54 protein-coding genes, 1 other RNA gene and 2 pseudogenes (2 of these 57 only partly in view) are annotated in these 54,641 nt (G+C 63.2%); 29 read left to right on the forward strand and 28 right to left on the reverse strand.

Going from position 1 to position 54,641, the window contains the following annotated elements; genetic code table 11:
• Nucleotides 1–358: the 3' portion of a hypothetical protein gene (locus AC3WJP_RS13980; RefSeq protein ID WP_493722639.1), read on the forward strand. Its footprint begins 257 nt before the window's first position; only the last 358 of its 615 coding nucleotides appear in the window; its start codon lies beyond the left edge, outside the window; its stop codon occupies nt 356–358.
• 181 nt (nt 359–539) lie between these two features.
• On the opposite strand, the gene ssrA is transcribed toward AC3WJP_RS13980, so the two are convergent.
• Nucleotides 540–929, reverse strand: a transfer-messenger RNA (tmRNA) gene (ssrA, locus tag AC3WJP_RS13985).
• A 370-nt stretch (nt 930–1,299) separates the two neighbouring features.
• On the opposite strand from ssrA, the pseudogene AC3WJP_RS13990 reads away from it, so the two are divergent.
• Nucleotides 1,300–2,125, forward strand: a pseudogene (locus AC3WJP_RS13990) (SDR family oxidoreductase).
• 192 nt (nt 2,126–2,317) lie between these two features.
• On the opposite strand, the gene AC3WJP_RS13995 reads toward AC3WJP_RS13990, so the two are convergent.
• Genes AC3WJP_RS13995 through AC3WJP_RS14010 form a run of 4 tightly spaced genes read right to left on the reverse strand, consistent with a single transcriptional unit; the run spans nt 2,318 to nt 7,099 of the window.
• Nucleotides 2,318–3,169 (reverse strand): efflux RND transporter periplasmic adaptor subunit, encoded by an 852-nt coding sequence (locus AC3WJP_RS13995; protein ID WP_493723698.1) that lies wholly within the window; start codon nt 3,167–3,169, stop codon nt 2,318–2,320.
• A gap of 10 nt (nt 3,170–3,179) precedes the next feature.
• A complete protein-coding gene (locus AC3WJP_RS14000) occupies nt 3,180–3,380 on the reverse strand; it encodes a DUF1656 domain-containing protein (RefSeq protein ID WP_493723697.1) in 201 nt (66 codons plus the stop codon).
• Nucleotides 3,370–5,562: an FUSC family protein gene (locus AC3WJP_RS14005; RefSeq protein ID WP_493723696.1), complete on the reverse strand. Its 2,193-nt coding sequence runs from the start codon at nt 5,560–5,562 to the stop codon at nt 3,370–3,372. Before AC3WJP_RS14005 ends, AC3WJP_RS14000 begins: the two co-directional genes overlap by 11 nt.
• Before the next feature lie 10 nt (nt 5,563–5,572).
• A complete protein-coding gene (locus tag AC3WJP_RS14010; protein WP_493723695.1) occupies nt 5,573–7,099 on the reverse strand; it encodes an efflux transporter outer membrane subunit in 1,527 nt (508 codons plus the stop codon).
• A gap of 189 nt (nt 7,100–7,288) precedes the next feature.
• On the opposite strand from AC3WJP_RS14010, the gene AC3WJP_RS14015 reads away from it, so the two are divergent.
• Together AC3WJP_RS14015 and AC3WJP_RS14020 are read left to right on the forward strand one after the other, a co-directional pair.
• Nucleotides 7,289–8,236, forward strand: coding sequence for a LysR family transcriptional regulator (locus AC3WJP_RS14015; protein WP_493723694.1), 948 nt, complete (start codon nt 7,289–7,291; stop codon nt 8,234–8,236).
• Nucleotides 8,237–8,309: 73 nt separating this feature from the next.
• Nucleotides 8,310–9,284 (forward strand): 2-hydroxyacid dehydrogenase, encoded by a 975-nt coding sequence (locus AC3WJP_RS14020; protein WP_493723693.1) that lies wholly within the window; start codon nt 8,310–8,312, stop codon nt 9,282–9,284.
• Nucleotides 9,285–9,387: 103 nt separating this feature from the next.
• Here the strand turns inward: AC3WJP_RS14020 and dacB are convergent, their stop codons facing one another.
• The gene (gene dacB, locus AC3WJP_RS14025) at nt 9,388–10,836 is read right to left on the reverse strand and encodes a D-alanyl-D-alanine carboxypeptidase/D-alanyl-D-alanine endopeptidase (RefSeq protein ID WP_493723692.1); all 1,449 of its coding nucleotides are present in this window, start codon (nt 10,834–10,836) and stop codon (nt 9,388–9,390) included.
• Nucleotides 10,837–10,847: 11 nt separating this feature from the next.
• Nucleotides 10,848–11,753, reverse strand: a complete 906-nt coding sequence (locus AC3WJP_RS14030; protein ID WP_493723691.1) for a DMT family transporter — start codon at nt 11,751–11,753, stop codon at nt 10,848–10,850.
• Between the two features lie 151 nt (nt 11,754–11,904).
• On the opposite strand from AC3WJP_RS14030, the gene AC3WJP_RS14035 reads away from it, so the two are divergent.
• From AC3WJP_RS14035 to AC3WJP_RS14055, 5 genes are all read left to right on the forward strand, one after another.
• Entirely contained in the window at nt 11,905–12,783 is an 879-nt protein-coding gene (locus AC3WJP_RS14035) for a helix-turn-helix domain-containing protein (RefSeq protein WP_493723690.1), read from the forward strand.
• A gap of 342 nt (nt 12,784–13,125) precedes the next feature.
• Nucleotides 13,126–15,072, forward strand: a complete 1,947-nt coding sequence (hflK, locus tag AC3WJP_RS14040; RefSeq protein ID WP_493723689.1) for a protease modulator HflK — start codon at nt 13,126–13,128, stop codon at nt 15,070–15,072.
• A gap of 10 nt (nt 15,073–15,082) precedes the next feature.
• Entirely contained in the window at nt 15,083–16,168 is a 1,086-nt protein-coding gene (gene hflC, locus AC3WJP_RS14045) for a protease modulator HflC (protein ID WP_493723688.1), read from the forward strand.
• Nucleotides 16,165–17,220, forward strand: a complete 1,056-nt coding sequence (gene hflK, locus AC3WJP_RS14050) for a protease modulator HflK (RefSeq protein ID WP_493723687.1) — start codon at nt 16,165–16,167, stop codon at nt 17,218–17,220. Before hflC ends, hflK (AC3WJP_RS14050) begins: the two co-directional genes overlap by 4 nt.
• Nucleotides 17,217–19,214 carry a heavy metal translocating P-type ATPase gene (locus AC3WJP_RS14055; RefSeq protein WP_493723686.1) on the forward strand — a complete coding sequence of 666 codons (1,998 nt, stop codon included), beginning with the start codon at nt 17,217–17,219 and terminating at the stop codon, nt 19,212–19,214. Before hflK (AC3WJP_RS14050) ends, AC3WJP_RS14055 begins: the two co-directional genes overlap by 4 nt.
• Nucleotides 19,215–19,307: 93 nt before the next feature.
• Here the strand turns inward: AC3WJP_RS14055 and AC3WJP_RS14060 are convergent, their stop codons facing one another.
• Genes AC3WJP_RS14060 through AC3WJP_RS14070 form a run of 3 tightly spaced genes read right to left on the reverse strand, consistent with a single transcriptional unit; the run spans nt 19,308 to nt 21,513 of the window.
• Complete coding sequence (locus AC3WJP_RS14060) at nt 19,308–19,634, reverse strand: DUF3325 domain-containing protein (RefSeq protein ID WP_493723685.1); 327 nt, start codon at nt 19,632–19,634, stop codon at nt 19,308–19,310.
• Nucleotides 19,631–21,211, reverse strand: a complete 1,581-nt coding sequence (locus tag AC3WJP_RS14065; protein WP_493723684.1) for a PepSY-associated TM helix domain-containing protein — start codon at nt 21,209–21,211, stop codon at nt 19,631–19,633. Before AC3WJP_RS14065 ends, AC3WJP_RS14060 begins: the two co-directional genes overlap by 4 nt.
• Nucleotides 21,208–21,513, reverse strand: a complete 306-nt coding sequence (locus tag AC3WJP_RS14070; protein ID WP_493723683.1) for a DUF3649 domain-containing protein — start codon at nt 21,511–21,513, stop codon at nt 21,208–21,210. The genes AC3WJP_RS14065 and AC3WJP_RS14070 overlap by 4 nt, the downstream gene beginning before the upstream one ends.
• A 216-nt stretch (nt 21,514–21,729) precedes the next feature.
• On the opposite strand from AC3WJP_RS14070, the gene AC3WJP_RS14075 reads away from it, so the two are divergent.
• From AC3WJP_RS14075 to AC3WJP_RS14095, 5 genes are all read left to right on the forward strand, one after another.
• Nucleotides 21,730–22,233, forward strand: a complete 504-nt coding sequence (locus AC3WJP_RS14075) for a sigma-70 family RNA polymerase sigma factor (protein WP_493723682.1) — start codon at nt 21,730–21,732, stop codon at nt 22,231–22,233.
• On the forward strand, nt 22,230–23,198 hold the full coding sequence (locus tag AC3WJP_RS14080) for a FecR domain-containing protein (RefSeq protein ID WP_493723681.1): 969 nt from the start codon (nt 22,230–22,232) through the stop codon (nt 23,196–23,198). Before AC3WJP_RS14075 ends, AC3WJP_RS14080 begins: the two co-directional genes overlap by 4 nt.
• 91 nt (nt 23,199–23,289) lie before the next feature.
• Nucleotides 23,290–25,644: a TonB-dependent Fe(3+) dicitrate receptor FecA gene (gene fecA, locus AC3WJP_RS14085; protein ID WP_493723680.1), complete on the forward strand. Its 2,355-nt coding sequence runs from the start codon at nt 23,290–23,292 to the stop codon at nt 25,642–25,644.
• A gap of 144 nt (nt 25,645–25,788) precedes the next feature.
• Nucleotides 25,789–26,196, forward strand: coding sequence for an HPF/RaiA family ribosome-associated protein (locus AC3WJP_RS14090; RefSeq protein WP_493723679.1), 408 nt, complete (start codon nt 25,789–25,791; stop codon nt 26,194–26,196).
• 244 nt (nt 26,197–26,440) lie between these two features.
• On the forward strand, nt 26,441–26,764 hold the full coding sequence (locus tag AC3WJP_RS14095) for a DUF3509 domain-containing protein (protein WP_493723678.1): 324 nt from the start codon (nt 26,441–26,443) through the stop codon (nt 26,762–26,764).
• A gap of 128 nt (nt 26,765–26,892) precedes the next feature.
• On the opposite strand, the gene AC3WJP_RS14100 is transcribed toward AC3WJP_RS14095, so the two are convergent.
• A complete protein-coding gene (locus AC3WJP_RS14100; protein WP_493723677.1) occupies nt 26,893–27,339 on the reverse strand; it encodes a phosphate-starvation-inducible protein PsiE in 447 nt (148 codons plus the stop codon).
• A gap of 272 nt (nt 27,340–27,611) precedes the next feature.
• On the opposite strand from AC3WJP_RS14100, the gene AC3WJP_RS14105 reads away from it, so the two are divergent.
• Nucleotides 27,612–27,875, forward strand: coding sequence for a YebG family protein (locus AC3WJP_RS14105; protein ID WP_493723676.1), 264 nt, complete (start codon nt 27,612–27,614; stop codon nt 27,873–27,875).
• Nucleotides 27,876–27,890: 15 nt separating this feature from the next.
• Here the strand turns inward: AC3WJP_RS14105 and AC3WJP_RS14110 are convergent, their stop codons facing one another.
• On the reverse strand, nt 27,891–28,913 hold the full coding sequence (locus AC3WJP_RS14110; protein ID WP_493723675.1) for a Leu/Phe/Val dehydrogenase: 1,023 nt from the start codon (nt 28,911–28,913) through the stop codon (nt 27,891–27,893).
• A gap of 156 nt (nt 28,914–29,069) precedes the next feature.
• On the opposite strand from AC3WJP_RS14110, the gene AC3WJP_RS14115 reads away from it, so the two are divergent.
• Complete coding sequence (locus AC3WJP_RS14115) at nt 29,070–29,876, forward strand: SirB1 family protein (RefSeq protein ID WP_493723674.1); 807 nt, start codon at nt 29,070–29,072, stop codon at nt 29,874–29,876.
• A gap of 316 nt (nt 29,877–30,192) precedes the next feature.
• Here AC3WJP_RS14115 and AC3WJP_RS14120 read toward each other — a convergent pair whose 3' ends face one another.
• From AC3WJP_RS14120 to AC3WJP_RS14130, 3 genes are all read right to left on the reverse strand, one after another.
• Nucleotides 30,193–31,086 carry an alpha/beta fold hydrolase gene (locus AC3WJP_RS14120; protein WP_493723701.1) on the reverse strand — a complete coding sequence of 298 codons (894 nt, stop codon included), beginning with the start codon at nt 31,084–31,086 and terminating at the stop codon, nt 30,193–30,195.
• Between the two features lie 285 nt (nt 31,087–31,371).
• The gene (locus AC3WJP_RS14125; protein WP_493723673.1) at nt 31,372–32,058 is read right to left on the reverse strand and encodes an LrgB family protein; all 687 of its coding nucleotides are present in this window, start codon (nt 32,056–32,058) and stop codon (nt 31,372–31,374) included.
• Nucleotides 32,048–32,404: a CidA/LrgA family protein gene (locus tag AC3WJP_RS14130; protein WP_493723700.1), complete on the reverse strand. Its 357-nt coding sequence runs from the start codon at nt 32,402–32,404 to the stop codon at nt 32,048–32,050. Before AC3WJP_RS14130 ends, AC3WJP_RS14125 begins: the two co-directional genes overlap by 11 nt.
• On the opposite strand from AC3WJP_RS14130, the pseudogene AC3WJP_RS14135 reads away from it, so the two are divergent.
• Nucleotides 32,378–32,899, forward strand: a pseudogene (locus AC3WJP_RS14135) (LysR substrate-binding domain-containing protein); the annotation flags it as partial. The gene AC3WJP_RS14130 and the pseudogene AC3WJP_RS14135 overlap by 27 nt on opposite strands.
• Here AC3WJP_RS14135 and AC3WJP_RS14140 read toward each other — a convergent pair.
• A complete protein-coding gene (locus AC3WJP_RS14140) occupies nt 32,889–33,344 on the reverse strand; it encodes a flavodoxin (RefSeq protein WP_493723672.1) in 456 nt (151 codons plus the stop codon). The pseudogene AC3WJP_RS14135 and the gene AC3WJP_RS14140 sit on opposite strands and share 11 nt — an antisense overlap.
• A gap of 188 nt (nt 33,345–33,532) precedes the next feature.
• Between AC3WJP_RS14140 and AC3WJP_RS14145 the strand changes: the two genes are divergently transcribed.
• Both AC3WJP_RS14145 and AC3WJP_RS14150 read left to right on the forward strand, forming a co-directional pair.
• Nucleotides 33,533–33,991 (forward strand): PAS domain-containing protein, encoded by a 459-nt coding sequence (locus AC3WJP_RS14145; protein ID WP_493723671.1) that lies wholly within the window; start codon nt 33,533–33,535, stop codon nt 33,989–33,991.
• Between the two features lie 62 nt (nt 33,992–34,053).
• Entirely contained in the window at nt 34,054–34,656 is a 603-nt protein-coding gene (locus AC3WJP_RS14150; protein ID WP_493723670.1) for a hypothetical protein, read from the forward strand.
• 17 nt (nt 34,657–34,673) lie between these two features.
• On the opposite strand, the gene AC3WJP_RS14155 is transcribed toward AC3WJP_RS14150, so the two are convergent.
• Complete coding sequence (locus tag AC3WJP_RS14155; RefSeq protein ID WP_493723669.1) at nt 34,674–35,621, reverse strand: MerR family transcriptional regulator; 948 nt, start codon at nt 35,619–35,621, stop codon at nt 34,674–34,676.
• Between the two features lie 266 nt (nt 35,622–35,887).
• On the opposite strand from AC3WJP_RS14155, the gene AC3WJP_RS14160 reads away from it, so the two are divergent.
• From AC3WJP_RS14160 to AC3WJP_RS14180, 5 genes are all read left to right on the forward strand, one after another.
• On the forward strand, nt 35,888–36,469 hold the full coding sequence (locus tag AC3WJP_RS14160) for an antibiotic biosynthesis monooxygenase (protein WP_493723668.1): 582 nt from the start codon (nt 35,888–35,890) through the stop codon (nt 36,467–36,469).
• 132 nt (nt 36,470–36,601) lie between these two features.
• A complete protein-coding gene (gene folM, locus AC3WJP_RS14165) occupies nt 36,602–37,300 on the forward strand; it encodes a dihydromonapterin reductase (RefSeq protein WP_493723667.1) in 699 nt (232 codons plus the stop codon).
• Between the two features lie 24 nt (nt 37,301–37,324).
• Complete coding sequence (folE, locus tag AC3WJP_RS14170; RefSeq protein ID WP_493723666.1) at nt 37,325–37,888, forward strand: GTP cyclohydrolase I FolE; 564 nt, start codon at nt 37,325–37,327, stop codon at nt 37,886–37,888.
• Nucleotides 37,889–38,260 carry a dihydroneopterin triphosphate 2'-epimerase gene (gene folX / locus AC3WJP_RS14175; RefSeq protein WP_493723665.1) on the forward strand — a complete coding sequence of 124 codons (372 nt, stop codon included), beginning with the start codon at nt 37,889–37,891 and terminating at the stop codon, nt 38,258–38,260.
• 98 nt (nt 38,261–38,358) lie between these two features.
• Nucleotides 38,359–38,655, forward strand: a complete 297-nt coding sequence (locus AC3WJP_RS14180; protein ID WP_493723664.1) for a DUF1244 domain-containing protein — start codon at nt 38,359–38,361, stop codon at nt 38,653–38,655.
• Between the two features lie 4 nt (nt 38,656–38,659).
• Here AC3WJP_RS14180 and AC3WJP_RS14185 read toward each other — a convergent pair whose 3' ends face one another.
• The 4 genes from AC3WJP_RS14185 to AC3WJP_RS14200 form a co-directional block, all read right to left on the reverse strand.
• The gene (locus AC3WJP_RS14185) at nt 38,660–39,616 is read right to left on the reverse strand and encodes a 2-hydroxyacid dehydrogenase (RefSeq protein ID WP_493723663.1); all 957 of its coding nucleotides are present in this window, start codon (nt 39,614–39,616) and stop codon (nt 38,660–38,662) included.
• A 26-nt stretch (nt 39,617–39,642) separates the two neighbouring features.
• Nucleotides 39,643–40,413, reverse strand: a complete 771-nt coding sequence (locus AC3WJP_RS14190; protein WP_493723662.1) for an SDR family oxidoreductase — start codon at nt 40,411–40,413, stop codon at nt 39,643–39,645.
• Between the two features lie 34 nt (nt 40,414–40,447).
• Nucleotides 40,448–41,149, reverse strand: coding sequence for a fumarylacetoacetate hydrolase family protein (locus tag AC3WJP_RS14195; protein ID WP_493723661.1), 702 nt, complete (start codon nt 41,147–41,149; stop codon nt 40,448–40,450).
• Nucleotides 41,150–41,257: 108 nt separating this feature from the next.
• Entirely contained in the window at nt 41,258–42,505 is a 1,248-nt protein-coding gene (locus tag AC3WJP_RS14200) for an MFS transporter (protein ID WP_493723699.1), read from the reverse strand.
• A gap of 549 nt (nt 42,506–43,054) precedes the next feature.
• On the opposite strand from AC3WJP_RS14200, the gene AC3WJP_RS14205 reads away from it, so the two are divergent.
• Both AC3WJP_RS14205 and AC3WJP_RS14210 read left to right on the forward strand, forming a co-directional pair.
• Nucleotides 43,055–43,969 (forward strand): helix-turn-helix transcriptional regulator, encoded by a 915-nt coding sequence (locus tag AC3WJP_RS14205; RefSeq protein WP_493723660.1) that lies wholly within the window; start codon nt 43,055–43,057, stop codon nt 43,967–43,969.
• A gap of 106 nt (nt 43,970–44,075) precedes the next feature.
• The gene (locus AC3WJP_RS14210) at nt 44,076–44,417 is read left to right on the forward strand and encodes a HopJ type III effector protein (protein WP_493723659.1); all 342 of its coding nucleotides are present in this window, start codon (nt 44,076–44,078) and stop codon (nt 44,415–44,417) included.
• A gap of 215 nt (nt 44,418–44,632) precedes the next feature.
• Here AC3WJP_RS14210 and trxB read toward each other — a convergent pair whose 3' ends face one another.
• Together trxB and AC3WJP_RS14220 are read right to left on the reverse strand one after the other, a co-directional pair.
• Nucleotides 44,633–45,598, reverse strand: coding sequence for a thioredoxin-disulfide reductase (gene trxB, locus AC3WJP_RS14215; protein WP_493723658.1), 966 nt, complete (start codon nt 45,596–45,598; stop codon nt 44,633–44,635).
• 174 nt (nt 45,599–45,772) lie between these two features.
• Entirely contained in the window at nt 45,773–46,372 is a 600-nt protein-coding gene (locus AC3WJP_RS14220; protein ID WP_493723657.1) for a peroxiredoxin, read from the reverse strand.
• A gap of 295 nt (nt 46,373–46,667) precedes the next feature.
• Between AC3WJP_RS14220 and cysZ the strand changes: the two genes are divergently transcribed.
• Nucleotides 46,668–47,402: a sulfate transporter CysZ gene (gene cysZ, locus AC3WJP_RS14225; protein ID WP_493723656.1), complete on the forward strand. Its 735-nt coding sequence runs from the start codon at nt 46,668–46,670 to the stop codon at nt 47,400–47,402.
• Between the two features lie 96 nt (nt 47,403–47,498).
• On the opposite strand, the gene AC3WJP_RS14230 is transcribed toward cysZ, so the two are convergent.
• Both AC3WJP_RS14230 and AC3WJP_RS14235 read right to left on the reverse strand, forming a co-directional pair.
• Nucleotides 47,499–47,981 (reverse strand): glutathione peroxidase, encoded by a 483-nt coding sequence (locus AC3WJP_RS14230; protein ID WP_493723655.1) that lies wholly within the window; start codon nt 47,979–47,981, stop codon nt 47,499–47,501.
• 165 nt (nt 47,982–48,146) lie between these two features.
• Nucleotides 48,147–48,632, reverse strand: coding sequence for an FKBP-type peptidyl-prolyl cis-trans isomerase (locus AC3WJP_RS14235; protein WP_493723654.1), 486 nt, complete (start codon nt 48,630–48,632; stop codon nt 48,147–48,149).
• Nucleotides 48,633–48,819: 187 nt separating this feature from the next.
• Between AC3WJP_RS14235 and pta the strand changes: the two genes are divergently transcribed.
• Together pta and yihG are read left to right on the forward strand one after the other, a co-directional pair.
• Complete coding sequence (gene pta, locus AC3WJP_RS14240) at nt 48,820–50,916, forward strand: phosphate acetyltransferase (RefSeq protein WP_493723653.1); 2,097 nt, start codon at nt 48,820–48,822, stop codon at nt 50,914–50,916.
• Nucleotides 50,917–50,922: 6 nt separating this feature from the next.
• Complete coding sequence (yihG, locus tag AC3WJP_RS14245) at nt 50,923–51,816, forward strand: 1-acylglycerol-3-phosphate O-acyltransferase, YihG family (protein ID WP_493723652.1); 894 nt, start codon at nt 50,923–50,925, stop codon at nt 51,814–51,816.
• Between the two features lie 165 nt (nt 51,817–51,981).
• On the opposite strand, the gene groL is transcribed toward yihG, so the two are convergent.
• The 3 genes from groL to AC3WJP_RS14260 all read right to left on the reverse strand — a co-directional run.
• The gene (groL, locus tag AC3WJP_RS14250) at nt 51,982–53,625 is read right to left on the reverse strand and encodes a chaperonin GroEL (RefSeq protein ID WP_493723651.1); all 1,644 of its coding nucleotides are present in this window, start codon (nt 53,623–53,625) and stop codon (nt 51,982–51,984) included.
• 51 nt (nt 53,626–53,676) lie between these two features.
• The gene (locus AC3WJP_RS14255) at nt 53,677–53,973 is read right to left on the reverse strand and encodes a co-chaperone GroES (RefSeq protein ID WP_493723650.1); all 297 of its coding nucleotides are present in this window, start codon (nt 53,971–53,973) and stop codon (nt 53,677–53,679) included.
• A gap of 254 nt (nt 53,974–54,227) precedes the next feature.
• Nucleotides 54,228–54,641, reverse strand: the 3' portion of a protein-coding gene (locus AC3WJP_RS14260; RefSeq protein WP_493723649.1) for an FxsA family protein. It continues 78 nt past the right edge of the window; the window shows 414 of its 492 coding nt (coding positions 79–492); the start codon falls outside the window, past its right edge — the gene reads right to left on this strand; its stop codon occupies nt 54,228–54,230.

Consider the following 54,641-nt stretch of genomic DNA (forward strand, 5'->3'; position numbering starts at 1 on the left):
CCTGTCAGCAAGGCAGTATTCGAAGCCAGCGCAATCCCGGGGCAAGCAGCTGTTTCAGCTGATGCACGAGAACGATCGTGATCACACCGTCTTGATGATGGTGTCTTTCGCAACCCCGACATCCGAAATAGCCCTTGATGACTTGAGAGCAAAACGTGACGCATCCGAGGCCGCTCTGCATGCGCTTTGCGCAGACATTCCGCTCCCAGAACTTATGGAGGAGCCTATGCCTGAACCGTATCCAGGCGCGACTGAAGACCGCGCCAAGGCAGCAAATATTATGGGTGACAGGTTGAGAGAAGCAAGCTTTCTATATAGCGATGACTTCCATTCTCTCACCGCCTCACTCAGGCTATGAATAAAAAGTCATAAGCAATATATCCATGCTTCTGGAAGCCTGTAGACAAGTAAAAAAAAGCCACCCCAAGGGGTGGCTTTTAGTCGGCCATCACCTCTGATGACCTGGCGGCCACCTCTCCAGGTGACCTGTTTGCTGCCAATGACGGCTTGTCAGCAACTTGTGAAGTTTTCACTTCATTTGGTGGAGCCGGGGGGATTCGAACCCCCGTCCGCCAGTGCTCCGCTGTCGGTTCTACATGCTTAGCCCGTTCTATTGTTTTAACCCGTCGCGGCCCGAGGGGCAGGGCGCTATGGGTGAGTTGTGTATTGTTTAACCGTTTCGTCCACAACGTACTACGCGGCGATTCTGTTCTGCATGACAATCATTTCGGGTTTACAGACATCCCCTGATGATTGCTGGCGCCGAAGCGGCCAGAAATTCTCTTAGGCGTAGATTTTATCTTCCCACAGAGAATCGTTAGAGGCTTTTTTGGCATCTATAAAGTTTGTAACAGTGGATTAACGAGTTCCATTACACACTCGGCATGCCCCTAGAGTTTTGTCACCGACGTCGAATCCTGATCGACCCCAAGTGCGCCAAGGCCCGGCAAAGATAGAGCGAACCCAATTCAAAGTCAAATAATTTATTAATTGGAAGTTAAGCGTTTCTTGATAGCGGATGCAACTATCAGATGGTATCTGCCCACATAGCCATTAATTAATTAAGCGCACGACCAACAAACCTTAACACCGTAAAACAGTTCAACAGATTCAGGTCATAATTATGCGTAGTGCGACCCAAGAATGACCGGCCCAACCCCGTGAGGCCGACACCGGATGCGCAATGGCCTGCGGAAAACCGCTTGCGATTTTTATTGCCTGCAGCCAAGTATAAGTGCGCCAGCGTGCTGTCATTCGCTTTAAGATCCTCGCCCTGCCCCTCTACCCAAAGGTCACCCCATGCCCATCGCCCTCATCACCGGCTGCTCGAGCGGCATCGGCCACGCGCTGGCCCACCGATTCAAGAACGCCGGCTATGAGGTCTGGGCTACCGCTCGCAAGGTCGAGGATGTGGCGAGCCTGCAGGCCGAGGGCTTCGTCGCCCTGGAGCTGGACGTCACCGACGCTACCGGCCTGGCGGCACTCGCCGAGCGCTTGGCGCAGGATGGCAGCGGTGTTGACGTGCTGATCAACAACGCGGGCTACGGCGCCATAGGGCCGTTGCTCGATGGCGGTGCCGAGACCATGCGGCGGCAGTTCGAGACCAATGTGTTTGCGGTGGTGGAAGTCACGCGCGCACTCTTGCCAGCGCTGCGGATTCGCCAAGGGCTGGTGGTGAACATCGGCAGTGTGTCCGGGCTCTTCGTGACGCCATTTGCCGGTGTTTACTGTGCGTCGAAAGCGGCCGTGCATGCCATCAATGATGGCGATGCGCATGGAGCTCAAACCGCTGGGCGTGCGGGTGATGGAAGTACAGCCAGGTGCTATCGACACGCGGTTCGCGGATAACGCCGGCGCACAGGCAGAATTGCTGATCGCACCAGGCTCGCCCTGGTGGCCATGGCGCGAAGGCATCCGCGCCCGCTCGCGCGCGTCGCAGGATCGCCCGACGCCGGTGTCAGTCGTCACGCGCAAAGTGCTCGAAGCCGTGCAGCAAACCAAGACTCCAGCCTTGTTACGAGTCGGCAACGGTTGCCGGGCACTGCCGCTGCTCGCGGCCTTACTGCCGAGAGCTTGGCTGGATCGCTTGTTGATGAAGAGATTCGGGTTGAACCTCAAACATTGATGTCGAGTCGGCCGGCCTCTTCGCGGGCAAGCCTCGCTCCCACAGGGTATGCGCTGTGGGAGCGAGGCTTGCCCGCGAAGAGGCCGGATGCTTCACACCATATCCCATGGGTATACAACCGCGCAGTGCCAGACCAAGCCTTTCGGGATCAAGCTCCCTCGCTACAGTGGCTGGGGCACGCAGCCGCGGTTTCTATTCCTTGACGATCACCGTACAGGTGGTGCCCGCCGACAACAGCATCCCCTCCGGCACCTCATCGATATGAATGCGCACGGGCACCCGCTGCGCCAACCGCACCCAGTTGAAGGTCGGGTTGACGTCGGCCACCAGATCCCGGCTCTGCGGGTTGTCACGGTCATAGATGCCGCGGGAAATACTCTCCACATGCCCCTTGAGCACCTCGCCGCTCATCATCTGCATGTCGGCCAGATCGCCAACGCGGATATGCGGCAGCTTGGTCTCTTCAAAGAAGCCGTAAACCCAGAACGAATGCTTGTCGACCACCGCCATCTTGGCGTCGCCGGTCCGCGCATAGTCACCGACATGCACATTCAGGTTGGTCACATAGCCATCCACGGTCGCCAGCACCTGCGTACGTTTGAGGTTCAGCTGCGCCGCCTCCAATTGCGCCTGCGCCTGTTGATAATCGGCCTCGGCGGAGCTGGCGATGTTGCTGGCGTCCTCACGGTTCTCCTTGGAAATCACCAGAGCATCCAGATCGGCGCGGCGGCTGGCGTTGACCTTGCGCATCTCCCAGGTCGCCTTGCGCGAGGCCACCAGTGACTGCGCCTGCTTGACCGCAATCTGGTAGTGCTCCGGATCGATCTGCATCAGCACGTCGCCCTTTTTTACCAACTGGTTGTCCTTGACCGGCACCGCCACAACGTAGCCGCTCACATCCGCCGCCACGTTGATGATGTCGGCACGTACCCGGCCATCGCGGGTCCAGGGGGTGTCCATGTAGTTCACCCACAGCGCCCGGCCGATGAACACGGCGACGGCCAGGACGATCAAGGTGCCGATCAGGCTGAAAAGCTTTTTCATCAGTCAGGTCTCAACGGTAAACAGTGAGCGCCATGGCGCCAAAAATGCAGACGAACAGGCATAGGCGCAGCAACGCCGGGTGCCAGAAGAAGCGATACACATCCAGGCCGCTGAGGAACCGGTCTACCGCCCAGGTGACCCCGGCGGCCAACAGGAACATCAAGGTCATGGTCGGCATGTACACGCCGTGGAAGGCTATTTCACGAGGCATGGGGCGGTCCTGCAGGTGCATCGCCGGGGGCCAGCGCGGCCAGGGGCGAATGGGGATCGAGCAACGATGAACGAATGAAGTGCAGGTAACTGGCCACGCGCCGCAGCACCGAGGTATCGAAGTGCGGCCCGAAGGGCTCGTCGGCGCTCTGCACCGTCTCGATGGCCTGATCCACCGCGTGCAGGCTGCGCTCCAGATTGGCCTGACTGGGCTGAATGAACAGCCGGATCAACGCTCGGCCCATGATCCGAATCGCCTGGCGCCACGGCTGCGATTCGGCATAGGACGGGTGCACCGGCATTTGCGCCTGCTCGCGGCGCAGGTCGATGATCGCCCGGCCGACTTCCAGCACCACCAGCGCCCAGCGCAGCAGATCGCGCTGCACTTGCGGCTGCCCGGCTGCCAGGCCATAGGCCTGATGCACCAGATCGCGGGTACGGCTCTCGAACGAGGTACCCAGGTTGCGCAACTTGCCGCTGATGGCGAACACCACCTGGCGGCGCACGTCCTGCTCCATGCGCCGCCACAGCCAGCGGGCGTTGGGCGGCAGAATGATCGCCCCCGCCGCCGCGCAGATCAGCATGCCGAGGACCATGCCGATGTAGTCGTTGATGAAGCCGTAGGGGTTGTAGACCGTCAGGTTGTCCGGCACCGAGCCGATCGAAAAGAAGATCAGCAAGCCCACGCCATAGCCGACGTACTGCGGACGCGAGGCCAGGAACGCTCCGAACATGAACACCGGCGTGAGCACCACGCACAACAAGGCGAAACCGTCGATCCAGGGCAGCACGAAGAAGGTCTCGGCAAAGCCCACCACCGCCCCCAGCAAGGTGCCGCAGGCCATCTGGAACGAAAAGCGCTTGGGGTTCGGCGTCGCGGCCGAGAGCCCCACCGTGGCCGCCGCCACGATGGTCATGATCGCGCCGCTGGGCCAGGCCGTGAGCAACCAGTAACTGCCCAGCAACAGCACCACCGTCGCGCCGCGGATCCCCGAGGCCGCAGATGCCAGCCAGTTGGTCTGCGGCATGAACGGCTCATCCCAACGCTCGCGGGCATGGTTGTGGTCGGCGAGCGACGCATGGGTCTGAGCATAGCTCTGCAGATCGTCGACCAGGCGAAACAGCAATTCGCTGGCGGTATGAAAATCCAGCAAACGAGTGGCGCTGGGATCGAGGTCGAGGAACGCGGCGCGCAGGCTGCGCACCTGAGCCGGCAGCTCGCGCTGATAATCCGCCAGGGCGTGCGCCAGCCGCGCCGCGTCTTCCAGCGTCAGCCCGCGCCCGGCATAGCGCTCGAGAATATCGGCCAGCCCCAGCAATGCCGGATCCAGCGCGGCGATCACTTGCGCCCCCTGCACACGGCGGCGCTCCAGCAACTGGTGCAAGGCGTTGAAGCGCGTCGTCACCGCCATGAACTCACTGTTCAAGCGGCTCACCCGGCCACTGCGGCGGCGCATGTGCGGGTCCTCGAACGCCGTAATGCCGCGCAGGCTCTCGAGCCCCACCGCTTCGGCGATAAAGCGCACGTTGTTGCTTTCGAACGACTCGCGCTGGCTGTTGCCGCGCAACGCCTGCGTGGCGAAACCGGCGAAGGCCCCGAAGCGCTGATACAGCGCGTTGTTCATCGCCGCACTGGCCGACTGCGGCAACACCGCGGCACTGACGAAGGTCGAGACGATCAGCCCCACGGAGATTTCCAGCACCCGCCACATCGCCGCCAAAAACGCACCGTCAGGATGGGCCAGCGCCGGCAGACCGACAAAGGCCGCCGTATAGCCCGCCAGCACGAAACCGTAGCCACGAAAGTTGCGATGACGCATCGCGCCCATCGAGCAGATCCCGATCCACAGCGCCAGGCAGGGCAGGAACAGCTCGGTGTTCTGCGGGAACAGCGCGATCAGCAACACCGACACCGCCGAGCCCGCCAGGGTGCCGAGGAAGCGATAGAAACTCTTGGCGAACACGTGCCCGCTTTGAATCTGCATGACGATGAACACCGTGATCATCGCCGTGCGCGGCTGCGGCAACTCCAGGCGCATGGCCAGCCACAGCGTGATGAACGCCGCCAGCAACACCTTGAAGATGTAGGCCCAGGTAACGCCATCGCTGCGTACCCAGTCGAACAGCGTTCGCCGCCAGGGCAGGCCCGTGAGCCAAAGCAGTGGCGCACTTCGAGTTTTCATGGTCGCGGCCTCAGTGATCGGCGCGCAGGCGATCGAGGGCGGTCAGCGCCGCCGGCGTCGCAGGCGCATCGGTACGGGCATTGGCCGGGCTATCGTCCCCCGCCTGCAAACCGCCGCCCAGCGCAGTGACCAGCTCGGCATGGGCGGTCAGGCGCGCGGCCTGCACCTGCTGCTCGACCTGCCGCTCATGGAACAGCAAGGTCTGCGCGTTGAGCACATTGAGGTAATCGGTAAGGCCGCGTTTATAGGCGATCATCGCGATGTCGTAGGTCTTCTGGGCCGAAGCCACCGACTCGGTGGCAAAACCCTGCTGCCTGGCCATGGACTCACGGCGGATCAACTGATCGGAAATATCCTTGAGGGCGTTGACCAGCGTCTGGTCGTAGTGCGCCACCGCCAGGTCATAACCGGCGCTGGCCGCACCCAACTGGCTGCGCAGACGACCGCCGTCGAAAATCGGCAGGCTGATGGCCGGGCCGACGTTGTAGCTGGATTTGCTGCCGGTCAAGAAGCCCAGCATGCTGCCGCCGGTGGCCATGTAGCTGAAGCTCGCGGTCAGGTCGACGTTGGGATAGAAATTGGCATGGGCGACATCGATGCCCCGCGCCTGCGCCGCCACCTGCCAACGCGCCGCCACCACATCCGGGCGCTGGCCGAGCAACTGCGCCGGCAAGGCAGACGGCAGCTTCAGCTCGGCGCCCAGCACCAGCGTTGGACGCTGCAACTGCGCGCCCTCACCCGGCCCCTTGCCCGCGAGCGCCGCCAACTGATTGCGATTGAGCGCGATGGCCTCGTCGAAGGCGTCGATCTGCCGATGCGTTTCAGGCAGCGGCGTCTGCGCCTGGCTGACCTCGAAATGCGTGCCGATGCCACCTGTCAGACGCTTTTGCGCCAGGTCGAGAATCTGCTGCTGTTGCTCCAGCGTGGCCTGCACGATGTCCCGTTGCGCATAGTTGAGCGACAACTGGATGTACACCCGCACGATATTGCTCTCCAGCTCCAACTGCGCCTGGCGCGCTTCGGCCACGCTCATGTGCGCCAGGTCGACCGCCTGCTCGCTGGCGTTGCTTTCGCGGCCCCACAGGTCCAACGCGTAACTGAGGCCGACACCCGCGGTGTTGTCCCAAGTGGTGGCACCGGACAACTCACCCGGCCCGTAGAACTGATCCGCCGGCCAGTTATGCCGATCCAGCGCCGCCTTGCCGGTGACATGCAACGACTCGGCCGCCTCGGCCACTCCAGCCATGGCCTTGGCCTGACGCACCCGGGCCAGGGCCGCGGCCATGCTCGGACTACCCTGTACGGCCAAGTGAATCCAGCGGTCGAGTTGCGGATCGGCATAGCCCTGCCACCATTGCGCGGTGGGCCAATGGGCGTCCTGCGCGGCGGCCTGGATGGCCGCGTCGGTGGCCAGGGTATCGGCGGCCATAGGACGGCTTTTTGGTGCAATGCCCCCCGTGCCGACGCAGCCGCTGATGATCAAGGTAAAGGCCAAAACACTGAAAGCATTCAGCGGTCGAATGGTGCGAGGCGGCACAGCGGCGAGTTCCCGGGGAGAGATAGAGAAGGGTGACCTTTGGAGCGGCAATTCTAGGGGGCGCCGAAGGTGCCGATAAGCAGCGTTTCGTGCGAATCTTTGTTACCGATAACGCGATAATACGGACTTATTCACAAGACTGAATTGTAACTTCATGCGACAATTTGCCGTCGATCTTGAGAGTGACACATGGATACCCTGCAAAACATGCGCGCTTTCAGTTGCGTCGCGGAGGCTGGCAGCTTCACCGCCGCCGCCGTGCAACTGGATACCACCACTGCCAACGTCTCCCGCGCCGTCTCCAATCTGGAAGCCCATCTGCAGACCCGCCTGCTCAACCGCACCACGCGGCGCATCGCGCTGACCGAGGCCGGCAAGCGCTATCTGCTGCGTTGCGAACAGATCCTCGCCTATGTCGAAGAAGCCGAAGCCGAAGCCAGCGATGCCCATGCGCGTCCCGCCGGGCAGCTCAAGGTGCATACCATGACCGGTATCGGCCAACACTTCGTCATCGACGCCATCGCCGGCTACCGCAAGAGCCACCCGGACGTCACCTTCGACCTGACGCTGGCCAACCGCGTGCCGGACCTGCTCGACGAGGGCTATGACGTGTCCATCGTGCTGGCCAGCGAGCTGCCGGATTCCGGATTCGTCTCGCAACGTCTGGGCATCACTTACAGCATCGCCTGCGCCTCGCCGGAATATGTGCAGACCCACGGCATGGCCTACAAACCCAGCGACTTGCCCGCGCATTCTTGCCTGCGCCTGGTCAGCCCGGTGCTGCAGCTGGAAAAATGGCTGTTCGACGGCCCGGACGGCCAGGAGATGGTCAACATCGTCAACGCGCCGTTTCAGGTCAACTCCGCCGACGCCATGACCACCGCCATCACCAGTGGCATGGGTATCGGCGTGTTGCCGATCTACGCTGCCATCGACGGCCTGCGCAACGGCAGCCTGGTGCGGATGATGCCCAAGTACCGCTCCGGCGAGCTCAACCTCTATGCCATCTATCCGTCGCGCCAGTATCTGGATGCGAAGATTCGTACCTGGGTGGAATACCTGCGTGCCTCGCTGCCGGACATGCTCGCCGCCCATGAAGCGGACCTGAAGATCCACGAGCTGCACATGGCGATCTGAGCCGCGTTTGCGACGCGGATCGATAGCTTGCTAACCTTGGCCTTCCCTCTAGTGTCTGCCGAGAACAAGCCCAATGAAAAAGACCGTACTTGCCTTCAGCCGCATCGCCCCGGCCCTGATCGCGCGCCTGGAACAAAACTTCAAGGTCATCGTGCCCGATCCGAAAAAAGGTGATGTCGCCGCCCAGTTCGATGCTGCGCTGCCCGAAGCCCATGGCCTGATCGGTGCCGGACGACCGCTGGGGCGCAAGCAACTGGCGGTGGCGAAGAACCTGGAAGTGGTCTCCAGTGTGTCGGTGGGCTACGACAATTACGAGGTCGACTACTTCAACGAGAGCGGCATCATGCTCACCAACACCCCCGACGTGTTGACCGAGAGCACCGCCGACCTGGGCTTCTCGCTGATCATGAGCAGCGCCCGCCGCGTCGCCGAACTGGATGCCTGGACCAAGGCCGGCAACTGGAAGGCCTCGATCCCCGCCGCGCAGTTCGGCACCGACGTACACGGCAAGACGCTGGGCATCGTCGGCATGGGCAATATCGGCGCCGCCATCGCGCGCCGTGGCCGCTTGGGCTTCAACATGCCGATCCTGTACAGCGGCAACAGCCGCAAGACCGCGCTGGAGCAAGAGCTGGGCGCGCAGTTTCGCAGCCTCGACGAACTGCTGGCCGAAGCCGACTTCGTCTGCCTGGTGGTGCCGCTCAGCGAAAAGACCAAGCACCTGATCGGCAAGCGCGAGCTGGAGCTGATGAAGCCCAACGCGATCCTGGTCAACATCGCCCGCGGCCCGATCGTCGATGAAGCCGCGCTGATCACCGCGCTGCAGGACGGCACCATTCGCGGCGCCGGGCTGGATGTGTACGAGAAAGAGCCGCTGGCAGAGTCGCCGCTGTTCAAGCTGAGCAATGCCGTGACCTTGCCGCATATCGGCTCGGCGACCAGCGAAACCCGTGAGGCCATGGCTGAGCGGGCGCTGGAGAATCTGACCGCAGCACTGCTGGGCAAACGGCCGCAGGATCTGGTGAATCCGCAGGTGTTCAAGGGCTGACTCGCAAGCGTCCAATCTGTAGCGAGGGGGCTTGCCCCCGAAAATCAGTGGCAACTGACATACTGGATCGGGGGCAAGCCCCCCCGCTACAATGATTCGCGGCTCAGCCGCCGCTCACCAACAACGCCCGCACTACCTGATCCTCCAACCGCTTCACTCGCCCTTGCGAACTGAGGAAGTTGTTGCTGACCATCGACACCACCAGCAACCGCCCCTCTGACGTCGTCACATACCCCGTCAACGACGACACCGACCCCATCGATCCGGTCTTGGCGTGCAGGTTGTTCTGCGCCGCCGTGCCTTTCAACCGATTGCGTAGAGTGCCGCCGCTCTGGCGGTCACCGGTGCCGGCGATCGGCAGGGCGTCATACCAGGCCGGGAACCACGGCTGGTGCCGCGCCGCGATCAGCACATCGGTGAAGGTCTGCGACGAGATCAGATTGCGCCGCGACAACCCGGAACCATCGAACTGGCGCAGTTGTTCCGAATCGACCCCCTGGCTGGCGAGGAACCCCGACACCGCCGCGATGCCCGCTTCGGCCGTGCCGGCGTGGGCGGTCTGCTGGCCCATGCTCTTGAGCAGCACCTCGGCGATCCCATTGTTGGATTGTTTGAGCAACGGCTTGATCATCGCGGCCAAGGGCATCGACCGGTGTTCGGCCAGCACTTGCGCGCTCGGTGGCGTGACCACGCCCAGGCGCGTCTGGCCTTGCACGACAATTCCCTGCTCGGCCAGCGCCCTGCGGAACACATCGGCCACCAGCCCGGTCGGCTCCCACACGCTCGACCAGCGAACATCCACTGCCCCCGGCGCCAGGCTGCCGCTGACGTCAATGCGGTTGCTGCCGTGCGCGCGCTCGACGGTGAAAGCGCCGATGCCGCCGTTGTCGACCACTTGCACCAGCGTATTGGCAGGCTCGATCAGCAGACTCGGGCGAGCCCCACCTCGGGCCGTAGCGGTCAAGCGCACCGAGCCGACGTTGTAGTGATCATCCAGGGCGATGTTGAGCGCCGATATCTGCGCGGCGTAGGGCTCGCTTTCGTCATCGTTGGCCCATTCGGTGCCCAGGCGGCGGGTGTCGAACCAGGTGTCGTCCAGCAGCAGATCGCCGCGCACCGTGCGCACGCCGCTGCGCGCCAGGGCGGCGGCCAGTTCACGGTAGTCGGTCGGGGTCATGGTCGGATCACCGGTACCGCGCAGGTACAGGTTGCCGTTCAGCACTCCGGCATTCGGCGCCGCAGTGCTGCGCAGCTCGGTGGCGAAGCGGTAATCGGCGCCCAGCACGCTCATCGCTGCCGCCGAGGTCAGCAGCTTCAGGCTCGAAGCCGGTACGCCACGGCGGCTGGGGTCGTGCTGGTAGAGCGTCTTGCCACTGCTGGCATCGCGTACCGTCAGGGAGACTTGCGCGCCGTCCAGTGCCGGATCGGCCAGCACGCTATCGATCTGCTGCCGCCAAGGCCGACCGGGCTGATCCGTAGTGTTCGGGGTGTTGCTACAGGCGCTCAGCAACAGCACTAAAGCCATTGCACCTGCACGGTTGATCCAGTTCATCGGTGCCATCGTCAGCCATTCATGTGCGCCGACTTTAACAGCACTGGCGGGCGCGGCTTGCGGAAAACCATGACATTTCCTGACATGACCAGCAGCAGCCCGAGCAACGCAGGGGATGTCCACACATAGCCCTCCATGACCGCCGAAATATTCAACGCCACCAATGGGAACAGCACCGTGCAATAGGCCGCGCGTTCCGGCCCCATGCGCCCGACCAAGGTGAGATAGGCGGTAAAACCGATAACCGAGCCCGGGATGACCAGGTACATCAGGGCGCCGACATAGCGCGCGTTCCATTCCATGGCGAAGGGAATATCGCGCAGCAGGCAGTACAGACCCAGCATCGTCGCGCCATAGAGCATGCCCCAGGCGTTGGTGGTCATCGGCCGCAAGCCGGCTTTCTGCTGCAGGCTCGACAGCAGGTTGCCCGCCGAGAAACACAGCGTCCCGAACAGCGCCAGGCCGAGCCCCAGCAAGGTTTGCGCGCTGGCCGGGTGGCTGCTCAGTTCAGGCCAGAACAACAACCCCAGCCCCGCCAGCCCCAACATCCCGCCGCCCAGCACGTTGCGGGCGATCGGCTGGCCGAAGAACAACCGCGCGTTGAGGGCGTTCCACAGGCTGGCGGTGGAAAACACCACCGCGATCAGCCCGGTGGGCACCCACTGGCTGGCCGTGAGAAAGCACATGAAGTTGACGCAGAACAGACACAGGCCCTGGGCCAGGCAGATCAGGTGCCCGCGCCGGTTCATCGGCTGCAAGCGGCGGCTGAGCAGCAGGATGACGAACAGGATCAGCGCCGCGAGGGCGAAGCGGTAGACAATCGAGACCGGGATGGCGACCACGCCCAGTTGCAGCTTGAGGGCGATCCAGGTGGTGCCCCAGATGAGCACGGTGAGCAGGTACAGGGCGAGGTTCATGGTGGTGCGGACTCCTTGGTCAGGGCGCCAGTGTCAGGGGTGGGGTCAGCGTCGCGCTTTCATAATCTTGCGCATTTGTCGCCGGGGAGGATGGCAACCACGCCCGCGCGCAGTAGGATGGGCACTCGAATTCCCAGCCGTGCCTGACACCATGCCCCCACTCGCCCACCTCCAGGTATTCCAGGCCCTGCGCGGCTCCAGCAACGCGCAGTTGGAGCACTGTGCCGAGCTCGGCGACGGCATGGTCGCGGCGCTGTGGAACAACCATCACGACGCCCAGCGCTATGACGGCCCCGGCCATCACACGTTGTCGTGCTACCTGGCGGGCGGCACCGGCACTTTCCGCCGCGATCGCCCGGACCGCAAAGGCAGCCCCGACAAGCTCTGCGTGCTGCCGGCCGGGCACGATTCGGAGTGGGTCATCAACGGTGAGCTGCGCCTGGCGCACCTGTATTTCGGCGAGGCGCAGTTCGCCCATGGCTGCGTCACCCTGTTGGACCGGGAACCGCGCGAGCTGCAACTGCGCGAGACCACCTTCCTCGACGACCCCCTGCAGGCGGCGCGCTTTCACCGCTTGGCCAGCCTCGACTGGCAGGAGCCCGGCGAGCGCGTGCTGACCAGCAGCCTGGCCCACGAAATGCTCGGGCACATGCTGCTGACCCAGGTGGGGGTTCGCGATGGCCTGCGCCTCAAGGGCGGTCTGGCGGCCCATCAGCGCCGGCGGCTGGTGGAGTTCATCGATGCGCAGCTGGCCGAGCCGTTGAGCCTCGGCACCCTGGCACAGCTGTGCAGCCTGTCCGAATACCACTTCGCGCGGATGTTCCGCAGCAGCTTCGGCATGCCGCCCCATCAATACGTATTGGCGCGCCGCCTGCACCGCGCACGGCAGTTGCTGCAGGGCACGGCCCTGCCGCTGGGCGAGGTCGCCCTGGCCTGTGGATTCGCCAGCGCGAGCCACTTTGCCCATCGCTTCGGGCAGACGCTGAAGGTCACGCCGGGGGAGTATCGCCTGGCGATGGCAGACAGATAGGGCCTCTTCGCGGGCAAGCCCGGCTCCTACAGGTGGGTGCTGTGGGGGCTGCCGATGCTGTGGCAGACAGATAGGGCCCCTTCGCGGGCAAGCCCGGCTCCCACAGGTGGACGCCGCTGGATCTATCGATGCTGTGGGAGCAAGGCTTGCCCGCGAAGACGTCGGTAGCCTTGATACAGCCTCCAATGGCTCACTCGATAAATGAAATTTTGATGTAATACTCAGTAACCTAATCGACCTCTTAGAGAGCATCGTTATACTGTTACACCCCTGACTCAACGTCTCCCTGGCCGACAAGGCCTCGCTCGGCAAGCATTTGCGCTAACAAGGCCCATTTATTCAATGCGTATCGATCTAGACGCCGACGACACTTACCCCCACAGCTTGCCGCGTTTTCAGAGTGCCAAGGTGCAGAGCGACCGCCTGCTGCGCCTGAGCCAGGTGCTGATCGCCCTGGCGGGCCTGGCGCTGGTGCTGGCGTTTCTGATCGATCTGTTCTCGCCGACGTCGATCTGGCCCGCGGTGCTCACCAACAACGCCGCCACCGCCTGCATCGTGCTGGCCGGGCTGCAAAGCGCGCGACGCGTCGCCCTGTGGCGCGCTGCCGCCATCGGCGACGCGCCCGCCCAGCCGGTCGCCGAGCTATCGGAAGCAACCACCGAAGGCGGCTGGTACGAACGCCTGCTGGAGCGCTTCAGCGATGCCGGCAAGCGCACCTTCGCGCACATCGGTGCCCCCACCTTGTGGCTCGCAGGCTGGGGCCTGCTGGCACTGATCAGCCTCTATCAAGTCTGGGAGCTGAACCTGCCAGCCGCCGCTGCCACGGCAAGCAGCAACCTCGGCGCCGGGCTGTTGCTGCTGCTGGCATTCGGGCTGCTGGTGTTCGAACGCCAACTCACCCAGCAAGCCAGTGAGCAGTGGCCCGAAGCCCGAGCCTTGGCGCAATTGCTGCGGGCCCTGCTCGCGACCCTGCTGCTCAGCGCCCTGGCCGTGTTTTTGCGCAACGCCGAAGCGATCTGGCCGGTGCGTCTGGCCGTGTTGATCGGCCTGTTGCCCGGCGTGATGGCCGTCGAGTTGCTGATTCGCGCCATCGCCTCGCTGTTCAGCCCACGCCAGCCGCGCCTCGAACCGCGCCTGCTGGGCGAAAGCCTGACCGCCAACCTGCTGCGCTGGCCGCCACAGCCGCTGCAAGCGCTGCAGGATGAACTGCGCAACCGCTTCGGCATCGACCTGCGGCAGGTCTGGGCCTTCACCTACATGCGCCGTGCCTTCGTGCCGGTGCTGCTGGTGATCGCAGTAATCGGCTGGGCACTGACGGGTGTTCGCGAAGTGCCGGTCGATGGCCGAGGTATCTACGAGCGCTTCGGCGAGCCGGTCACGGTGTTCAATCCCGGCCTGCATCTGGGCCTGCCCTGGCCGTTCGGGCAAGTGATCGCCGCCGAAAACGGCCAGGTGCATGAACTGGCCACCAGCGTCGAGGCCGGTGCCAGCGCTCCGGTGACCGTGCCTGCCGAGGGCCCGGCCCCGGAGAGCGCCGACCGTCTGTGGGACGGTACCCATTTCAACGATAAATCCCAGGTCATCGCCAGCAGCCAGGGCGGCCAGCAGGGCTTTCAGATCGTCAATCTGGACGTGCGCTTCGTCTACCGTATCGGCCTGGACGACCACCAGGTGCTGGCCGCCACCTACCATAACGCCGATATCCCCGGGCTGATCAGCAGCACCGCCAGCCGCGTGCTGGTGCATGCGTTCGCCAGCCGTACCCTGGATGAACTGCTGGGTGAACAGCGCAACGACCTGGGCGCGCAAATCGGCGCCGCGGTCCAGCATGACCTGCAGCAACTGGACAGCGGCGTCGAGATCCTCGCCACCGTGGTCGAGGCCATTCATCCGCCAGCCGGCGCCGCCAATGCCTATCACGGTGTGCAGGCCGCGCAGATCGCCGCGCAGGCGCTGATCTCCCGAGAACGCGGGGCCGCCAGCCAGCAGCGCAACGAAGCGCAGTTGCAGGCCAGCACCCTGCAGGACAACGCCAACGCCAGTGCCCGGGAAGTCAACGCCCAGGCGCAGGCCGCCGATCAGCGCTTCAGTGCCGAACAGCAGGCCTTCGCCAGTGCCGGCCAGGCCTTTGTGCTGGAGCAGTACCTGAGCCAGCTGAGCCTGGGCCTGGTCAACGCCAAACTGCTGGTGGTCGACCACCGCCTGGGCGCCGGGCAGGCGCCTACCCTTGATCTGCGCACCTTCGCCTTGCCGGTCGACCCCGCGTCGCCGCCAAAGACCGCCCCTTAGGAGTCATCCCTTGAGCCTGCTGCATTCTCACGATCACCCTGACCACGGCGGCCACGACCACAGCAGTCACGCCGGGCATGGACACGGCCATGGCGGCCACCATCACCACCATCACGGCGCAGACCCGGTCAGCGGCGGCGCGTTGTGGCGCCGCATGATCCTCGCTCTGGTGCTGGTGCTGTTCGCCATCGCCGCCGCCAGTCTGGTACAGGTGCATTCCGGCGAGGCCACCGTGATCACCCGCTTCGGCGACCCGGCGCGGGTGCTGCTCAAGCCGGGGCTGAACTGGCGCTGGCCGGCGCCGTTCGAAGCCAGCATCCCGGTCGACCTGCGCCTGCGCACCACCTCCAGCGGCCTGCAGGATGTCGGCACCCGCGACGGCCTGCGCATCATCGTGCAGGCCTATGTGGCCTGGCAGGTGCAGGGCGACGACGACAACGTCAAACGCTTTATGCGCGCCGTGCAGAACCAGCCGGACGAAGCCGCGCGGCAGATCCGCACCTTCATCGGCTCGGCACTGGAAACCACCGCCAGCAGCTTCGACTTGTCGAGCCTGATCAACACCGACGCCAGCCAGGTGCGCATCGCCGAGTTCGAAGCGCAACTGCGTCAGCAGATCGGCCAGCAACTGCTCGCCACCTATGGCGTGCGCGTGGCCCAGGTCGGTATCGAACGCCTGACCCTGCCCTCGGTGACCCTCAACGCCACGGTCGACCGCATGCGTGCCGAACGCGAGACCATCGCCACCGAGCGCACCGCCATCGGCAAGCGCGAGGCGGCGCAGATTCGCTCCGGCGCCGAACGCGATGCCCGCATGCTGCAGGCCGACGCCAGCGTCAAGGCAGCGGATATCGAAGCACAGTCGCGGGTCGACGCCGCCAAGATCTACGGCCAGGCCTATGCCCGCGCGCCGCAGCTGTACAGCCTGCTACGTTCGCTCGACACCCTCGGCACCGTGATCACCCCGGGCACGCGCCTGGTGCTGCGCACCGATGCGGCGCCATTCCGAGTGCTGGTCGACGGGCCGCCAGCCCTGGACAAGCCCATACAGGACAAACCGATTCAAGACAGAAAGCCCGCCGGTACCCAGCCATGACCGATGACGCCCTCGCCCCCCGCAATGCCAGCCCGTGGCAACAGGCCGGGCGCCTGGCGTTCCTGGCGCTGTACGGCGTCACTGTGGTCGCCGCGCTGGCCTGGGGCACCTCGAACATCCGCGAAATCGCCCCGCAGAACCGCGCGGTGGTGCTGCGTATGGGCGCCCTCGATCGCGTGCAGAATGCCGGCCTGTTGCTGGCCTGGCCGCAGCCATTCGAACAAGTGGTGCTGCTGCCCGCCGCCGACCGCGTGATCGAGCGCCGCATCGAACCTCTGCTGCGCTCCGCCGAAGCCCTCAAGGCCGAGCGCATGGCCACCTTCGGCGACCCGCTCAGCGATGCCCTGGCCGGCTCTGGCTACCTGCTGACCGGCGATGCCGGAGTGGTACAGCTGGACGTGCGCGCCTACTTCAAGGTCGACGATCCCTACGCCTACGTGCTGCAGGGCGAACACGTGCTGCCGGCGCTGGACCGCGTGGTGACCCGCAGCGCCGTGGCCCTGAGCGCCGCCCGCGATCTGGACACCATCCTCGTCGCTCGTCCGGAGCTGATCGGCAGCGACAGCCAGGCCGCCGAGCGCCGCGAGCGCTTGCGCGGCGACCTGGTGCAAGGCATCAACGCGCAGCTCGACAAGCTCAAGGACGAAGGCCTGAGCCTGGGCATCCGCGTCGACCGAGTGGACGTGCAATCCAGCCTGCCGACCCCGGCAGTAGCGGCCTTCAATGCCGTGCTCACCGCCAGCCAGCAGGCCGACCAGGCCGTGGCCAACGCCCGCACCGACGCCGCCAAGACCACCCAGGCCGCCACCCAGCAGGCCGACCGCACCCTGCAAGTGGCCCACGCCCAGGCCAGTGAACGGCTGGCCACGGCCCAGGCGCAGACCGCGACCATCGACAGCCTGGCGCAAGCCAACCCTGCCGCCATCGACCCGGATCTGCTGCTGCGCCTGTATCGCGAACGCATCCCGGCCATCCTCCACCAGGCCGGCTCGGTGACCACGGTCGACCCCGCCGACAGCGACCACCTGATCCTCCAGGGAGCCGATCGATGACTGCCCACGACCACTCCCACGATCATGCCCATGAGCCCGCTCGCGGGCAGGCCGAAGCCCCCGACCCCAGCCTGCTGACCCGCGCCGAACAGCGCAGCGCCGCACGCCAGTTGACCCTGGCCATGCTGGCCCTGGGGCTACTGTCGCTGGGCCTGATATGGCGCTGGTACGACCCGCTGCAAAGCGGCGTCAGCCAGATCCTGCTCGGCGCCGCCTCGCTGCTGGTGGCCGTGCCGGTGCTGCGTTCGGCCTGGTACAGTCTGCGTTTCCCCAGCCTGCACGGCATCACCGATCAGTTGATCGCCTTGGCGCTGATCGCCGCCTGGAGCACCGGCGACCTGATGACTGCCGCCTTGCTGCCGATCATCATGATCTTCGGCCACGTGCTCGAAGAGCGCAGCGTGATCGGCTCCCAGGAAGCCATCCATGCCCTCGGCCAACTGACCCACAGCAATGCCCGGCAACTGCTGCCCGATGGCTCGGTGCGCGAGATCGACAACAGCCAGCTGCAGCCCGGCGACATCGTCGAAGTACGCGCCGGCGATCGCCTGCCGGCTGACGGCGTGGTGCTGTCCGGCCAGGCCAGCCTCGACACTGCGCCGATCACCGGCGAGTCGGTGCCGGTCGAAGCCAGCGTCGGCGTGCAGGTCTTCGGCGGCGCGATCAACCTCGACGGCCTGTTGCGCGTCGAAGTGACCCGCACCGGCAGCGACTCGACATTGGGCAAGGTCATCGCCCTGATGCAGAACGCCGAGCGCTCCAAGCCACCGATCACCCGGGTGCTGGAGCGCTATGCCGGCAGTTACCTGATTCTGGTGTTGATGATTGCCGCCGTGACCTGGTTCATCACCCACGACGCCCAGGCGATGCTGGCGGTGCTGGTGGCTGCGTGCCCTTGCGCGCTGGTGCTGTCGGCACCGGCCACCGCCATTGCCGGCATCGCCGTGGCGGCGCGCCACGGCATTCTGATCCGCAGTTCGGCGTTCCTCGAAGAGCTGGCCGACCTCACCTCGCTGGTGGTGGACAAGACCGGCACCCTGACCTACGGCTCACTGCGCCTGCAAGCCCTCGAACTGACCGACGCGGCGCAGGAGATGAGTGCCGTCGATGCCAGCGGCACCCCGCCCGGCATCGCCCAGAGCGAGTTTCAGGTCATGCGCTTGGCCGCCAGCCTCGGCGCCGCCAGCAGCCATCCGGTCAGCCGCGCCCTGGCGACCCTGGTGCCCAAGGCCCATTGGCGCGCCCTCGACGATCTGCATGAGCGCCAGGGCCTCGGCGTGGTCGCGCAGACCGCCCAAGGCACTGCGGCCTTGGGGCGGGCGGAATTGTTCGCGCAGTTGGGTATCGATCTGCCACCGGTGCCGGATCACGGCGGCCCGATCGCCGGGCTGGCCCTCAACGGGCGTTTTCTGGCCTGGCTGAAACTGGCCGACAGCATCAAGCCCGAAGCGCGTCTGGCACTCGGTGAGCTGCGCGAGCTGGGGCTGGGCCGGCAACTGCTGCTCACCGGCGACCGCCAACGAGTCGCCGGCGAGGTGGCACAGGCCGTAGGCATCAGCGACGTAGTCGCTCAAGCGCTGCCGGAAGACAAGCTCGATCGTGTCACCGCCGAGATCGGCAAAGGCTTCCGGCCCATGGTGGTGGGCGATGGCATCAACGATTCGCTGGCGCTCAAGGCCGGCGTGGTGGGCGTGGCCATGGGCGCGGGCGGTGCGGACATCGCCCTGGCCTCGGCCGACATCGTGCTGATCGGCTCGGACCTGCGGCGCCTGGGCACCTGCGTACGCCTGAGCCGTCGCTGCCGGCATACGCTGCACGTCAATGTGGTGATCGGTCTGGGTTGGACCCTGGCGATCGTCGCCCTGGCGGCCTTCGGCTTGCTGGGCGTGGCGGGGGCGATGATCGCGGCGGTGCTGCACAACCTCAGCACCTTGCTGGTGCTGGGCAATGCCGGACGCTTGCTGCGTTTCCAGGAGCCATTGGCGAAGCTGTAGCGAGGGGGCTTGCCCCCGATTGGCCGGTCCTGATACACCGCGCAGAGCAGGTATGCCCTATCGGGGGCAAGCCCCCTCGCTAGAGGGGTGGGATCAGGCGAGGCCGAGCGCTGCCAGTGGGCTGACCAGCAAGCTGGCGGCGGCGATGCCCAGCGCCAGGCGCGGTTGATAGGGGATCAACCACACCAGCAACACCGCGCTGGCCATCAGCCCCGCCGTCCAGTTGACCAGGCCCATGGCCCAGCCGGCATTGCTCACCGCGGCCATCAACGCCAGCCCCAGCAGCAGCCACCCCGCCCCCGTCAACGCCCGACGCTGCCACGCCGTGGGCTTGCGCCTGAGCAGCTCGCCATGGTGCTTGTCCATGGCCAGGCACAGGGCCGTGAATCCCGCATACGACAACAACACGGCAGGGATCATCGGCTGGCCTCGCTTTCCAGCACCGCTTCGGCTTCCCGCGCTGCCGGTTTGCGCTTCGCTGCGGTGGCCTTCTTCATCAGTTTGCGGCTCGTCCACAGCAGGAACAACGCGGCGGCAAAGGCCGTCAGGTCGACCCCGGCCATCGCCCAGTCCCCCCTCGCGATCGAGCGCACCAGACCGTGGTCGGTGGTCAAGGCACTCACCACCGGTACCAGCGCGAGCAACAGCGCCGCCACCAGCAATTGTTCGATCCAGGCCCGTCGGCCACGGCGCAGCAGTGCGTGCAGCAACGACAGCAGCCAGGCCCCGAAGAACACTCGCACTTCCCAGGCACTGCGGCCTTCCAGCGCCACCGGCAGCAAACGGTTGGCCAGCAGGAAGCCCGGCACCGCCCAAAGCAGGCCGGCCATGCTCGCCAGGTTGAGCACCTCCACCAGGCGCAGCTCGAAGGGCAGCACGCCGGACTTGGCATGCTTGAGTTGACGCTTGTTGAGCCACATCACCAGCCCGGTACCGATCAGCGCCGTGCCGCCGATACCACCGAGGAAATACAGCCAGCGCAGCAGCGGCCCGGCAAAGTGGCCCATGTGCAATCCGTAGAAACCACCGCCGATCAGCATCGGTACCGGGATGCTGCGAGGGGTGCTCAGCACCGCGCCGGTCTGTGCGTTGAGCACCAGATTGTTGCCGTAGTTGTAAGCGATACCTTCGCTGTCATCGCGGGTGAATTCGACGGTAGGGGCGGCGTCGGCGGGCCGTTCCAGCTCGACCCGGCTGATGCGCGTAGCGGGCCATTGCTCGCGCGCCTTGTCATAAAGCTCGGTCAGCGGCATCAGCGGCCTGTTGTCGCCGCTGGCCGGCGCTGGCGCGACGCTGGGGAATACATCGCTGAAGAAGCCCTTGGTGTCGCCGTGATAGCTGGTCATGATGCTCGCCGGCATGATCATCGTCATGAAGATCACCAGGCTGCTGTAGCTGATCAGCAGATGGAACGGCAGGATCAGCACGCCAATGGCGTTATGGCCGTCGAGCCAGGAGCGCTGGGCCTTGCCGGGGCGGAAGGTGAAGAACTCCTTGAAGATCTTCTTGTGGGTGATGATGCCGCTCACCAGGGTGAAGAACATCACGAAGGCGGCGATGCTGGCCAGCCAGCGCCCCCACGGATAGCCCATCTGCAGCTCGAAGTGGAAGCGGTAGAAAAACTCGCCGCCGCGGCTTTCGCGGGTCTCTTGCTTGAAGCCGGTCTGCGGGTCGACCATGGCTCGGGTGAAACTGCCACGCCCGGTTTTTTGCGGGTCTTTGTACATCACCCCCAGCACCGGGTCGCGGTGATTCGGCAGGCTGATGTAAACGTTCGGCGAAGTGGCCGCGTTGGCGTCGATGAAGGTCTGCGCGCTGGCGAGGCTGGCGCGGCTGTCGAGGGCGCGGACCGGGATCTCGGGGTGCGCCCAGTGGGTGATTTCGTCCTGGAAATACGCCAGGGTGCCGGTCAGCCAGATGGCGAACAGCAGCCAGCCGAATACCAGCCCCGCCCAGGTGTGCAGCCACGCCATGGATTGCCGTAGACCTTCCTTCATGGCGTGTTCACCCAGTACAGGGCGCCATCGGCGAGGGCCAGCAGCAGGCCCGGCACGGCGATGCCCGCCCATGCCCGCCAGGCGCTGCGGCAGGCGAAGCACCAAAGCACCACGATCAGGTAGACGATAAAGGCCAACATCATGCTGCTGACCACGGCTTCAGCACGGGCAAGCGGCAAGGTCCAGGCGAAGCAGATGCTTGCCAGCGCGGCCAGCACGTAGCCGCCCAGCGCCGCGGCGAAGATGCGCGAGGCCACCGCAAGGCGGTAACTGGCGGACACACCGTTAAGTTTACTGGCCATCTCGGCCCCCTTTGGAATGGCGCGCGCATCCGCTGCACGGCAAAAAAACAGGCGCCAAGTCTAATGATAAATATTCTCATACGCAAAGGCCGTGTGCGGCTTTGCTGACCTGGTGGGTTGACCCCTTATGACGACCGATTGCTGAATTTCCTGAACAAAGATTACAATGCGAACAATTCTTATTCTTTTACGCACCCAGCGCGTTGGAGATCCGCCTTGTCACACGCCAGCCCAGACGCCTGCTCGACGGTCGAAGGCCTGTACGTCGCTCATCAGAGCTGGCTGACCGGCTGGCTGCGGCATCGTCTCGGCTGCCCGCATTCGGCGGCCGATCTCGCCCAGGATACCTTCATGCGTCTGCTGACCGCCCGGGAGACTCCGCCTTTGCGCGAGCCCCGGGCGTTTTTGACTACCGTCGCCAAGCGTGTGCTGTTCAACCACTACCGCCGCCAGGATCTGCAGCGCGCCTACCACCAGGCGCTGGCAGAACTGCCCGAGGCGCTGGTGCCGTCCGAGGAGTACCGGGCGATCATCCTGCAGACCCTGACCGAACTCGACGAATTGCTCGACGGCCTGCCGGTGCCGGTCAAGCGCGCCTTTCTGCTGGCTCAGGTCGATGGCTTGAGCTACGGCGAAATTGCCGCCGAGCTGAACATCAGCATCGCTACGGTCAAGCGTCACCTCAACAAAGCCGCCTTGCGCTGCTATTTCGCCCTGTGAGCGCGCCGATCAATGCCGCCGCGCACGGCTTTTCCAGCAACGTTGCCGAGCAGGCGGTGCACTGGCTGGTGGAGTTGCAGGAGGGCGGCCCCGACATTCAGCGTCAGCAGGCCTGGCAGCGCTGGCTGGAGGCCGACGCCGAGCACCGGCGTGCCTGGGAGCATATCCAGCAGGTCAACCTGCGTTTGCGCGGGGTACCCGGGCCATTGGCCCACGCCACGCTCAAGGCGCCGCCTTCGGCTGCCAGGCGCCGCGCGCTCAAGGCCCTGCTGTTGCTGGGCGTGGCCAGCGCCACCGGCCTGGGCTTGCGCCAGCAGCAGCTGTTGCCACCGTTGCTGGCCGATTACCGCAGCCCCTTTGGCGAGCGCCGGCAGATGGCGCTGGATGACGGCTCGCAGTTGCACTTGAACACCGCCAGCGCCGTGGACGTGCGCTTCGACGGCCAGCGTCGGTTGATCCACTTGCTCGAAGGGCAACTGCTGTTGAGCGTGGCAGCCGATCCGCGGCCGCTGTACATCAGCACGGTACAGGGCGTGATCAATGCGCAACCGGGCCGACTGGACGTTCGCCAACGGGCCGGACAGACCCAGGTCGCGGTGTTCGAGGGCACGGCCAGCATCGCTCCGCAGGATCTGCGAGGTTATCCGCTGGTGCTGCAGCACGGGCGCCAGGCGCGATTCAACGGCCAGCAGTGGTCGCCGCCCGTGGTCGTCGACGCCAACAGTGGCGCCTGGATCGACGGCATGCTGGTGGCGGCCGGCATGCGCCTGGACGATTTCCTCGATGAGCTGAGCCGTTATCGCCGCGGCCATGTGCAGTGCGATCCGCAGGTCGCCGACTTGCGCATCTCCGGCAGCTATCCGCTCGACGACACCGACCGCATTCTCGACCTGTTGACAGTGGCCCTGCCGTTGCAGATCAAGCGGCGCACGCGCTACTGGGTCAGTGTCGAAGCACGGGTCTGAATTTATTTTTCGAGCGCATGAGCCGATTTGCCGATCTCGCGTGACAGAGAGGGTAACTCCCCTCTACACCGACCCTCATACAGGTTCCGCGATGTCATTCACGCCCACTCCGATCACCCGTTCACTGCGCTGCCTGTTGCTGGGGGCGAGCCTCAGCCTCAGCGGCCTGCCGCTGGCCCATGGCGCGCAAATGCCGACCCGCAGCTACCACATCGCCCCCAGCTCGCTGGAAAGCGCCCTGAATCAGTTCGGTCGCGAAACCGGCGTGCTGATCTCCTTCGCCTCGCAGCTGGTGGGCGGCCTGCAGAGCCCTGGGCTGGACGGCGAATTCACTGCCGAGCAAGGTCTGCAACGCCTGCTGCAAGGCACCGGCCTGCAAGCCAAGGTCGTCGGCAGCAACGCCTACAGCCTGGAAAAGGCGCCGGTAGCGACGGCGGCGCCCAGCGCACCGATCGAGCTGGGCGCCTCGACCGTGGTCGGTGACTGGCTGGGCCAGGCCGACCAGACCAACGTCTTCGAGCATCCCGGGGCCCGCGACGTGGTCCGCCGTGAAGCCTTCGAGCGCAGCGGTGCCACCAGCGCCCGCGAGGTGCTCAATCGCATCCCCGGAGTCAACGCGCCGCTCAACAACGGCACCGGCAGCCATGACATGGCAATGAACTTCGGCATCCGCGGCCTCAATCCACGGCTGGCCACGCGTTCCACGGTGCTCATGGATGGCATCCCGGTGCCGTTCGCACCCTACGGCCAGCCACAGCTGTCGTTCGCCCCGGTCAGCATGGGCAACATGGACGCCGTCGATGTGGTGCGCGGCGGCGGTGCGGTGCGTTATGGCCCGCAGAACGTCGGCGGCATCGTCAACTTCGTGACCCGAGCCATCCCTGACGAGCCGACCCTCAAGGGCGGCCTGCAGACCGAAACCGCGCCCTCCTCCAGCCATGACGGCTTCAAGACCACCGGCAACCTGATGGCCGGCGGCACCAACGCCAACGGCCTGGGCGGCGCGATCCTCTATTCCGGCGTGCGCGGCGGCGACTGGCGCGAGCACAGCGACACGCAGATCGACGACCTGATCCTCAAGGGCAACTACCAGATCGACCAGGCCAACAGCGTGCATGCCATGGCCCAGTACTACGAGGGCGAAGCCGACATGCCCGGCGGCCTGAGCAGCGCCGCCTACAAGGATGATCCTTACCAGTCGACGCGCCTGAAGGACAAGTTCTGGGGCCGCCGCAGCTTGTTCAACCTCGGCTATCGCTACCAGCAGGACGCCCGCGAGTTCACCGTCAACAGCTTCTTCACCAACACCCTGCGCAGCGGCTACCTGGATCAAGGCAGCTTCCTGTCCCTGTCGCCGAGGGAATATTGGGTGCGCGGTGTGGAGACGCATGTCTCTCAGGGTTTCGCCCTGGGCGACAGCTGGCACGAAGTGGGCATGGGCTATCGCTACATCAGCGAGGCCGGCCATGAACTGCGCTATCGCGAGTCGATCGCTTCCGGCCTGACACCCAGCACCGACAGCCGCAATGACCGCGACACGCGCGGCTCGACCGAAGCCCACGCGTTTTTCATCGACGACCGCATCGACATCGGCAAGTGGACCTTCACCCCGGGCATTCGCTACGAGCTGATCGATTCGCAGCAGACCAACCTGCTCACCCAGGCCAAATATTCCGGCAGCTACAACACCCCACTGCCGGCGCTCAACGTGATGTATCACCTCACCGACAGCTGGAACCTGTACGCCAACACCGAAGGCTCGTTCGGCAGTGTGCAATACAGCCAGATGCCCAACCGGGTCACCAGCGGCGAAGTGAAACCCGAGAAGGCCCGCACCTGGGAACTGGGAACCCGCTATGACGACGGGCGGATCAAGGCGGAACTGGGCACTTTCCTGATCGATTTCGACAACCAGTACGACAGCAACCAGACCAACGATACCGTCATCGCCCGTGGCAAGACGCGTCATCAGGGCATCGAGAGCAGCATCAACTACGCGCTGGACGGCCTGAGCCCGGCCCTGGCCGGTTACGAGGTGTACGCCACCTATGCCTATGTTGACGCGACTATCCGCGAATCCGGGGTCAATCACGGCAATCGTGTGCCGTTCTCGTCAAAACACAAAGGCACGCTTGGCGTTGCTTATACCCAGGGCCCTTGGAAGCTCAACGTCGATGGCGAGTACCAGAGCAGCCAGTTCGCCGACAACGAAAACACCGCCGCCGAAAGCGCCGATGGCAGCACCGGGCGAATCCCCGGATATGTGCTGTTCAACGGCCGTGCCGGCTACGATTTCGGTCCGCAATTGTCGAATCTGAACGTCGCGGTCGGGGTCAAGAATGTGTTCAATCACCAGTACTTCACGCGGTCATACGACGACAACAACAAAGGCAAGTACGCAGGGCAGCCGCGAACCGTCTATCTCCAGACTTCCGTAGCTTTCTGAAACGTTCACTAATTATTTATTTATTTCAGGGGGTTGAATTCCAACTCTGGGTGCCTGACCTTGTAAACAAGAGCGGATGGAAATACCCGCGTTTCGCGATGGCCCATCCGACTTCTTGCGAGCTAGCTGAATAAGGGCTGAACTATGCAAATCCAAGTCAATAGCGATAACCATATTGAAAGCAGTATCCGACTGGAGGAGTGGGTAAGAACCACAGTAGAAAGCACGCTGGAGCGCTACGAGGAAGACCTCACCCGCATTGAAGTCCATCTGAGCGACGAGAACGGCGACAAGGCCGGTCCGCAAGACAAACGCTGCCAGATGGAGGCACGGCCCAAGGGCCACCAACCGATTTCCGTGACCCACAAGGCGCCCTCCCTGGATCTCGCCGTCGACGGCGCGGCGGTCAAACTCGATCACGCCCTCGAGCACCTGTTCGGCAAATTGCGCCAACGTCGCGCACCTGCTCCAGGCACCTCCACCGAGGGCAGCGAGGCCGACGCCTTGCTCGAAGAAGAATTCCTCGAAAACGAGCAAGTGCGCAATAGTTGATTGATTGTCCATACAAAAAAAGCGAACCCAGTGTTCGCTTTTTTTATTGGACGCCAATCGATTGTCCGACAAAACCGGCATGCCCCTTGCTTTATCAGTTCTGTAACTCCACAACGCTCGACGTCTATCTCGAAGTCAAATTGCCAGCAGGAAGCAGAAGACCCACCAGTGGTCTGGCGCGGCGAACTAATCGTGATCACGCCCAGTCAATAAGTGCAGTCTTGAACAGATCAGGTGAAACGCCATGGACAATCCCTTTCAAAGCATCAGTGACGCGTTTCAACCTCAATATCGGGTCAATCTGAGCATCGAACGGCTCGACGGCAGCATCATGCTGACTCTGTCGAACGAGACCGGGGTGGTCGCCAAGCGCATGATCAGCGCCGCCCAACGTAACGATCCCAAGCGCCTGAAACGGCTGATCGAAAGCGTGCAGTTCGGCATCGCTATCGAGCAGGGCGGCAGCGCCATGGAAATCCTTGCGGCGATGACCGATCGCGACAGCCCGGCGCTGTTGCCCAAGCCCGAAAAGAGCTGGAACCGATCAGCCAACCTCGCGGGCCTCTGAATCATCTTCCGCCAACACCCGGTTGCACACCGGGTTTGGGAGATCCCTCGAAGCAAAGGTTCGCACCACTTAGGCCCACGCCTGGACGTTCTGAGTGGCGATGGTGCGAAGGGATCTCGACGACCCTATCAGCCCTCTGCCTTTTCCTTGACCGATGGGTAACGCGCCGACGCATAGCGCACCACCAGGATCGAGAATGCCAGCAACAGAATCCCGCCACACAGATAGATGATGCCCAGATCCGGGGGATTGTGATGTGACACATCGCCAATCAACAGACGCGTCAGCGCGGTGATGGCGACGTAGAGCAAAAAGCGGATGGGCATGTGGTTGGTCTTGAAATAGATCCCGGTCATTGCCCCCAGCTCCAGGTAGATGAACAGCAGCAGGATGTCATCCACCGAGACGCTGCCCTTCTCGAGCATGCCGATAAAGGTCGCCACCGCGGCGTAGGCGGTAATGGCGCCGATCCCGAACAAGGCCAGGTAGTGGAACGCCTCCACACACAGATTGCCCAGGGAATCGGCCTGCGAATGCAGGTTCTTGCGCAGCCTGTCGGCCCATTTCATTTCCATCGATCACACCTCGGTTACGGAGAAAACCCTGATACGGCGCCGGGCCGTGAGGCAGAGTACGGGACGAACATGACCGTCCCATGCAGAAAAAAGGCCATGCTCTTCAATAAGATGGTTGTCGCGGGGGCTTAGGCACGTGGCGTGATGTCGCTGGGCTGCTATAAAGCTCGAATGCAGGGGCTATTGCTCAGCCTGGCATTTGACTGTATAAATACACAGTACTTGACGAGGCAGCTTCGCCTCCCTCACTGCAACTGACGACGAGGCCAACAATGGCTGTTGAAACCCTGTATCGCAGCACCCGAGACCTGGAGACGACATTCGTGGATCGTAAACTCGCCGATGCACACGACCAAATGCTCGAGCTGGCAGAGTCCCTGACGCAAGTCCTGCTCAAGAATGTGCCGGGGCTTTCGGAAAAGAATGCCGAAGACGCCAGTATCTACATGGCCAAGAATCGCGCGGTATTCGCCGCTGCGTTCAAGAGCAACGCCAGTGCCTTGGACGAACTCGGCGCACCCGAGGCGGCGGAGTAATAGCCCGCTGCGCGTTTACACCCCGTACACCAACCGCTCCGCCAGTATCTCTGCGACCCGCGCAGGCGAACGCTTCTCGGCCTGCGCGTGGGCGAAGATCTCCGTCAGCCGCGAGCTGATGCCGGCCAGGCGCTGAGTGATGGTGCCCAGCGCATCGCCTTGATGGGTGAGCGCCACGTAGATCAACCCGCCAGCATTGATAACATAATCGGGTGCGTAGAGAATTCCCCGCGCTTCCAGTTGGTCGGCGACATTCAGAGTGGTCAATTGCGTGTTGGCCGCACCGGCGATGGCGGCGCAGCGCAGCTGACCCACGCTTTGTCCGGTCAGAATGCCGCCCAGCCCGCAGGGCGAGAAAATATCGCAAGGGGTCGCCAGCAAGGCCTCCGCCGCCACCGGGCGAGCGCCCCACTGCTCCATGGCAAGTTGCACCCGCCCTTGATCCAGATCACTGACCAGCAATTCCGCGCCCGCCGCGTGCAGTTGCTCGCCCAAGGCATAGCCGACTTTCCCCAGCCCCTGTATGGCCACCCGCAAACCGTTCAGATCATCGGTGCCCAGGCGCGCCATGGCCGTGCTGCGAATCCCGGCGAACACGCCCATGGCCGTATGCGGCGCCGGATCGCCAGCGGCAGAGGTGCTGGTGACGTATCGGGTGGTCTGGGCGATGCAATCCATGTCGGCCGTCGAGGTACCGCTGTCGATGGCCGTCACGTAGCGCCCTTGCAACCCCTCGATGAAGCGTCCGAATGCCTCGAACAACAGCGCGCGATTTTCCACATGGGGGCTGCGGATGATCACCGCCTTGCCGCCGCCCACCTTCAGCCCCGCCAGTGCGGCTTTGTAGCTCATCCCCTGGGCGAGGCGAATGGCATCGCCCATGGCGCTGTCGTCGTCGGGATAAGCCAGGTAGCGACAGCCGCCGATAGCCGGCCCGGCGCTGCTGTTGTGGATGGCGATGACCGCACGCAACCCGGTGGGCGGGTCGTAGGCCAGGTGAACGGACTCGGTACGGGTGCTTTGCATCAGCGCGAACATCGGCGAGCTCCGGATTTTTTGTTATCGAGTGAGTATAGGACCCCGCCGTTGCCATGCAGAAAGATTCATGAATGACGATCTCTTCACCACTCACACCCATGGCACTGGACGAAACGCGCAGGCAGGGCTAAAACTGGAGCAAACGCGGAGACTGCCATGAGCCCACGCAAAGCCTGCCTCGAATGCCTGACGCGCAGTCCTGTCGCGACGTTTGAGGCAGCGCTGTGGATCGCCGCCGAGCACGACCCGCACGTGCAGCCCGAAACAATCCTCCGTCACTTTCGCGAATTGCAGCTGGAAATCAGCATCGGCTTGCCCATGCTGCCAGTCAGCGAACTCGCGCAGCCGTTGCTACGGCGCTTGAACAGCCTGGGTTTCCAACAGGATGACTTCCACCCGCTGCGTCCCCAGGCGGCGTTGCTCGACAAGGTACTGGAACGCAAGCGCGGACAGTCGCTGCCATTGGCGCTGATTGCGCTGGAACTGGCGCGCCGCCTGGACATCCCCTTGATCGGCGTGAATTTCCCTGGACATTTTTTGCTGCGCGTACCGGGAGCCGACCATCTGCTCGACCCCTGCGGCGGCCGCCGCCTCTACCCTGTGGACTGCCGCGAGCTGCTCGGGCGCCAGTTCGGCCCGCAGGTGTCCTTGAAGGCCGATCATTTGCTGGAGGCATCAGGCCGCCAGATGCTGCAACGGCTGTCGCGCAATCTGCGGCAGCTGCACGCCAGCCACGACAATCCCATTGCCGCGCTCAAGGATGCCGAGCGGGTGATGGAGCTGGGCCCCGCCACCGCCGCCGATTATCTGTCCAGAGCCGGGCTCTACCAGCGCCTGGAATGTCCGCAGGCCGAGCGCTTCGATCTCGAACATGCCTTGTTGTTGACCGAGGATCCGATTCAGCGCTTGCGCCTGACCGATCGTCTGCATCATCTGCCGACTGCCGTGACGATCATGCACTGACATGGCGCCACGTGAACTGTTGCGGTGCGGGTAACAGTGAATGTCGGTATCAGTGGTTTTTCCTGCGCCCGCGAGCGCCTAAAATTCGCTCACTGATCGGCGATCACGGTGGTTAATACCCGGTTAATCCAGGCGTTGCACACTGCCGTTGTTCATCGAACTGTGTTTGTTTCCTCCTGTGTGTTGTTCTGTAGTACTGACGTTTTGTTGCTCCTTCAAGTGAACGTCTTGTTTTGGCCACTGCCTATGCAGTGGCCTTTTTTATGCCTGTTTTTCAGGGAAGCAAGCTCGGCGGATCCAGCGCCTGCGAGGCACCTCAGAGCGCGGCAACGCGCCGAGTGACCGGCGCATGGAACTCGCGAAAATGGCGCAGCACCTGGGTCGGCGCTTCGGTATGCGGGTAGTGGCCGATATCTGGCAACAACACCGTGTCGGCGCCCGGTATCAGTTGCCGGTAGCGCTCGAGCATGCGCACTCCGGCGATACTGTCGCTGCCGCCGACAATCATGCGCATGGCCACCCCGGCGCCCTGCATGGCGTGGGTCCAGCGCTCGCCATGGGCACGCGTTTCGCCCAGATAATCCATCAGCCGATGCAGCACCCGCGGCCCGCGATTGTGCGTGAGCAGTTCCCAGCAATCGTCCAGCTCGCTTTCATTGGGGCTGGTGTCCGGCCCATAGAGTTCGGGAACACTGCGCACCAGTGCGGCGCGATTGAAGGCCCGACCGACCCACCAGCCCACAGGCCCCGATAACCATCGCTGCAGCTTGGCGGGGCGATGGGCTTCGGCGAACAGCCCGCCATTGAGAAACACACAGCTGGCGACCTTGATCTGCCCCTGGGTATGACGAAAGATCAGCTCCTGCGCAACGTTGCTGCCGTAATCATGGGCGAGTAGATGCACAGCTTCGGCGATATTCAAATGGGCGAGCAATGCCTGCTGCAGGTCGGCCTGCTCCAGCAGGCTATAGGCATGGCGACCGGGCTTGGCCGAATCGCCGAAGCCGAGCATGTCGCAGGCGATCACTCGGTATTGGCTGGTCAGCGGCTTCCACAGGTAGTGCCAGTCGTGGCTCGCGGTGGGGAAACCGTGCAGCAACAACAACGGCTGGCCGCGCCCGGCACTCCAGTAGCGCATGCTGTGCCCGTTGAAGTCGAATACCTGGGACCGCGTGCGCCAGATCCGCAGCGGTATCTCGGCCAGGGTCATCATCGCCGCTCCAGCTGCCAATGGCCGAGTCTGTGCAGCGTTATCGGGTACCCCGGGGCGGCGAGTATCGTCGATGAGGCATGCGCGACGGCGCATATACGGATTGCGATCATGGCATTCACCCAGGCACTTGCTTGTGCTTCCTGGCGCCAGTCTACGCAGAGCGTGAGGCGACGCGCAGTTGCCTTGGCAGCCAGCTTAATGGCCTTGGGGGTCAGGCCGTGACCGATGGGTCTGCAGCGCCCTCAGGCCACTGCCACCTAGCGCACACCGCTGATCGGCGGATCAGATGATCGCGCCAAGCAACGGCGCGGCGAACAGATTGAGCAGGCCGGTCAGCACCATCACCAAGCCCGCGACCGAGCCCTCTTCGCTGCCCACTTCCTGCGCACGGCTGACGCCCGCGCCATGCGCGCCCACGCCAAACAAAGCGCCGCGCGCCAGCGGGCTGCGCAGCGGCAGCCACTTGAGCAGAATGCCACCGAGCATGGCACCGAAGACCCCGGTGAACAGCACGAATACCGCAGTCAGGTCCGGCAGTCCCCCCAGGTCGTGGGACAACGGCATGGCGAACGGCGTGGTGATCGAGCGCGGTACCAGCGAGAGCGCCACTGAGCTGTCGAGCGCCAGCGCCCGCGCCAGCCACCAAGAGCTGGCGATCGAAGCGCAACTGCCCACCAGCATACCCAGCAACAAGGCCAGCCAGTGCCGCACCAGCAATGCACGCTGCTGCCAGATCGGGATGGCGAACGCCACGGTCACCGGGCCCAGTACCAGCAGCAGCCAATGGGTACTGCTGGAATATTCGGCGTAGCCGGTATGCATCGGCACCGCGACCGCGAACAGCAGCGCCGGTACCAGAATCAACGGCGACAACAGGTAGCGGCGGGTACGTCGATACAGCCAGCGGCTGAACAGGTAGGCCAGCAGCGTCAGCGCCAGCCAGAACAGCGGCATGGGCTCAAGCGTCATGGCGCATCTTCCAGCGGCACACCGCGTCCACCGTGAACGCGGTCACCAGCATCACCAGCAAGGTGCTGACGCCGATCACCACGCCGATACGCAAGCCCTCCTGACGCAGCAAGGTGCCGTAATCGAGCATGCTCATCAGGGCCGGAATGAAGAACAACAGCATTTCAGCCATCAACAGCCCGGCACCCAGTTGCAGCGATGCGGGTTTGACCAGGTTGAAGGCGAACGCCAACAGCAGCAACCCCAGGCCGATCACGCCACCGGGAATGGGCCAATGAAACCACGCCGCCATTTGACCGCCGAACAGACATAGCGCCAGCAGGACGGTAGCCGGACTATCGAACAAGCGGTACTCAACGGTGAACTGGAACTGGGTGGCGCCCTGACATCGAACAACCCGGCGTTCGCCTCCCAGCCCTTCTGCGATGAACCACTCGACGCCCTGCTGCCCGCCGATCATCCCCTGGCCGGCAATCAGCACGTGCACCTCGCAGAATTGGCCGATACTCCGTTCCTGCTCTATCAACGCAGCTTCGTGCTCAACGACCGTTTACTGCAGGCGTGCCAGGCGGCTGGCTTCACGCCCAAGGAAGGTGGCCGCAGCGGCCAGGCGGACTTTCTTGCCGCGCTGGTGGCCGCTGGCCAGGGTGTAGTGCTGCTGCCCAGCGTGGTCGCCCGCGCATTGGTGCGCCCGGGGGTGATTCGCCTGCGGCTGGTGGAAGCCAGTCATTTGCGCTGGAACATCGCGTTCATCTGGCGCCAGGGTGCCTATCTGTCGCGGGCCGCCCAGGCCTGGCTGGAATTGCTGCGCGAGCGAGGGCTGACGCCGGTCAGCCCTTGAGCTGACCGATCAGCTCCTGCAGCCAAGGCTCGGCGTCGTCTTCCTGGTCGACCGTCTCGCTGGCATCCAGACGCAGCATCGGCTGCACTTCGGTTACCCCCAGCTCGGCGAACAGTTCACGAATGATCTCGCCACCGCCGCAATAGGTGTCATCGTAGCTGGCATCACCGAGGCCGATCACCGCGCCCGGCAGGCCGCGCAAGGCTGCCGGCAGTTGATCGCGAAGCTGCCCATAGAGGTCTTGCAGGCTGTCCGGCAGTTCCCCCAGGCCCGTGGTCGAGGTCACCGCCAGCAGCGCTTCGGGCGCAGAGCCCACCAAATCGTCCAGGGTGGCGCGAGGGCTATAGAACACCTCGAAACCTGCGGCCTTGAACAGCGACTCGGCGCGGCGGGCGACATCTTCGGCCACACCGTAGACGGAACCGGAAAACACAGCGACTTTCATGGCAGAGGTCCTGAAACGGATTAAACCCCAGATGATACCAGCTGCCCGGCACGACTTCGAATGGCCGCGCGCGCTAACGCTGGCGATGATTGCATCAAGCCATGATCCGAATGGCTGGTTGTTGCGTATGTTCTAGAATATCCACCCGGCACTGCCACAGGGGGCGAGGAAATGGAGCAAAATACTCGATGATCAACGCAAATCTGCTGCAACTCATGGTCGATGCCTCGAACGATGGCATCGTCATCGCCGAACAGGAGGGTGAGGACAACATCCTCATTTATGCCAATCCGGCCTTCGAGCGCCTGACCGGCTATTCGGCCAACGAAACCCTGTATCGCGACTGCCGCTTCCTGCAGAACGGCGAGCGGGACGATGTCGCCCTGCGCGCGGTGCGCGTGGCGATCGACAACGGCCAACCCAGCCGCCAGATACTGCGCAACTACCGTAAGGACGGCACCCCGTTCTGGAACGAACTGTCCATAACTCCGGTGCGCCACGACGGCAACCAGCGCAACTATTACATCGGCATTCAGAAGGATGTCAGCGACGTGGTGGCAGCTCGGGAGAGAATCGTCGAGCTGGAGCGCAGCCTCGAACAAGCGCACAAACGTATCGCGGAACTGGAAGGTGACCAGCGGCGGTAACAATTTTGATAAACTGCGGTCGAAATAGCCGACCTTCCGTCTTTTATCTGTTGAGCACGAGCATGCAATCTGACGCCCTCCTGACACAGGATGAGCTGGACTTCATTCAGACGATGCAACACAACCCGCAGCTGAACGTGCGTGATGCCACGGCCAGCCTGCTGGTCAATGGCGGTGTACAGATAAAGGACTTGCTGACCCGACTGGTAGCTCAGGATCACGTGACGATCCAGGCTCAATTCGAGAACCAGCAGATCAGCTTTCCGCTGCAACTGGTCGAAGACGAGTTTCATGCCCAGCATATCAAGCTTGGCGCGCCGACCATCTATGAGGACGGGCCGATGATCCGGCCGTGGCGCTTGACGCTGCCGACGCCAATCTCTCTCGAGGACGATGAGGGCAAACCGACGGGACTCTGGGCAAGGGAGCTGTCGTTCAACGGCATGCTCGTCGAAGCTCGCGACCGTGCGGCGCCGCCAGCGCTGTCGGCATGGTTCGCGCCCGACGGCTTCGGCGCCATGGCCATGAAAGGCAAACGCCAGCGCAAGACCGCCGACGGCCTGTTCGCATACAGCCTGCATGAAAATACCCCTCAGGAAACCGAGCGACTGCGGCAGTTCATCATGCAACAGCACCAGTTGAGCCATCCCGAACTGCACGCTTGATCAGCCAGCGCCAGGCCCTAAGTATCCAGGTGTCCCTCAAGGTACTGCAGCAGGCGGCGCTGCATCAGGCGCCCCTCGCCACCCAGGCACGCGATCTGCGTGCCGATCAGCGCTTCCTGCGCCAACTCTGAAGCCTCGCCCATCAACATCAACGGGCATTCGAGCGTCATCCCCAACTTGAGCAACTGGCGCGGTTGCTCGCCGTTGAGCGGCCGATGGGAAAACAACGCCAGGGCATGGGGCTGGATCTTCTCGCACACCAGGCTGAGCTCGTTCAAGGGCTGCCCCAACGCCAGCACGTGCACGTCCACCTGCGCCCCGGCCAACATCAAGCCTGCCACCAGGACTTCCAGCTCACGAGTCGGCCCGGGCATCGCGGCCACCACTATGATCCAGGCTTGACCATGCCCGCGCGTCAATTGCAGGCGCTGCAGCGCGCGGGCGCGCAGAAAGCTGTCGAGGAACAACCATTCGCTGGTATGGCCGTAGCCTTCCTGACGCCCCAGCAATGCCTGCCATACCGGCATCAGCACTTCCTGAAACGCCACGACCAGCGGATAGCTGGAGAACACCTGGCCGTAGATGCGCTCCAATTGCGGCTCATCGAACCCCGCCACCGCGCGACGGACCTGGGCCTGCCATTCGAGCCACTCGGCACGGGCGCCATTTTGTTCGGCGCTGTCGCTATGGGCGCCTTGAGTGCGGGCGAGAATCTTGCCGACCTTGCTCACCGCCACGCCGCGTTCGATCCACATCAATGCGGTACGCACGTTGTCGATATCGGCGCGCGAATACAAGCGATGCCCGCTTTCAGTGCGCGTCGGCTGGATCAGCCCGTAGCGCCGCTCCCAGGCCCGCAGGGTGACGGGATTGATACCAGTGACCCGCGACACCTCGCGAATCGGGAACAGCTCTTCGCTGTGCAGGACCTGGGCATCGCGAAGGTCGGAGGAGACATCAGTCATTGCGAGCAGAACCAAGGGGTGGCGGGTATCCGCACATTCTACCCTCCCCGGCGCCTGTGCAGGAAAGCGCGACGAATCTGTCGGCCTGTCCGATACCTGCTGCAACAGGGGGCACAATCCGGAATAATCCTTGCTTGTGTTTGTTGGCGTGATCGCCGATGGCCGCACTACCCGCCGCCGCCCTGACCTGAAACGCAGCCCATCACCCCGGCGCTGCGTTTTTTTGAGCCCTTATCCAGGACGCTCGATACGTACGGAGATACACCATGTCTACCTCACCCGTCACCCTCATGGTTGCGCGTCGCGCCGCCGAAGGTCACTACCAGGAACTGATTGCCTGGCTGCACGAAGGCGAACACCTGGCCACCGACTTTCCGGGCTATCTGGGTTCCGGTGTATTGGCTCCACCGCCCGACGACGATGAATTCCAGATCATCTTCCGCTTCGCCGACGAAGCGACCCTGCACGCCTGGGAGCACTCCGCCTCGCGCCAATCCTGGCTCAAACGTGGCAGCGGCCTGTTCGCCCAGCCCCACGAGCACCGCGTCGCCGGTATCGACGGTTGGTTCGGCAATGTCGCCCACCCCTCCCACCCACCGCGCTGGAAGCAGTCCGTAGCGGTATGGCTGGCGTTTTTTCCGGTCAATCTGACCTTCAATTTTCTGTTGGGTCACTGGCTCAACGAAATGGGCCTGGTGCCACGAATCATGCTCAGTACGCTGGTGCTGACGCCGATCATGGTGTTCTGGTTCATACCGCTGTCCACGCGCCTGCTGGCGGGTTGGCTGCATCCAACCCCGAAGCGCGAAGTAGCGCCTACCGTGCAGCCAGCGCCGTCATCGCGTTAAGGCGGCAACCGCCAAGGCGCCGACGCGCAGGGCAAGGTTGTACAAGATTGGCCAGTGGTATAACTTTGCTGGAAACCCCGTGTTATCCAGCCCATGGATGCCCCGGCCATCTTCGCGAACCACGAGCCCGACATGCCTGCCCCCGCCCCTATTCTGATCACCGGCGCCAGCCAGCGCATCGGTCTGCATTGCGCCCTGCGCCTGCTGGAACAGGGGCAGCCGGTGATCGCTACCTACCGCAGCGAACGTCCGGGCGTGCAGCAGTTGCAGGCCGCTGGCGCGCAGACACTGTTTGCCGACTTTGCTACCGAGGCCGGCATCGACGCCTTCATAGAAGCGCTCAAGGCCACTACCCCGACGCTGCGCGCCATTGTCCACAATGCATCGCTCTGGCTGAGCGACGACGCCGAGGACGCGCTACAGCGCATGCTTAACGTGCATCTGCGCGCGCCCTACCTGATCAACCTGCACTGCGCCGAGCTGCTGCAAAACGGCGGCCCGGCCGACATCATCCATATCAGTGACGATGTCACCCGCAAGGGCAGCGCCAACCACATAGGCTACTGCGCCAGCAAAGCCGGCCTCGACAGCCTCACCCTGTCGTTCGCCGCCCGCTACGCGCCGGCAATCAAGGTCAACGGTATCGCCCCCGCACTGATCCAGTTCAATGCCGATGACGATGCGGCGTATCGCGCCAAGGCTCTCGCCAAATCGGCCCTGGGCATCGAGCCCGGCGCCGAGGTGATCTACCAGAGCCTGCGCTATCTGCTCGACAACCCGTACGTCACCGGAACCACTCTGCCCGTCAACGGCGGCCGCCATCTGAAATAAAGCGCCCGCGAGGATGACCCTGCAATGACTTCCACTCTGCCGCATCACTACCGTGAAATCCTCAAGGAGCTGGGTGAAGACCCGGACCGCGAAGGCCTGCTCGATACCCCCAAGCGCGCTGCCAAGGCCATGCAGTACCTGTGTCACGGCTACGGCCAGACGGTCGAAGAGATAGTCAACGGCGCCCTGTTCGCCTCCGACAACGACGAGATGGTCATCGTCAAGGACATCGAGCTCTACTCGTTGTGCGAACATCACCTGCTGCCCTTTATCGGCAAGGCGCACGTGGCGTACATCCCCACGGGTAAAGTACTGGGGTTGTCGAAAATCGCCCGCATCGTCGACATGTTCGCCCGGCGCCTGCAGATTCAGGAGAACCTTACCCGCGAGATCGCCGAGGCGGTACAAGGCATTACCGCGGCGTCCGGCGTGGCGGTGGTGATCGAGGCCAAGCACATGTGCATGATGATGCGCGGCGTGGAGAAACAGAACTCGCTGATGAACACCTCGGTGATGCTCGGCGCGTTTCGCGACTCGAGCACCACGCGCCAGGAATTTCTGCAATTGATTCGACGGAGTAACGACTAGATGTCACCACTGGAGCCAGGCACCGCACGCATTCGGGTCAAGGACCTGCGCTTGCGCACGTTTATCGGCATCAACGAAGACGAGATCGTCAACAAGCAGGATGTGCTGATCAACCTCACCATCCTCTATGCGGCCCAGGAGGCCGTGCGCGATAACGATATCGATCATGCCCTCAACTACCGCACCATCACCAAGGCGGTGATCCAGCACGTCGAAGGCAATCGCTTCGCCCTGCTCGAACGCCTGACCCAGGAGTTGCTCGACCTGGTGATGCAGCACGAAGCCGTGCATTACGCCGAGGTCGAGGTGGACAAGCCCCACGCCCTACGTTTTGCCGAGTCGGTGTCGATCACCCTAGCCGCCCGGCGCTGATCGGTGTCGGGGCATTGCTGCCCCGGCCCGCGACTCTTATCATCGCGCCTTCCATTCACTTCAGCGCCGCCCGCGTCGCTGCACCCCGAGTAGCTAGCATGAACGATCAACAACGCCTGGAACTCGAAGCCGCCGCTTTCCGCCGACTGGTCGAACATCTGGGCAAGCGCACCGATGTACAGAACATCGACCTGATGAACCTCTCGGGTTTCTGCCGCAACTGCCTGTCCAAATGGTACAAGGCCGCCGCCGACGAGCGTGCCATCGGGGTCAGCCTCGATGACGCCCGCGAGGTGGTTTACGGCATGCCGTACAACGAGTGGAAAGGCCTTTATCAGAAAGAAGCCAGTGCCGAGCAGGCCGCCGCGTTCGCCAAAGGCAAACCCGAGGCGTAACGGATCAAGCCGTCACACTGTTGGCCGGGACCTTCCCGGCCAATGCATCGGCCAGACTCGCCAGGACCATTTCGCCCATGCGCGTGCGCGTCTGCACGGTCGCGCTGGCACGGTGCGGTTGCAACACCACGTTTTCACGGGCGAACAGGCTCTCGGGCACCCGCGGCTCATCGACGAACACGTCCAGACCCGCGCCAGCGATGGTACCGGTCTGCAAGGCCGCCAGCAGGTCAGGTTCGTTGACCAGCCGCCCACGGGCGACGTTGATCAGATAGCCTTCGGCGCCCAACGCTGCCAGCACCGCCGCATCGATCAGGCCCTCGGCCTTGTCGGCGGCGGCTGCAACGATGAGCGCATCGCTGCCCCGCGCCAGCTCGAGCAAGTCGGGCACGAAGGTGTGGGGCACGTCATCCATGGCCCGCAGGTCGGTGTAGCTGATCGGGCAACCGAACGCCGCGGCGCGCGTGGCCACCGCACGCCCTACCCGGCCCATGCCGACGATGCCCACGCGCAGGCCGCTGACCTGGCGAGCCAGGGGCAAAGGCGCCAGTGGCGTGGCCGTAGTTGCCCACTGACCGCTGCGCACATAGCGGTCGCTGGTGCACAGGCCCCGGCATACGCCGATCAGCAAGCCCATGGCGAGGTCGGCGACATCTTCGGTCAAAGCGCCGAGGGTAGCGGTGACATGAATGCCACGGTCGCGCGCATAGGCCAGATCCACCGCGTCGGTACCGACGCCATTGACCGCGACCACTTCCAGCCGCGGCAACTGCGCCATCACTTCCCGGGTGATACCGGTATGGCCGCCCGTGACCACCCCGCGCACGTTGGCCCCCACTTCACGCAGGTAAGCCGCCTTGTCGCTTTGCAGGTAATAGGGATGCACGTGGTATAGGGCTTCCAGCTGCTCACGCACATGGGGGATGAGGATCGGGCTGAGTTGCAGCACTTCAGGCTTCATGAACGAAATCTCCAGGCGAAAAGGGATCAGCCGCGACCCACGAAGGGCATGTTGGTGGCCATCACCGTCATGTTCAGCACGTTGGCCGACAGCGGCAGCGAGGCCATGTAGCGCACGGCGCCGGCGATGTGCTCGACATCGCACATCGGTTCGGTGGCCATGGTGCCGTTGGCCTGGCGCACACCCTTGGTCATGCGCTGGGAGAGCTCGGTCAGGGCATTGCCGATGTCGATCTGGCTGCAGGCGATGTTGAACTCGCGCCCGTCCAGCGCCAGGCTCTTGGTCAGCCCCAGCACGGCGTGCTTGCTGGCCGTGTACGGCGCGGTGAAGGGGCGCGGCGTGTGGGCCGAGATCGAACCGTTGTTGATGATGCGCCCACCCTGTGGCTGCTGGCGGCGCATGAGTTCGAACGCCCCGCGGCTGCACAGGTACACACCGGTGACGTTGGTGTTGATGACGTCCAGCCAGTTCTGCACTGGCAGTTCGTCCATCGGCACCGCCGGCGCGTTGATGCCGGCGTTGTTGAAGATCACATCCAGGCGGCCATAGACCTCCTCGACGGCGGCGAACAAGGCATCGACACTGGCTGGATCGCGGACATCGGTGGGGATGGCAATGGCTTCGCCGCCTTGGGCGCGGATCTCCTCGACCAGTGTGTGCAGCGGTTCAGGGCGGCGCCCGGCCAACGCCAGGCGATAGCCGTCGGCCATCAAGGCAAGGGTGACAGCGCGGCCAACGCCGCTGCCGGCACCGGTGACCAACGCGATTTTTGCGGAAGAATCAGTGTTATTGGACATTGTGATGACTCCTTGGCTTGAAAATGGTCTCGGTTCAGCGGATGGGCCGTGGGCCTACGCGCACTTGCAATTGGGCGATACCCTCGATGCCGGCGGCGACCAGATCGCCCGGCTGCAAGGGCTCTACGCCCGGGGGTGTGCCGGTCATGATCAAGTCGCCGGCCTGCAGACGCAGCGAGCGCGACAGCTGGCTGACCACCTCGGCGACGGACCAGATCTGCGCTTCAAGATCGGAGCGCTGACGCTCGACGCCATTGACCTCGAGCCACAGCGCCCCTTGCCGCGGATGACCGATACGCGCGCTGGGCACGATGGCGGTGACTGGCGCCGAGGCATCGAAGGCCTTGGCGGCTTCCCATGGCTGGCCGGCGGCCTTGGCGGCCATCTGCAGATCACGGCGGGTCATGTCCAGCCCGGCGGCGTAGCCCCAGACATGCTCCAGGGCGCGATCCTCGGGGATATCCTCACCGCCGGTGCCGATCGCCACGACCAGTTCGATTTCGGGACAGAACTCGTCGGTCTGCACCGGAAAGTCCACCCGCGCTTGCGCCTCGACCACGGCACTGGCCGGCTTCATGAAAAACAGCGGGAAGGTGCGCGGCGCAGCCACGGCGTCGCCCCACTGATAGTTGCGGCCCAGGCAGAACACCCGCGCCACGGGGAAGCGCTGAGTGCTGCCGGCCACCGGCAAGCTGCTCACGGCTGGGGGAGCAATCACATAGTCGTTCATTATCATTCCTTGGCTCGTTTGCGCTGCTGGTGACAGCCTAAGACATGCCACCGCGGCAAAGTTGGACGATGCGGTGAGGAAACTGGACTTATCCAAGTTCTTCGCCAAGGCGCATCAGCGCGCCTGCAGGACGATGCGGTGCAAGCGGCCGAGCAGCAGCGAATAGGACAGGCAACCGATCATGGCGACCCCACCGATGAACCAGAACGCCGCCGAGAAATTGCCGGTTTCATGCAGGATCCAGCCGATGACGATGGGCGTGACGATGCCGCCGATATTCGCCGCCAGGCTGGTGATACCACCGGTAAGCCCGATCAGCTCCTTGGGTGCCACCTCCGAGACGGCCGCCCAGGAGGCCGAAGCGATACCCTGGGCGAAGAACGCTACGCTCAGCACCGCAATGCACAGCACGTTGGAGTCGGTGAAGTTGACCAGCACGATCGACATGCCCAGCGCCGAGCCCACTACCAGCGGCAGCTTGCGGGCGAACGACAGACTGACGCCGCGGCGGATCAGCAGATCGGACACGATACCCGCCAGCAGGATGCCGACCGTGGCGCCGATAAACGGCAGGATCGCGAAAATGCCCACCTTGACCATGGTCAAGTGGCGCTCTTCGATCAGGTAGGTCGGGAACCACGTCAGGAAGAAATACAGCACCGAGGTATTGGCGAACTTGCCGATGCAGATCGCCCATACCTGGCGATAGCGGAACAGTTCGGTGATCTGCCGCCAGTTGAAGCGCGTGCGCTCCTGGCTGCTTTTGACCAGGCCACCGCCCTCTTCGATATAGGCGAGCTCTTGCGGGCTGACTTTCTTGCAGCTCAGTGGATCACGGTAGACATACAGCCAGAATATCCCGAACACGATGCCGACGATGCCGGTGCTGTAGAACACATGGCGCCAATCGTAGGTAGTCGCCAGCCACAGCAGCGCGCCGGTGAATAGCGCGGTGCCCAGATACTGCCCGCACACGTAGATGCTGCTGGCCAGACCGCGTTCCCGCGCCGGGAACCACACGGTGACCGCACGACTGTTGGCCGGGAAGGCTGGCGCCTCCATGGCGCCGATGGCCAGACGCAGGCCGAACAACGAGGCGAAGCCGCCGACCAGCCCCTGGCAAACGGTGACCGCCGACCAGGAAACCAGCGAGACGCCGTAGGTCACGCGCGAGCCGAAGCGGTCGGCGATAAAACCCGCCGGCACCAGGGCAAAGGCATAGGTCCAGGCGAAGGCCGAGAAAATCAGCCCCATCTGCACCTTGTCCAGCCCTAGGTCCTTGGCCATGAAGGGCGCGGCGATGGAGATGTTGACCCGGTCGACATAGTTGATGATGGTCGCTATCAGCAGCAGCGACAGCATGACCCAGCGCCGGCGTGTGGGCAGGCGCGTACTGGCCGTCGCGCGGCTTTCAGCGGTGTGTTCGCGATCATGGACAAGGGGCACGGCACCAGCTTGAACGCTGGCGCCAGAAGCCCGCAGAACGGGACCTTCGGGACGACTCGACATGATATTCCTCATTATTTTTATTGAGTATCAAGTGCTGGGGCTGGCTTGAAGAAACCGCCACAACATGCCCCTACGTTATCGTACAAGTACGCTAAATCAATCGATCGCTTATATCCTTTCATGCTGTAAAAGAGGGGCTGAACTACCAAGTGCAAAAATAATATCAGTGCAAAAAAGCGTATTGCCCACCGGATAATCGGGCGCAGTTATCGAGATAGAGCGGTAGTTCCCACTTTATGCGCCGAGCGATTCTTGGATTGAGCCGGCTGTCCGCCAGCACGAAAAGTTATCGGACAACCATGAATTAAATTTGCTGAATTCGCTTAAAAAACCGATTCAGGCACTCGAACGCCATCGCCGCTTCCCCTAACATGGTTGCCATACAAGAAAGGAAGCCTTTCCATGCAATTGACTTCTCGAGTGCCGACCTACGGCATGCAGCAACGTAGCGAACGGGCGGATTTTCATATCCGCGAGCAATTTGAACGCAGCGCCGAGCCTGGGCCTCATCGTCACGAATACTTTCAGATCCAGGTCAACCTGGGCGGCGACACCGTGCAGCTCATCGGCGGTATCGAACGCCCCTTCCCGCGCAATACCCTGGCTTTCATCCTGCCGCATCGCGTGCACTTCATCCCCCATCCGCTGGACGGCGAAGGCGTGGTGCTGAACTTCTCCCAGGAGTTCCTGCTGCCTCATCTGCATTGTGATCCACTCGATCTCGAAGACGTGTCGATTCAGCAGGCGCCGGAACTGTCACCATTTCGCTTTCAGCAGCAACTGGACTTCACCCTCGGCGACAGCGATTTCGCCGAGGTGATGGCTCTGTTGGAGCGGATGCGCGGGCTCGACAGCTCGCGCCAGTTCGGCACCCGTGAAGGGCTCAAGGGCTGCCTGCTGCAACTGATCGGCAAAGTCTGCCAGCTCTACGCCGAACCACTGCTGGGCCTGGCCGGCAGCAACGCCGCGCAGGCGAGCCGCCGCGACGCACTGGGGCGCATGACCGAGTACGTGCGCGAGCACCTCGCCGATCCCGAGCTGGATCTGAAAAAGGTAGCCGCAGCGACCTACCTCTCCCCCAACTACCTGACCCACTGGCTGCGCAAGGAAATCGGCAAGAGCTTCAGCGAGCTGGTGCTGGAACGGCGCATGCATCTGGCCCGTCAGCTATTGCTGAACGGCAGCAAACCGGTCGGGGAAATCGCCAGGCTGTGCGGCTTTGCCGACGAGGCGTATTTTTCTCGGCGGTTCCGTCATGCCCACGGTCTGCCGCCCGGTCAGTTCCGCCGTCAGCAGACGCAGGTGCAAGCGCCCTAGGCCGGGCGCAGTCATAAGCATTCATGGGCGTCGGCAAAAAAGTTAATATGGCTAACCGATTGAATACTTTCGTAAATATCCATGCGTTATCCAGGAGCCCAAGCCCATGACCGAAATCAACGCCTTTCGCGCCAGCCTCGAAACCGGTAGCAACCAATTTGCCGAGACCTTGGCGTTCGTCGCCGAGCATTACGATTACACCCCTCAGGCGTTCAGCAACGGCAGTCTCGACAATTCCGCCGGCCAGAACGAAGGTTCGTGCAAGACCATCGGCCTGGCGGTACTCGAGGGCTTCAGCGATCAGGAAGTACTGCTGGCTTTCGGCGAGCACTATCGCTCGGTCGTCGCCACACCCGAAGGCAGCGACCACGGCAACATCCGCAACTTGATCGCCCACGGCCTGGCCGGGGTGAAATTCGCCGGACAGCCGCTGAGCCGCAAAGGCTGAGCAACATTGCAGGCATGAAAAAACCGGCTTTCGAGGCCGGTTTTTTATTTGGGATAATTGCCAGCAGTACCGACGCATTCGCGGGCAAGCCTTGCTCCCACAAGCGTACACCTGTGGGAGCAAAGCTTGCTCGCGAAGCTCGTTCCTAAAGGCCTACACCTGTGGGAGCAAAGCTTGCTCGCGAAGTGGCCGGCAGCCCCGACGCCGATTCCGGATCAGGTGAACGTAGCGTTGGCCAAACCGTCCAGATAGCGCTCGACATCCAGCGCGGCCATGCAGCCGGCACCGGCCGAGGTGATCGCCTGACGGTACACATGGTCGGCCACGTCACCGGCCGCGAATACGCCTTCGACGCTGGTCGCCGTGGCGTTGCCTTCACGACCGCCGGCCACCACCATGTAGCCGTCCTTGAGGGCCAACTGACCTTCGAACAGCGAGGTGTTCGGGGTGTGGCCAATGGCGATGAACACGCCGTCGACCTTCAGCTCGCTCAGGCTGCCGTCGTTGTTCTTCAAGCGCGCACCGGTGACGCCCATGTTGTCGCCCAGTACTTCGTCCAGGGTCTCGTTGAGCTTGAGCTCGATCTTGCCCTCGGCCACACGGGCGTGCAGCTTGTCGATCAGGATCTTCTCGGCGCGGAAGGTCTCGCGGCGGTGGACCAAGGTCACCTTGCTGGCGATGTTGGCCAGGTACAGCGCCTCTTCCACTGCAGTGTTGCCACCACCGACCACGGCGACCGGCTTGTTGCGATAGAAGAAGCCGTCGCAGGTCGCACAGGCCGAGACGCCTTTGCCCATGAAGGTTTCTTCCGACGGCAGGCCCAGGTAGCGGGCGCTGGCACCGGTGGCGATGATCAGCGCGTCGCAGGTGTAGGTGCCGCTATCGCCCGTCAACGAGAACGGTTTGCCGGCGAGGTCGACGGAATTGATATGGTCGAAGACGATTTCAGTCTCGAAACGCTCGGCGTGCTCCTTCATGCGCTCCATCAGCACCGGGCCGGTCAGGCCGTGGACATCGCCCGGCCAGTTGTCGACTTCAGTGGTGGTGGTCAGCTGGCCGCCGGCCTGCATGCCGGTGATCAGCAGCGGTTTGAGGTTGGCGCGCGCGGCGTAGACTGCAGCGCTGTAACCGGCAGGGCCGGAACCGAGAATGATGACCCGCGAATGACGAACTTCAGACATGACACTCTCCTTTCGACCGGCCGTTGCATCGCCTGGGTCGCATCGCCGGATACCGGCGGAAAATAAAAAGGATCGACGCAGCACTTGGGGAAGGCTTTAGGTCGCCGATCCTGAAAACTGTAGCCATGCGCCTTTGAGGGCGCCATGGCGCAGGGGGTTCACAACAACTCGGCCTTACAGGCTGGAGGCGTTCTCGGCCAGGTAATCGGCAACGCCCTTGGCGTCGGCCTTCATACCTTTCTGGCCCGGGCGCCAGCCGGCCGGGCAGACTTCACCGTGCTGCTCGGTGAACTGCAGCGCCTCGACCAGGCGGACCATTTCGTCCACTTCACGGCCCAGCGGCAGGTTGTTGACCACTTGGTGCTGCACCACGCCTTGCTGGTCGATCAGGAAGGACGCGCGCAGGGCCACGCCGTCTTCGTGCTCGATGCCGTAGGCACGGGTGATCTCGTGCTTGACGTCAGCGACCATGGGGAACTCGACCGCGCCGATACCGCCCTTCTCGACCGGGGTACTGCGCCAGGCGTAGTGGGTGAACTGCGAATCGATGGAGACACCGACCACTTCGACGCCCAGCTCGCGGAATTTGCCGATGCGGTTGTTGTGGGCGATGATTTCCGAAGGGCACACGAAGGTGAAGTCCAGTGGCCAGAAAAACAGCACGACATACTTGCCCTTGAGCGAAGACAATTTGAAGCTGTCGACGATAGTGCCATCACCCAGCACGGCCGGCGCGTCGAAATCAGGGGCTTGTTTGTTGACCAGAATGCTCACGCTATCTCCTTGAGGCGGTGGCCTCGAAAGTTGATGGACTGAAGGGTTTGAAAGTTGATGAGCACAGCTTAACGAGGTGCAGGGCATTAGTGAAATACCCTTTCACAATTCCATCCATAGCGAAGGGCTATCCATGTGCTCTGGCTTATTGGCAAACTGAGCAAACCGCCACACCCATAAACTGTAGCGGGGGGGCTTGCCCCCGAAAAATGGATCATTCGCATTAATCCATCGGGTGCATTATTTTCGGGGGCAAGCCCCCCCGCTACAGGTCGCGTCTTCATCGGAGTTTCGAATGCCTCTCCCTGTACTGTCCGGCCCCGGCTATCTGCGCGAGGGCCTCAAACTGGTCCTGAGTCCGGGCCTGCGAATGTTCGTGCTGATGCCGCTGCTGATCAACCTGGTCCTGTTCGTCGGCCTGATCTATTTTGCCGGGCACGAATTCAGGCTGTGGGTCGACGCCTTGATGCCCAGCCTGCCCCACTGGCTCGACTTCCTCAGTTATATCCTCTGGCCCTTGTTCGTGGTGCTGGTGGCGTTCATGGTGTTTTTCACCTTCACCATGCTGGCCAACGTCATTGCCGCGCCGTTCAATGGTTTTCTGGCGGAAAAGGTCGAGGTGGTGGTCACCGGCAAGGATGAATTTCCGGCGTTCAGCCTCGGTGAACTGGTCGAAATGGTCCCGCGTACCTTCTCCCGGGAAATGCGCAAGCTCGGCTATTACCTGCCGCGCGCGGCCGGCCTGTTGATCCTGTCGTTCATCCCTGTGGTCAACATCATCGCCGCGCCGCTGTGGCTGCTGTTCGGGGTGTGGATGATGGCGATCCAGTACATCGACTACCCGGCGGACAACCACAAGATGAGCTGGCAGGACATGCTCGCCTGGCTGCGGCACAAGCGCTGGCAGAGTTTGAGTTTCGGCGCGATTGTGTATCTGGTGCTGCTGATACCGCTGGTCAACGTGTTGATGATGCCAGCGGCGGTGGCAGGTGCGACCTTGTTCTGGGTGCGGGAGCGTGGTCGAGCCTGATGTAGCGAGGGGGCTTGCCCCCGATCAGGGGTGTCAGTCAGTGCATTTCTGACGGGGATATTGTATCGGGGGCAAGCCCCCTCGCTACAGGGAGTTTCAAGCCAGGGCTTTTTCGATTGCCGTGATGATGGCTGGGTCGTCGGGCGTTGTCCGCGGCGAGAAACGCGCCAGCACGCGGCCGTCCTTGCCCACCAGAAATTTCTCGAAGTTCCAGGTGATATCGCCGGGGAACTCGGCGCCCTCGCCCGCCAGCAGGCGATACAGGGAATGGCGCTGGGGGCCGTTGACCTCCAGCTTGCTGCCCAGGGGAAAGGTGACCCCGTAATTGACCGAGCAGAATGCCTGGATATCGGCTTCGGTACCCGGCTCCTGGCCGGCGAACTGATTGCAGGGCAACCCCAGAATGCTGAAACCTTGATCGCGGTACTTCAGGTAAAGGCTCTCCAGCCCCGCGTACTGAGGCGTGAGCCCGCACTTGGAGGCCACGTTCACTACCAATACCACTTTGCCCTTCAGTGGCGCCAGCGACAGCTCAGTGCCGTCCAGCGCCTTGAGCTTGAGTTCATGAAATGCACTCATGGAGTTATCCCCTGTTCGAATCCCGTCACGGCCCGCGAGCCTGTCCTTTCGAGCAACACTAACAGACTGAAAAGGCGCCCGTCCAAGCCCTTGGCTCACCGTATCAAGGGTGGCGCGGAACTCGAACGGGCGCCTTCGCGGCTACCCTTGAGCTTAGCAGCTCAATCAGTGGTGATGACCACCTTCGCCGTGCACGTGACCGTGAGCGACTTCTTCCTGGCTGGCATCACGAATGTCGACGATCTTGACCTGAAAGTTCAGGCGCTGACCGGCCAACGGGTGGTTGCCGTCGACGGTGACGTCATCACCGTCCAGATCGCGGATGGTCACGATCTGCATCTGGCCATCGGGCGCCGAGGCGTGGAACTGCATACCGACTTCCAATTCGTCGACACCTTCGAACATGCTGCGGCTCAGGGTGCTGACCAGTTCGGCCGAGTACTCGCCGTAGGCATCCTCAGGCTCGATGGCAACGGTGAGTTCGTCACCTACATCCTTGCCAACGAGAGCTTTTTCCAGACCCGGAATGATATTACCTGCACCGTGCAGGTAGACCAGCGGCGCGCCGCCGGCGGAGCTGTCGATGACCTCACCAGCGTCGTTGGTGAGGGTATAGTCGATAGAGACAGCCTTGTTAGCGGCAATCGGCATGGGCGAGACCTTTACGAAAGAATGTAGAACGACCAAGTGTAACCAAGCATCCGCCCGAAAGCGAACGGAACACTGACAGACGGGGCCACTCGAAAACCCCGTCCATTGTCGATACCCTTGGCGACGGATCCCGCGATCGGCGACCTATACGCCGACGCCTGTGCAGTGCTGACCCCGAGATGATCGCATGCAAACATTTTTTCTCGCGCCGACCGATTTTGGCGTAGGCCTGACCTCCATCAGTCTCGGACTGGTCCGCAGCCTGGAACGTGCTGGGCATAAAGTGGGCTTCTTCAAGCCCATCGCCCAGCCTCACCCTGGCGATACCGGCCCCGAGCGCTCCACCGAACTCATCGCCCGCACCCACGGCCTGCGCCCGCCCAAACCGCTGGGCCTGGCTCATGTCGAGCGCATGCTGGGCGATGGCCAGCTCGATGAACTGCTCGAAGAAATCATCACCCTTTATCAGGAAGCCGCCATCGGCAAGGACGTGCTGATCGTCGAAGGCATGGTCCCCACCCGCAGCGCCAGCTACGCGGCCCGGGTCAATCAACACCTGGCCAAGAGCCTCGATGCCGATGTGATTCTGGTGGCAGCGCCGGATGGCGACGTGCTGGCCGAGCTGTCCGGCCGCGTGGAATTGCAAGCGCAGCTGTTCGGCGGCCCAAGGGACCCGAAGGTGCTAGGCGTGATCCTCAACAAGGTGCGCACTGATGAATCCCTCGAGGTGTTCACCACCCGCCTCAAGGAACATTCCGCCCTGTTGCGCAGCGGCGAATTCCGAGTGCTCGGCGCCATTCCCTTCCAGGCCGACCTCAACGCCCCGCGCACCCGCGACGTCGCCGAACTGCTCGGCGCCCAGGTGATCAACGCCGGTGATTTCGAAGTGCGGCGCATGGCCAAGATCATCATCTGTGCGCGCACCGTCCTCAACACCGTGCCGCTGCTCAAGCCCGGCGTGCTGGTGGTCACGCCTGGGGATCGCGACGACATCCTCCTGGCGGCCAGCCTGGCCTGGCTCAACGGCGTGCCCCTGGCGGGGATCCTGCTGACCAGCGACTCGCTGCCCGACCCGCGCATCATGGAGCTGTGCCGCGGCGCCCTGCAGAGCGGCCTGCCGGTGTTGTCGGTGAGCAGCGGCTCGTACGACACCGCCACCCAGCTCAACCAGCTGAACAAGGAAATCCCCATCGACGACCGTGAGCGAGCGGAGATCATCACCGACTTCGTCGCCAGCCATCTGGACTCCAACTGGCTGCACCAGCGCTCCGGCACGCCGCGGGAAATGCGCCTGTCACCGGCCGTGTTCCGCTATCAGTTGATCCAGCGCGCGCAGCAGGCCAACAAGCGCATCGTCCTGCCCGAAGGCGCCGAGCCCATGACCGTGCAGGCCGCCGCCATCTGCCAGGCCCGCGGCATCGCCCGTTGCGTGTTGCTCGCCAAGCCTCAGGACGTGCACGCCGTGGCGCGCGCCCAAGGCATCGAACTGCCTGAAGGGCTGGAAATCCTCGACCCGGACCTGATCCGCGGGCGCTATGTCGAGCCCATGGTCGAACTGCGCAAGAGCAAGAACCTCAACGCCCCAATGGCCGAGCAGCAGCTGGAGGACCCGGTGGTGATCGGCACCATGATGCTGGCACTTGATGAAGTCGACGGTCTGGTGTCCGGGTTGATCCACTCCACGGCCAATACCATTCGCCCGGCCCTGCAGTTGATCAAGACCGCACCCGGTTGCACGCTGGTGTCCTCGGTATTCTTCATGATGTTTCCCGAAGAAGTGCTGGTGTACGGCGATTGCGTGATGAACCCCCACCCTAGCGCCAGCGAACTGGCCGAGATCGCCCTGCAAAGCGCCGACTCCGCCCAGGCGTTCGGCATCCCTGCGCGGGTGGCCATGATCAGTTATTCGAGCGGGCATTCGGCCAGCGGCGAAGAGGTAGAGAAGGTCCGCGAGGCGACCTTGCTGGCCAAGGAAGCCCAGCGCGAACTGCTGATCGACGGCCCGCTGCAATACGATGCCGCCGCCAACGAGCACGTCGCCCACCAACTGGCGCCCGACAGCCCCGTGGCCGGGCGCGCCACGGTGTTCGTGTTCCCGGACCTCAACACCGGCAATACCACCCACAAGGCGGTGCAGCGCAGCGCCGACTGCGTCAGCCTCGGGCCGATGCTGCAAGGCCTGCGCAAGCCGGTCAACGACCTGCCACGGGGCGCTCAGGTGGACGACATCGTCTACACCATCGCCCTCACCGCGATACAGGCCAACCGCGTCTTGGAGCTTTAGGATTCTATGCTGGCATTTCTTCCCGGCCCGGTGCGCGGCACTGTCGCCGCGCTGATTCTGGCGCTCAATACCATTCTCTGCTGCACGCCGCTGTTCGTGGTGGCGCTGTTCAAGGCCATCGTGCGCGTGCCGGCGGTACAGCACGGGTGCGACCGCCTGCTGCGCTTCATTCACGAAAGCTGGATCAACAACAATCGCATATGGGTCGACCCGGTGCAGTGGCATGTCAGCGGCTTGCAGGGGCTCGATTACAGCCATTCTTACCTGGTCACCAGCAACCACCAGAGTTGGGTCGACATCATGGTCCTGCAATACCAGCTCAACCGGCGGGTGCAGCCTTTGAAATTCTTCCTCAAGCAGGAGCTGATCTGGGTGCCTGTCATCGGTCTGGCGATGTGGGCGCTGGGGTTTCCGTTCATGAAGCGCTACACCAAGGCGTATCTCGAGAAACACCCGGAAAAGAAGGGCAAGGACCTGCAGACCACCCGCCGCACCTGCGCGAAGTTTCGCCATCAGGCCACCGGCATCTTCAATTTCGTCGAAGGTACGCGCTTTACCGAGGCCAAGCATGCCCACCAGCAGTCGCCGTTTCGCTACCTGCTCAAGCCCAAGGCTGGCGGTATCGCCTTTGTGCTCGACGCCATGGGCGAGCAGTTGCAGTCGCTGGTCAATGTGACCATTCACTACCCGCAGGGCAGGCCGGGGTTCTGGGACATGTTGTGTGGGAAGGTGCCGCAGATCGTGGCGCAGTTCGAAGAGGTGGCGATTCCGACCGAGTTCATTGGCAAGAGCTACGACCAGGATATGCAGTATCGCCAGGCGTTTCAGCAGTGGATCAATCAGCTGTGGCTCGACAAGGATGAGCGGCTGGAGGCGTTGCACCGCCAATATCCACGCTAACCTGTAGCGAGGGGGCTTGCCCCCGATACGGTGCATCAGGCACTAATGGGGTGCCTGACACACCCTATCGGGGGCAAGCCCCCTCACTACAGAGACGGATCAACCGCCAGGCAAAAAAAATCCCGCACGAGGCGGGATTTTTTATTCAGCAGGCTGAAGCGGCGATTACATCATGCCGCCCATGCCACCCATGCCGCCCATGTCTGGCATGCCGCCGCCAGCTGGAGCGTCTTCCTTGATCTCGGCGATCATGGCTTCGGTGGTGATCATCAGGCTGGCGATCGACGAAGCGGCCTGCAGCGCCGAACGAGTCACTTTCGCTGGGTCCAGGATACCCATTTCGATCATGTCGCCGTATTCGCCGGTAGCGGCGTTGTAGCCGTAGTTGCCACGGCCCTGCTTGACCTTGTCCACTACCACGCTTGGCTCGTCGCCGGAGTTGGCAACGATCTGACGCAGTGGCGCCTCGACCGCACGACGCAGCAGAGCGATACCGACGTTCTGATCAGCGTTGTCGCCTTGCAGAGCGGAGATAGCCAGCAGCGCGCGAACCAGAGCGACACCACCGCCAGGCACCACGCCTTCTTCGACGGCAGCACGGGTAGCGTGCAGGGCGTCTTCAACGCGGGCTTTCTTCTCTTTCATTTCGACTTCGGAGCCAGCGCCGACCTTGATCACTGCAACGCCGCCGGACAGCTTGGCCAGACGCTCTTGCAGTTTTTCACGGTCGTAGTCGCTCGAAGTGTCGGCAACCTGCTGACGGATCTGAGTGACGCGGGACTGGATGTCCACTTCAACGCCAGCACCGTCGATGATGGTGGTGTTTTCTTTGGACAGGATCACGCGCTTGGCGTTACCCAAGTGCTCCAGGGTGGTGCTTTCCAGGCTCAGGCCGATCTCTTCGGAGATAACGGTACCGCCAGTCAGCACAGCGATGTCCTGCAGCATGGCCTTGCGACGATCACCGAAGCCAGGCGCCTTGACGGCAGCAACCTTGACGATACCGCGCATGTTGTTCACGACCAGGGTCGCCAGGGCTTCGCCTTCGACGTCTTCCGCCACGATCAGCAATGGACGGCCGGCTTTGGCAACGGCTTCCAGCACTGGCAGCATTTCGCGGATGTTGGAGATCTTCTTGTCGACCAGCAGGATCAGCGGGCCGTCGAGCTCGGCGACCATGGTGTCTGGCTTGTTGACGAAGTACGGGGACAGGTAGCCGCGGTCGAACTGCATGCCTTCAACGACCGACAGTTCGTTTTCCAGGCCCGAGCCTTCTTCAACGGTGATCACGCCTTCTTTACCGACTTTTTCCATGGCTTCGGCAATGATTTCACCGATGGAGCTGTCGGAGTTGGCGGAGATGGTACCGACCTGAGCGATGGCCTTGGAGTCGGCGCATGGCTTGGACATAGCCTTCAGCTCTTTGACGATGGCGATGGTCGCCTTGTCGATGCCGCGCTTGAGGTCCATCGGGTTCATGCCGGCAGCGACGGCTTTCAGGCCTTCGTTGACGATCGACTGAGCCAGTACGGTCGCAGTGGTGGTACCGTCACCAGCGTCATCGTTGGCACGGGAGGCAACGTCTTTGACCAGCTGCGCGCCCATGTTTTCGAAGCGATCTTTCAGCTCGATTTCTTTGGCGACGGAAACGCCGTCCTTGGTGATGGTCGGAGCGCCGAAGCTCTTCTCGATGATGACGTTACGGCCTTTAGGGCCCAGGGTCGCTTTTACCGCGTCAGCCAGAACGTTGACACCGGCGAGCATCTTTTTGCGGGCGGAGTCGCCAAACTTTACTTCTTTAGCAGCCATGATCGAATTTCCTTGAATACGGTAAGTAAGGGGAAGATGCCAGGAGGCCTATCAGCCTTCGATAACAGCGAGGATTTCGTTCTCGCTCATTACCAGCAGGTCTTCGCCGTCGACTTTTACGGTGTTGCTGCCGGAGTAAGGGCCGAACACGACCTTGTCACCCACTTTCACGGCCAGCGCACGTACTTCACCGCTGTCCAGCACTTTGCCGGTACCTACAGCGACGATTTCGCCACGGTTCGGTTTTTCGGCGGCCGAACCTGGCAGAACGATACCGCCAGCGGTTTTGGATTCTTCTTCACTGCGACGGATGACGACGCGGTCATGCAGAGGACGAAGCTTGCTCATTGTCGATCTCTCCTAATTGTGCTTTTCATCGGCCAGTGGGATCACCGGCGGTTGGTTCGGTCCGGCGTTGCCGGTCGCGGCTCGATGGGCGAGACGCGGAATTTGTCCGGCATCAATGCCGGAAACCTTTCGGTGACCCATACATAAGGTCGCGGCAAACGATTACAAGGGCAGCGCTACAATTTTTTTCGTTTTCAGAGGTCTGCAACGCAAACGGCCCCCGTAGGAGCCGTCTGAAAAATCGTCAAAGCGGATCAGTGATCGCGGCGTTCGAAATCGCCCTCGATCACCTCGCCTTCGATGACTTCCGGCTGACGCCGCGCCTGGGCGCCCGGCCCTGCCGTTGGACCGCGCGATTGCAGGTCATCGGCGAACGCCCGTTGGCGCATTGCCTGGGCCTGGGCGCGGGTACGGATCTTGCGCGCCAGGATGTTACGGGTAAACGGCATCAGGCATATGACGCCCAGTACGTCGCTGATAAAGCCGGGCAGCAGCAACAGACCACCCCCGATGGCGAACATCAGGCCATCGAACACCTGATCGGCGGGCATCTCGCCGCGCTGCAACGCTTCACGGGTGCGCAGCACCGTGGCCAGCCCGGCCAGTCGCATGACCATCACACCCAAGGCCGAGCCGATGATGATCATCAGCAAGGCTGGAAAGAAGCC

Source organism: Pseudomonas sp. GW821-FHT01A09 (assembly GCF_058986725.1).

Bases quoted from the DNA above. Each gene is read 5' to 3' on its own strand.
- AC3WJP_RS14115 (WP_493723674.1), top strand. From the start codon at position 29,070: ATGAGCCCACGCAAAGCCTGCCTCGAATGCCTGACGCGCAGTCCTGTC.
- AC3WJP_RS14230 (WP_493723655.1), bottom strand. From the start codon at position 47,981: ATGAGTGCATTTCATGAACTCAAGCTCAAGGCGCTGGACGGCACTGAG.
- AC3WJP_RS14110 (WP_493723675.1), bottom strand. From the start codon at position 28,913: ATGTTCGCGCTGATGCAAAGCACCCGTACCGAGTCCGTTCACCTGGCC.
- pta (WP_493723653.1), top strand. From the start codon at position 48,820: ATGCAAACATTTTTTCTCGCGCCGACCGATTTTGGCGTAGGCCTGACC.
- AC3WJP_RS14090 (WP_493723679.1), top strand. From the start codon at position 25,789: ATGCAAATCCAAGTCAATAGCGATAACCATATTGAAAGCAGTATCCGA.
- AC3WJP_RS14020 (WP_493723693.1), top strand. From the start codon at position 8,310: ATGAAAAAGACCGTACTTGCCTTCAGCCGCATCGCCCCGGCCCTGATC.
- yihG (WP_493723652.1), top strand. From the start codon at position 50,923: ATGCTGGCATTTCTTCCCGGCCCGGTGCGCGGCACTGTCGCCGCGCTG.
- AC3WJP_RS14180 (WP_493723664.1), top strand. From the start codon at position 38,359: ATGAACGATCAACAACGCCTGGAACTCGAAGCCGCCGCTTTCCGCCGA.
- AC3WJP_RS14000 (WP_493723697.1), bottom strand. From the start codon at position 3,380: ATGCCTCGTGAAATAGCCTTCCACGGCGTGTACATGCCGACCATGACC.
- AC3WJP_RS14060 (WP_493723685.1), bottom strand. From the start codon at position 19,634: ATGATCCCTGCCGTGTTGTTGTCGTATGCGGGATTCACGGCCCTGTGC.
- AC3WJP_RS14030 (WP_493723691.1), bottom strand. From the start codon at position 11,753: ATGAACCTCGCCCTGTACCTGCTCACCGTGCTCATCTGGGGCACCACC.
- AC3WJP_RS14185 (WP_493723663.1), bottom strand. From the start codon at position 39,616: ATGAAGCCTGAAGTGCTGCAACTCAGCCCGATCCTCATCCCCCATGTG.
- AC3WJP_RS13995 (WP_493723698.1), bottom strand. From the start codon at position 3,169: ATGAAAAAGCTTTTCAGCCTGATCGGCACCTTGATCGTCCTGGCCGTC.
- AC3WJP_RS14160 (WP_493723668.1), top strand. From the start codon at position 35,888: ATGTCTACCTCACCCGTCACCCTCATGGTTGCGCGTCGCGCCGCCGAA.
- AC3WJP_RS14035 (WP_493723690.1), top strand. From the start codon at position 11,905: ATGCCCCCACTCGCCCACCTCCAGGTATTCCAGGCCCTGCGCGGCTCC.
- AC3WJP_RS14145 (WP_493723671.1), top strand. From the start codon at position 33,533: ATGATCAACGCAAATCTGCTGCAACTCATGGTCGATGCCTCGAACGAT.
- AC3WJP_RS14105 (WP_493723676.1), top strand. From the start codon at position 27,612: ATGGCTGTTGAAACCCTGTATCGCAGCACCCGAGACCTGGAGACGACA.
- AC3WJP_RS14065 (WP_493723684.1), bottom strand. From the start codon at position 21,211: ATGAAGGAAGGTCTACGGCAATCCATGGCGTGGCTGCACACCTGGGCG.
- AC3WJP_RS14205 (WP_493723660.1), top strand. From the start codon at position 43,055: ATGCAATTGACTTCTCGAGTGCCGACCTACGGCATGCAGCAACGTAGC.
- trxB (WP_493723658.1), bottom strand. From the start codon at position 45,598: ATGTCTGAAGTTCGTCATTCGCGGGTCATCATTCTCGGTTCCGGCCCT.
- AC3WJP_RS14150 (WP_493723670.1), top strand. From the start codon at position 34,054: ATGCAATCTGACGCCCTCCTGACACAGGATGAGCTGGACTTCATTCAG.
- AC3WJP_RS14125 (WP_493723673.1), bottom strand. From the start codon at position 32,058: ATGACGCTTGAGCCCATGCCGCTGTTCTGGCTGGCGCTGACGCTGCTG.
- AC3WJP_RS14200 (WP_493723699.1), bottom strand. From the start codon at position 42,505: ATGCTGTCGCTGCTGCTGATAGCGACCATCATCAACTATGTCGACCGG.
- AC3WJP_RS14235 (WP_493723654.1), bottom strand. From the start codon at position 48,632: ATGCCGATTGCCGCTAACAAGGCTGTCTCTATCGACTATACCCTCACC.
- dacB (WP_493723692.1), bottom strand. From the start codon at position 10,836: ATGAACTGGATCAACCGTGCAGGTGCAATGGCTTTAGTGCTGTTGCTG.
- folX (WP_493723665.1), top strand. From the start codon at position 37,889: ATGTCACCACTGGAGCCAGGCACCGCACGCATTCGGGTCAAGGACCTG.
- AC3WJP_RS14210 (WP_493723659.1), top strand. From the start codon at position 44,076: ATGACCGAAATCAACGCCTTTCGCGCCAGCCTCGAAACCGGTAGCAAC.
- groL (WP_493723651.1), bottom strand. From the start codon at position 53,625: ATGGCTGCTAAAGAAGTAAAGTTTGGCGACTCCGCCCGCAAAAAGATG.
- AC3WJP_RS14005 (WP_493723696.1), bottom strand. From the start codon at position 5,562: ATGAAAACTCGAAGTGCGCCACTGCTTTGGCTCACGGGCCTGCCCTGG.
- AC3WJP_RS14155 (WP_493723669.1), bottom strand. From the start codon at position 35,621: ATGACTGATGTCTCCTCCGACCTTCGCGATGCCCAGGTCCTGCACAGC.
- folM (WP_493723667.1), top strand. From the start codon at position 36,602: ATGCCTGCCCCCGCCCCTATTCTGATCACCGGCGCCAGCCAGCGCATC.
- folE (WP_493723666.1), top strand. From the start codon at position 37,325: ATGACTTCCACTCTGCCGCATCACTACCGTGAAATCCTCAAGGAGCTG.
- AC3WJP_RS14055 (WP_493723686.1), top strand. From the start codon at position 17,217: ATGACTGCCCACGACCACTCCCACGATCATGCCCATGAGCCCGCTCGC.
- AC3WJP_RS14070 (WP_493723683.1), bottom strand. From the start codon at position 21,513: ATGGCCAGTAAACTTAACGGTGTGTCCGCCAGTTACCGCCTTGCGGTG.
- hflK (WP_493723689.1), top strand. From the start codon at position 13,126: ATGCGTATCGATCTAGACGCCGACGACACTTACCCCCACAGCTTGCCG.
- AC3WJP_RS14015 (WP_493723694.1), top strand. From the start codon at position 7,289: ATGGATACCCTGCAAAACATGCGCGCTTTCAGTTGCGTCGCGGAGGCT.
- AC3WJP_RS14190 (WP_493723662.1), bottom strand. From the start codon at position 40,413: ATGTCCAATAACACTGATTCTTCCGCAAAAATCGCGTTGGTCACCGGT.
- AC3WJP_RS14255 (WP_493723650.1), bottom strand. From the start codon at position 53,973: ATGAGCAAGCTTCGTCCTCTGCATGACCGCGTCGTCATCCGTCGCAGT.
- AC3WJP_RS14140 (WP_493723672.1), bottom strand. From the start codon at position 33,344: ATGAAAGTCGCTGTGTTTTCCGGTTCCGTCTACGGTGTGGCCGAAGAT.
- AC3WJP_RS14120 (WP_493723701.1), bottom strand. From the start codon at position 31,086: ATGACCCTGGCCGAGATACCGCTGCGGATCTGGCGCACGCGGTCCCAG.
- cysZ (WP_493723656.1), top strand. From the start codon at position 46,668: ATGCCTCTCCCTGTACTGTCCGGCCCCGGCTATCTGCGCGAGGGCCTC.
- AC3WJP_RS14100 (WP_493723677.1), bottom strand. From the start codon at position 27,339: ATGGAAATGAAATGGGCCGACAGGCTGCGCAAGAACCTGCATTCGCAG.
- fecA (WP_493723680.1), top strand. From the start codon at position 23,290: ATGTCATTCACGCCCACTCCGATCACCCGTTCACTGCGCTGCCTGTTG.
- AC3WJP_RS14095 (WP_493723678.1), top strand. From the start codon at position 26,441: ATGGACAATCCCTTTCAAAGCATCAGTGACGCGTTTCAACCTCAATAT.
- AC3WJP_RS14195 (WP_493723661.1), bottom strand. From the start codon at position 41,149: ATGATAATGAACGACTATGTGATTGCTCCCCCAGCCGTGAGCAGCTTG.
- hflK (WP_493723687.1), top strand. From the start codon at position 16,165: ATGACCGATGACGCCCTCGCCCCCCGCAATGCCAGCCCGTGGCAACAG.